The sequence below is a fragment of the Clostridium sp. AF50-3 genome, assembly GCF_003477445.1.
GTDB classification, from domain to species: Bacteria; Bacillota; Clostridia; order Lachnospirales; family Lachnospiraceae; genus Otoolea; species Otoolea fessa.
The window spans coordinates 403,701-454,669 of sequence record NZ_QUDH01000001.1 but is presented as its reverse complement, the minus strand read 5'-3'; the positions used below and the strand labels follow the sequence as shown (position 1 = coordinate 454,669).

Genomic DNA, 50,969 nt, shown 5'->3' with positions numbered 1-50,969 from the left:
TACTACGCTTCCCGGAAAGCTCCTTAATAATTTCAGTTCTTCTGATGTCACTTTTTGCCTCCTCTAAAGTTGTATATTTTCCACCCAAATAATGCTCCGGCTCAGTATCAATACACTGGGCGCAGCGATTACAGTGTCCAACAACGTCAAAATCAAACGACACAATTCGTCCACACTTCGGGCAAATTCCACTAAACGCGGTTTTATCATCTGCGACAACAACTGCATCCAACTTAACCGGTTTATCTCTTCCGGCGCGAACCGCTTCAACAACCCACTTTTCCAATTTCTCTTCTGGCAACCACTTTTCAATTTGATCGCTTGCATTTGCACCACCAATCCCATAAAGCGTCGGCGACCCAGGCTTGACCTCTATAACCATATAAAGCACGCCCTCGCCCAGTCCAGTGCGCGGATTTATCTCTTTTACAAGATCGAAAACCTCTAGCATTTACTCTCCTTTCCATCTGCAACTTTCCCTTCATTAACCCATCTACCACAGGCGTCCTCGTCGCCCGCGGGTTTCCAGTCGCACAGATACTCAAACATACAATTTTCACAACGTCTTTCCATCATTCAACTTTCCTTTCTTTATATATAAAGCGACTTTACGCCGCATTATTTTCGTCTACCATATTCTTCTTCGTTTCATCCGGCGATTTACCTTTCAGAAACGCGTTCAAATCCTCTTTCATTAACTGGTAGTTTCTTGCCTGATCTGGCAGATATAAATGAGTTTTCTTAAAATACTCCACAATCCACGTATCCAGATCAATGTCCTTGGCTGTCGCAAACGCTACAATCGCAATCAGCGACGGTCTGTTTTCCTTTTCCATTAAAATCGAATTATTGTCTACGTTCAGGGTCAAGTCATCCAACATTTCTTCCGCGAATGACACATCTTCGTCCGTCAGTTCCATGTTTACGATGTTTCTAACCCATGCATTCAGATTCAACTCAGGTCCATCACCATACTTCTCTTCAAAATAATCTTTCATCAGTGCATAAAGCAGATCCAGTTTTGCCTTGATGATGTTCTTATTCTTCGTGTCGCGACTCTTATCTATCTCCTGCCAGGACGTATCATCGACAACTTTGGTGTTCAGACCGCCCTCAAATGCATCCAAAAATTTAGCAAATGCCTCACCCGGAAGTCCAAACTCTTCGAATCTGTCAAATGCAGCCAGCCAGACAAACAGATTCTTCATCGCAAATACCTCTTTAAAGTTCTCGCCAACAGCGTCTTCCAGCCGGGTCATCATCGCCGAGAAATTTTCAAACTCTTCGTCCGTCGCGTTCTGGTTAAGATACTGACTCATCGCCTTGCCGTTCTTCTTCCACGCATCCAGATGATTGATCGCCATAACCGCCTCACAAACAACCCGTTCATAAGCTCCCTTTGCCATTTCCTTATCTTTGTGGTCGATACAATCCTGGAAAAATCTATGCTGCGACGTAATGTTCTTGATCTTTCGCGCGAACCGGTCGATGAACGTAAATGCCTTCTGCGTCGCATTCATTGGCTTATGGTTGTTGTACCGACGAATCAGCTTTGAAATTTCTTCCTTTGTACAATCCTGATGGATAACCGTGTTCAACTGAAAACCGTCAAACGTAGTCTGCAATTCCTTTGGAAGCTCCGAAAACCGTTTGCCTTTAATATCGAACGTCCTTAACTCCCAAATCACATTACCATCATCATCTCGCTGGATGCGCCCCTTTTCGTCTTTGCATTTCGCCGGATACTCAATGATAGAATCTTCAATCTGTGAGGTAATCTTGTATCCATCGCTACGAAATTCCGAGCACACCGAACCTCTCTGCAGTCCATCAATAAGCCAGAGCTGCGCCACCCCCTCTTCTAATTTCTCTTCTCCCAAAATGATCTCCGGCACATGATCGTCTGTTAAAATCGTAACAATCAATTCGTTCTTCTCCGCTGCCGACCACTGTTCCGAATATCTCTGCGTATCCGCATCACAACGGATTGTCTCATCAGTCATCTGCTCAATAAACGCCTTCATACTATATGTTTTAGGCATTACCTTTTTTGCCCGCTTTGCCATTGTGTTTCCCTCTTTCTATCTATGCAGTAATTTCGTGTTTTCGTATCGCCGCGCCGTGCTCAACGCCGATTTTATACGAGCATTATCCATATTTAACATCCGCGAAATTTCCCTTTCGGAATAGCCATCTGCCAGCAAGAACAAAATTCTTCTCGAATCTGATGGTATACGCTCTAAATAAAGCGTCATGCACTCGCTATAGCATTTCATATGTTCTAGCGCTTCCATCTCGGCACTTTGACTTGTCCCAGCTTTCACCAGATCGCCGCCAACCAAATCGTCGATAGGAACAGATACCTTTTTCTCTCCTTGCCCGTCTTCCCCGGCACCTCCACGCTTAATGCGATTCATCGCCGTAAGTTGCGTATACACTTTTCTAGTAATCATCACATACGCGATACCGTCGAAATCTCCTGTATTCTCATCAAAAATCATCAACGCGTTCGTCAACGCCTCTCCTGCGACGCTCATGAACTCATCATAGTCTGCGCCGGTTAATCCGCCGATTCCTTTAAGCGCATTGTTGATAATCCCCCGCAATTTCCATGCATTATTCGCATAGTACGGAGACAACAACCGCAGCTCCGCTTCCAGGTCAAGACAATGTTCATTTTCCCTTTTCAATGCCTGTGTTTTCATCTCTGCATATCCTCCTCTGCTTAAATACCCCGACTTTTTCTTGAAATAGGTAAATTTAACAAGACATCCTTTGTTTAGATGCAAAAACCTTGTTATTCAGTTATTTTTTAGGGAATTTTCTACTAGAAAAAAATCTGGACATACCTTGACCGGTGCCCTTTTGATGATATAATAGAATTATCCCTATATCGTGGCGATGTAAGGATTGACCTGTCTGCTCATTATGGTGTTGGTAGCACCGAGCAGACAGGTTTTTTTGTCCTTACATTTCGAGTATACCGCCGTTGCCATATTATGTCAAGACAATATTTCGAACATTCGTTCGTTTTTTACTGGTAATTTTTGGCATTAAAATTGGCACAATATACAACTTATTTCTATTATAATCCCATTTTCCTAGTAGATTACAACAACTCGTCGCGACTATAAATCCAGGCTGAAATCCATCTGTTCGATTTTTGTAATTTTTCTGGACAGTCGCGCCAACTCTTCGTCCCGCCGCCGCTCGGCATCATACAGTGCTTCATATTTATCCGGAAACCATTCGCCCGCTTTCAACGGAACCTTAAATTCCGGGACAATCATGCCGCCGTCTGTCATTTCTATTCCGGCGCTCATCTTTAAAATTCCCTTTGACAGGGCATATTTTGTGACCCAAATTTTCACTCCACATCCTCCCGAATTGGAATATTTGCGATTTCTCCGGCATCTGAAGTCTTATAATTGATCTCAAAGCCCATACACGCACCAAACCTACCAGGATTCGAATAATCCCAAAGCCCAGGACAATGACTGCAATTATTAGCGTATTGAGAATCAAATTCACAGAAAGCGCAGTTGCAACTAAGTTCTAAGCCGAACTGTTTACAAAATTGCTCTTTTAAGATCGCTCTGCGGTGGACTAATTCATATCCCCTACGCTCCTCTACCTTTTGTATGAAACGCCACATATTCCGATGTATTCTGACCGCTTCTTCCAACGACAAATTCTTTTTCATAGCTTTCTCCTAAATCATTCTCAATTTCTTTTCCTCGATCATGCTCATCGCCCGGTTGAACACCTCGACATCATCGCCGTCGCGCTCCCGCAGCACGAACATCAGAACCTCCCTCAGATCGTCATGTTTTAGTGATACGATTGGAGAATTATTAACCCGAATATCCATGTTCCCAGACTCAATGCTTTCGACAACTTCGCCCATATCATCAAAATACCGGCGCTTTCTCTCTTCGCTTAAGCCAATATAACGAGCCGTCGTCGCAACGTCTACATGGTTAAAGATTTCCTGTAAAGTCTCCATTGCGTTCGGATCGTCTGGATGAATCATTTTCCCTATCCAACCGAAGGTTTTTCGCAACGAATGACACGATACTCTCCCTTCGACGTTACACACCTCAACCGCCGTCGCAAATTTCCGCCGGAAACCATCCGTCTGCCACTTCACGATGTCCGCATACTCTACGACCCAATAAAGGTATTCTCCCAGCGACGAATATTTCTTCTGTTTTTCAAACGCTTCCAGAATCGAAATTTTGCGCTGTACACCCCAATCTTTTCCCATTTTTTCGCACCAGGCATTCAAATTGAAACTCTTTTCCTGGTAGATTGGATCGTCGCGACGTGATAACCACTCTGTTTTTGTTGGCGTATTAAACACATACTCATGAAGATGTTCCTGTGGAACCACACCGGTTTCCCGACAATACACAGCGATGGCTCCCTTTACAGCCTGGCTGATCGGGATAATTGTTGTCTTTCCGGTTTTCTGCTCTTCAATGGTTGTGATTTCCGTTTTCAGTCTTCCGTTTTCATAGTAGAAATCCGACCACTTTACCATCACGGTGTCCCCAATCCGGCGTCCCAGCAACAGCCCAAACATAAACGTCAGGTAACTATCCCACATCTTTCGCGACTTGAAATACTCCATCAGATTATACATGTCTTCGTACCGACGCAGTGGTTCAACCTCTGTTTTACCCGGTTTCTTCGTCGCATAACGACTCTTGCTTTCGCTCTTCATAAGATCTCCTCCTCGTATAATTACTTCTCTTTTTAAATTTTCAAAAGATCAAAAAAGAGCGGACATACATTTCTGTACATCTCGCTCCAATTTCCGTTGCGATTTAACTCCATATTCCTAATTCTTCGCGCCACTTTCTGAACAAGCGCCGCATTTCCAGCTCATTAACTCCATACGCCTTACAACTTCTTAAAAACACATCCTCTACGTAAAAATTCCCGAATTCATCTTTATGATTCCACAGACATCCATCTTTCTGATATTGATAACACCAACCCGTAACCAGCCAATCAAACGGCGGCGTCATCATAATATGAGTGTTCTCTTCCAGCATTTCATCCGCCCAGCCCCGCTTTTCCTCTTCCTCCGAAGCGCGTTGTTCCAAAGCGTCTGCTTCCTCGTTGCGACGTGGCTCTATCTGATTCTTAAAAAATGGCGTCATAGCTCCCTTTAGAGGATTAAACCTTTTATAATTGTAATCCCAATCTGGATGCATCTCCCGCCACCAATCATAGTCCTGCGCGTTTTGAACCGAGTCGGAGTAATAACAGGCGTCGGCAATTTTACAATTAAACTTTAGCTTGTCATACTCGTTCTTGGTTATCCTAATCGGATCGACGGCGTGCTCCAGTTCCCTTGGAAAATATAACCGCGTGCCGACCATTTGCCCCCGGCTTTTCAACATTTCATCGTCCAGATAAAATTTATAATACTCCACCTCTAATTTTGGCGGATACTTTCTGTCAACCGTCGGAGGACCACATGGAATTCTGAAATCCTGCACCGCAATTATGCCGCGTATTATCGCTTCCGTCGCGATTTCTTTGGCAACCTCATTCGAACAATCTCCAAAGCGCCGGTCCTCAACGCGATATGCTATTTCATCAAAGGCTTCAGCATATTCCTTGGCATCCTGCGCCATCTTCTTACGCTGCTTTTCCCTTAGCTCCATCATCTCCCAGTCAACCGGAAACAATTTTTCGCCACTTTTCTTATCAACATACCAGTCTTCGTAGCGCCCATATTTATTAAGGATGGAATCAACACAGATTTCCTTTCCGTTAAAATACCGACGCCCGTGAGCATCCATCTGCTCAACAACCTTAACACCATGATAGTAAAATTCAGTCTTCGATTGTCTTAATCGAGTTTCATCTGCGACCTTAGAATCAACTGAATTTTTAACACTAAACAATGCGCGCAACGCCACAAGCCAAAACATTTTATCGCCCCCCTTTTTTACATTATACTTGTTAAACATTTTCTTGTCGATGCCTGCTGTTATATTATTTACATAACTCATTTAGAGTATGTTCGTCACACATAAAGTCGTCTTCAGGATATTTTTATCCGTTTCAGCCTCCGCCCCTATATGCTGTTCATCGAAAACCCCAATGATAATATGCTGCGATTCTTCATATGGAATAAAATGCAGGCGGCTCAGCACTTTAAACTTATCCTACCTTCCTTTGGCACATTGCATCTTCCCTGCCGGATAATTTCGCCGCCACTTCTGCAACATCCGTAACATAACCTGTCCATACGACCTTTTCGCCTTCTTCTGCATAAATCACCATCGTCCCATCCATCTGCCGAAGAACATCGTAACCATCATATTTTTTCATAGACTCTATACAAAAACTTACGTCGTAAAAATAGAAACCTCCACCATCCATCATATCCCATTCTTTCCAGGTAAAAAGATTAATTCCACAAAATTTCTCTATATTCATTTCCATTTCAATCGTGTCATCTCCTTTTGTCTTATGATCGCTTTGGTTTCGACAACAAATTTTCCCCGTATCCATTTTATCAAACTGATGATATTAGCATCGTTTTCGTCATTATATTCCCGGATTTCATACATTGGTTGCGTCCAGACACTAGAATAAACCTTTGCCGCTTCAACCGCTTCATTAATGTTGTTAAAATCTTCTGTTAAAATCCCTTCTCCAATTATTTTTCCATCCAAATTAGATACAATCATTACTTTAAACATATATTACCTCTTTCCGCGCACCAACTCTACACTCCGCATACTACTCATCTCTCTTCGTATCTCTTATCTTTTTCTTTTCTGCTTTTAAGCACAAATTTCCTATACTCATCATAACCGCCGAACCGCACATACTTCCCGCCAATAACATCAAAGCAGTTTTCGCCCGCCGCCAGCTCATATGCATTTGCCGACACCACAATATACGGCTCGATTCCCTTTGCCGCCGCGTCGTCCATAACCAGCCGGAATAAATCCTTCATCTCGACTACGTTGTCAACCGAAAACCCGGAATCTACTGCATCCAGGAGAATCCAGCGCTCGTTCGGAATTTCCTTCTCATCATCCTCTTCGCCGTTTGCCTTCCGAACAGCCTTAACTAACCGCCGCGTTCTATCTCCATCATCCCCGGTTTCAATGAATCGCCTCCACTTCGCCGCACTTTTTCCGAGGTTCAGGTTAATGTTCTCGCCCTCAGAGGAGCACATAGCCGTCGCGCCGAAAGAATAGCTCCCGGTTGCAATGCTTTCGTCGATGGAATACAAACCACCGTCTCGCGTGTTATCGAACTGAAACACCGGTATGTTTTCATTTTTCAGCTCCTCTGCGACGTTATGCAGCATCGTCGTTTTGCCCGCGCCGTTGCAGCCAACCAAAACCGTCAGTCCCGGCTCGATCTCGATTTCCCTTTTCTTGCAAGTGTTAAACCCCTCGCCGTATGGATCTCTCCACGTTTTATCTTTCTGCTCATAGTTGTCTCCCTTCTCATTTTTCCTATAATAAAAAGAAGCAGAGGTTTCTGCTTCTAACAAGTATTTCTCCAAATACGCGACTTACACACAGTATTTTTCTCGCATTAATTATATTCTCTTTAATAGGTATCCTACCCAACATATTCTTATTTTCACTTCCTTTAAAAGTTAAATTTCTTTACCTTATTCTGATTCAATATCAACTGGATTTTCCAATTTTAGAAACTCTTCTCTATGTTCTACCAATGACGCATTAGCAATTGCATTGATTTTGTTCTGACAGAATGACTCAATTTCTCCCTTTGCTTCCATAACCGTTTTATCCATCTGTTCATTAAACTGGTCTGCAATAAATCCAATATTGCTTCCAATATCGTAATTTAACATATTGAGCTTTTTTAAAATATTTTCTTTATCTGCCTTTGTAAGTGTCTTTTTTGAAGAAAACAATTCTGCAACTTCATTTATTAATTCTTTTGACTTTTCCATTGCCTTATCAATCTGCTCTTTAAATTCTCCTGTAAATTGTTCTCTCTTGCTAACAAAATCACACGGAGGTATTTTCCCATCTTTTTCTGTATATCGAATAGTACAAGGAATACCAGTTCCACAGCCAAAAGAAGTAATTGCTTCTGCAAACTGCGAATAGCTCATTTCTATTTCTGCAATTGGTTTGCTTCCCTGAATCCAATCACGATGTAATCCTCTTGTAATATCAGCATGTCTAAGCTCCATTGTGATTACATTGCTATGCTCAATACTACTACCAAATAAATGAGTTCTACCACCCTGTGCTCTATTAAAAATTATAGTTCCATAAGCAGGGTGTGTTGTTCGAGTTCCAAATTTTGTTTCTTCTACTTTATATTCATTTTCCATATATTTTTTCGAATTTTTCATTTTCTGCTTCTCCTTTCATAAGAATCTTTCATCCTGTTCACATCTTCATCAGACATATTTTTAACTTTAATTCTACATTCTTGTAAGATTCTTAAGCTTTCTTTCTTATTCAAACTACCACCCTCTAACTACACAGCGTCAACATCGCATTCAGATAATCTCTCGCTTCCTTAGATGCCTTGTAAATTTTTCGCTTATCGTAAATATGTAAGTGAAATTCTCTATTTCTAAATTGTGGTACATGAACCACTGTGATATAATGTGCATCATCATAATCTGTTTTGTCTTTCCAGACGATCTCCGCACTTCCATTAACTCCATTTTCTAATCCCTGTTTAATTTTAATCACACTATCAACCTCTCTTCCGTTTCATTGGTTTAATTGCTTTTCATATAATTCAACAAGATAATTATAAAAGCCTTCACCTTTCCATTCATCAAGCCATTTCTTCATTTTCTCATAAGTCTTGAAGAAAGTAATAGCAAAATCTCCATCCGTATTAATCTCGCTTGATACCTCATAATACTCATTGTCTGCAACACTATTCGTATTTTTACCATGAAGCACGACCTCACCAAATGACGTATCTGCAAGCTCAACCCAAAAATCTTCGCTTTGCATTGCCTGTTCTAATTTATCCATATTGTTTTTCCTCACTTTCTAAGTAAATCATCGTTTCATTCTGTTTTTAAAGTAATCGTATCTAATGTTTCTCTGTCCTCATTAGATTGTAGCCATTTCAGTTCATATTCTTCCGCTTCCTCTCTTGTATCAAAAATGCTCTGATTGGTTGTATGATATTCTACATTTGCTCTATATCCGTTCATATACATAAATGTTTTGACATTCATTTTTGCCATGTCTTCAATACTCATATTTTTAATTGATTCGTAATTTGTCATAATTTCTTACTTCCTTTCCTAGCAAATCCTCATTTCATTTACTTTAATACAGCTTCGTAATAATCAAGCTCCACACAATCAATCCCGTTTTCTTCTGCGGATTCAACATCTTTGAGCATATTGAAAATCATATCTATTGTCATATCTAATGTATATTTACCCCAATATTTTTCTTTGGATAAATCTACATCCTTTGAATTAGCAAAATAAAACGCATTTTCTCCGATTTTACAACAGATTCCCATACAACCTGCATAATCATCCTCAATAGATATAATTCCATTTTTAAAACCTTTCTTAATCATTTCTCTTGTAATCATAATTATATCCTCCATTCTAAAAACCTTGAAACTCTTGTTTCATTCGCTAATATCTCCATAACACAAGTACAATTTTCCATAAGTTCTTTTTCCCACGGATCCCTTGCTTTTCCAAACAGAATTTTCAATACAACCTTATCATCAATCACCGGTGGAATTTCTGTTTTAATCACATAGCTACACGCCTTTCTTGCATCAAAATTTTCACTTTCTGAATCTTCATCACCAAAGAAACATAATTCGTACCAATGTATATTTTTATTCATAATAAATGTCTCCTTTATTTTAAAACGCGCTCTTCATTGTATTACTTCTAATACATAATATCCCAAACATTTTTGCACTTTAGTTTTTTGATACTCTTTTTCTCTTCTCATATACTCAGAAAACCTAAGGCAAGGTATTAAAATCCGTTTCTTTCCTCTGGTATTAGTGTGAGAAAATATACCATTACTTTCTTGCACAATATTTTCAGGATCTTTTAGTCCTAAGAGTTTTATGTATTGAATAACTGCATCCTTTTTACTTTTTTCTACTAACTCAGATACTAACATTTATATCTCCTTTTCTTTCAAAATGTGCTTTTCATTGTGTTATTCCCGCATATTTTAATGGATATTTCGAAAAATCCAAATATTCAGAAATATATACACTAGGAATAAATTTTCTAAAATCATCATAGTACCATGCTTTCCATAATTCTGTTCCGGTCTTTGCAAATTCCCTAGTGGCTTCTTGAAATGCGTCATATAACGTCATGTTATATACTTCCATATTTTCTTTTGTTCTTTCTTTTACCTTTTTAGGAACTCTACCAATTATCAAATCATCATCATAAAACATATTCATACTCCTTTTTTAATAAAATTTCCGTTTCATTATATTTTGAAACTTTCTCTTGTGTTTTCCAAATATAAATCACTACTTATTTTCCAGCCACCAGTTGAGTTCAAAATCCCATTTCTTATTTTTTTAAATTCATCCAAATGAGTTTTAAAGTAACTTATTGCATCGCTCTCACATGAAAACTCATTCTCATATTCCCAAAAGAAATGTCTCTGATTTGTTGCAAAAAAAGAATTTGTATCGAGACAATATGCAATTATCCATGTAGAGTAAGGCTTTGAAAATTTTTCATCTTTGTTTAATTTTTTATACATCTTTTCTTCTCCCTCCATTCTGAAATCTACGTTTCATGCAGTTTTATGCATTCAAACATTTATTGTAAAATTCCGGTAAATAGTCTTTGATATACATATTTCCAAATAATTTTTCCAGTAATTTTTTTGAATGCAATGTTTTCTCTAAATCTCTAAGTCTATTGTCATCACCCCAATAGGCAAAATACCATCGGGTCTCTTCGACATCAAAAATATAAGTAAACTCTTGACCAAATACATCCGCAAGATATTCTGCTTCTTTTGGTTTAACTTCGTCCCAGGTCACTTTTTCGCTGCAATCTTTCCACCGATTAATATCCCTAAAAGCTGCGACCGTTCCTCTCTGTTCTAATGGCTTATCTAAATGCTCTTTATATGTTTTACTTCCACCTTCTTCAACTGTAGAACCAATGCTTGATGTATTTCCTAATGCAATCAATTCTTTTACCTTATTTACATCCTTATAATATTTGTATAAGGTAATACCTAATCCATCAATATAACTATCATGGTGGTTATAAATATATTTATATTTTCCATTTTCTTTAATTGCTACATGTCCTCTTGTACTCATATAGTTTTCCTCACTTTCTAAACCAAGTAAATCATCGTTTCAAAGCATTACAAAAATTTCTTATTTCTTTTGAAATATTATCTTTCGCAAATTCTCCTTCATCTCCTTCATAACGATTGATAACAAACACATCTTTTGTATCTAAATGATACTCATATGTATTTCCTTTATTATCATGTATAATATAGAAATCAATCTCAGAATTTACATTATCTAAAATATATTTTTTCATTTTATCCTCCGTAGGAAACTCTTGTTTACTTGCCTAGTTTCTTTCATATTTATAATAGCTTCCGAACCATACAAGCTTTGGATTCATAATCGTACCAATATTTTCTTTAACCTGACCACTATCGTTAAATCCTTTTTCAGTCATTTGTTCTGCATGTTTATTACGTTCCTCTTCTGAATCATAATGGTACTGTTCTATCACTTCTGTATAAGAAGTATGAACTCCATTTTCATATGAATGTTTTTTAATGGTACTTTCTTTGGTTATTCTCATATATTATCACTCCACTTCTATATTAATTCATCAACTTCAACTACATCAGGATTATCACTAAACCATGAATCATTCTCTGCAATTTCCTTTAACTCAATAAAATCTCTTTCAGAATCAAAGCAATCGTTGTGTTTCAAATAAGCTACTTTCACCTTTTCTCTTGCATCTTCATATGACTCTGCCTTTACAATCCCAACAGCCAATTCTTCAATTCTGTATGCATATAAGTTTGTAATATCTAACATATTAAGCATTCCTTTCTACACTACAGAAGAAATCATCTTCTGTTACATTGTTGTTAAAATTTCCAAGAAGTTCATCAACTTCCCTTTCCCATATATCCTGATCTAATATGTATTCTCTTAATTCTTCCATGGTTTTATCCTCCAATCTTAAAATGAAATTGCTATTTCTTAATTATTATAAATTTCTGTTGCAAGCATATTTATGAGTCTCCATTTCAAATTTTCCTTCTCTTCGTTTGTCATAGGTAATTCATAACAAACCTCGTCATCTTTTTCTCCATAATTACATACGGCTTGAATACCGATTGTTTTCTTTTCAGTATCAAACATAAGATAGAAGTTATAATATACTTCGTTTTCATATTTGATTCCAACTAAATCCGTGTAGCCATGCTTCTTTCTAATCTCGTTTGTAATATCAATCAATTCATCAGTTTCCACAAGAACAATATTTCCTTCGTGTTCGCCACTCGTAAAACAAAGAAAATCTGTATCAATAAAGTCAGCATTGGTATTTTTGTATCTCATTTCCATCGCTCCAATCTATATTTCATAATCAAACTCGCTTAATCCTGTATCAGTTACATATGCCTGTACAGCTTCAATATATGTTCCTTCAAAATTTCCATTCTCTGTATTATAACCGCTTGACTCTTCTTCAATTTCACAATCATAATGTAAGAAAATATTCGTGATCAAGTTTTCCATTGATGTTTTTGGCTCATATTTCTGCTCTCTAATCCATGCAGCCATATAATCGTAATCGCACCATTCTTCCTTTGGATATGTACTATAATCCTTTTCTTCCGTCCATTCTCCTCTCCACTGATTTACCATTTATTTCACCTCACTAAATTATTCTCTTTTATCAACCGTAACTGTACCATCTTATTCAAATCCTTATTTACTGTAATATGATTCTTCCCATTCCCATACATAAAATGACTACCGCGACTTCTAATTTCGCGATATCCATTCGCCTTAAGGATCGGTTCAAATTCTCTTAGATTTTTCGGTTTACGTTTGCACATTTTAATCACTCTCCAATCTCTTCTGCAATTTCTTTTCGCGTTCCTCTCAAAGAACAACCTTCTGTATCATGTTTATTTAAAATATTCCAAATTGCATTTTCTTCATCTTCTGTAAGATAAAATCCTTCCCAGTAACCAAAATCATTATCTCCGTGTTCCATTACAATTCCTACGATTCTATTCATACTAATCACTCTCCCTTTAATGCTTTTTGTACTTTCTTATTGAAATCTCCGTACTTCGCTTTCCATTCAACAATCATTTCTTCTGTAGGTTCGCCAATCAAGTTGTATCTTTCTTGCCTATATTCTTCTGGATTTTCACAACACTCCGTTACAAATACTGCATTTCCCATCTTACTTGCATCACATCCAAAACCTCCTGTTGCAAGTACAATTTGATATTTCGCTTCTCTAAATTCTGGCTTGAAAAACTTGCTATCAATTACCACAAGTTTACCTTCGATGTTGTCACTTAATGATTTACATTCACTTTTATCAATTATTGTTTTCATAATTTTTTTACATTCCTTTCTTCTGATAAAACGGTTACTTCTTTGCCTTTATACTACTTCATCCATCTTCTCATACAGTGTTTCGTTTATACCAAAATTGAGTGCTATTTCCTTAATCAACTCATCTCCCCACTTATCATTGAAGAATCCCCAACAACTGTCTTTCTCTTCCCAGCCATCATCTTCTGCATTGTATTCTTCCGTGATAACTCCATATACTTCACCAGTTAAATACATGTCATACTCATCAACTTCGCCTTGCATCCACTGGTATGCAGCCTTCTTCCAATTTTTATCTGTGATTTTTACGTAGTTCCCTTTTTCATTCCTAATTTTTCCACCGCAATCAATAATTGTTTTCTTGTCAGTGTAAATATATCCAACCTGTCCAGAATCCCATCTGTCACTAAATCCACCAGTATTCATTGTGATTCCGCTATGGTCATATAAGTACAATGGAAGGAATACTATATTTGCATATCTTTCAAGTAATTTCCATTTGTCAATCTGTGGAAGTGCTTCAATAATATCATCAATAAGCCAATCAATTCTCTCATTGTCTTCAATAATACCGAACTTTGCATCTTTAGAACTTCCAAGTGGAAACCAATAATAAGTTCCCCATAACTGCCACACTTTTTCATGTCTATCGTATTTTAACTCAAGACCATTAGAAGCTTTTTTTGCCTTCACATAATTGATGATTGATTTCTCTTTCACATTATTACGAACTAAGTCATTTAAGAAATCTTCATTGTCAGAGAACTCATTTTCTTTATAGTCACCAAGTCTATAATCTCTATGCCAACACATCATCTTTCCTATATTTCCATCCCAATCGTATCGTGGATTGAGTGGATCATTATCTTGTTCAATATATAGCCTCATAAGCTTTCCGTTATCTTTATAGTATCTGTATTCCTTATCTGTCATATCAATCAACCTCCGTTTCTTCCCATAAATCAATTAAGCTAGGTATTACATAACCCAAATCAATACTTACGTATTCGTCATATTCTTCCAAATCCTTCCATTCCTCTTCTGTTGGAATAGTTGCACCCATAATCCTATATATATCTTTTGGAGTACCACCTGCTTCAAGAATTCTATGCAGCGTCGTTTCTAACGCTCCTGCAATATCATCACTGCCTTTTACTGTAATTGCATTCCGTGACCAGTATTCATTACATAAGTGATACCGTACAATTACTTCTCCATCTTCTAATAAGCCTTTTAATTCAATCATTTCACTTTCTCCTTCAATTACAAAAGGCAGACACAATAATTTGCATCTGCCTTAATATATTCTCTGTTTATAAGTTTTCAATATCATTCTTTACATTAGCAATATCATCCATCAGATTATTCATATCATCATCTTCTCCGTATTCCATATTCTCATGCATATATTTTGTGAGTTCATAGAACATTCTGATTTTTTGTTTATCATCCATTGCATCGAAACACTTCTGCATTGTATCATTCATCTCTATCATAATTATCACCGTTTACCTTTCTATTTTTGTATGCTTGAAAGTACTCTTTCATTTGATTATTCTTCATCCTCAAAATCAATATCTTCTCTTTCAAAATTATCAGAGTAAGAAATATATTCTGCGTTATCTGCAACTGGAATTTCATTAATATGATCTTGTGCATAAGCAAATGCAATATCATACTGTTCTTCTTCCGTTTTACCTTCTAATAATTCTACAGGAATATCAATACCTGTATCTCCAACAAATGTATAAGCCATACTAATATGCAATCTTTTTGTTTTCTTTGTATCTGCCATAATTATCACCTTTTACCTTTCTAAAATTTCACTGTAAATTACAATTTCCTTTGATTAGATATTCTCTAATTCTTCATTTAAGTCTGCAATTCTCTCCTTAATTTCGTCAATGTCTGGCTGATAACCGTCAATAATTTCTGCCCTCTCTTCTGTTGTCAGATCTTCATCGTCAAGCTCATCTTCCAAATCGCTTTGCATATCAGCAAGTTCATCTTCTGCCTCCTTGATTTCCTTTCTAATCTGTTCTTCACTTCTAATTCCAAGCCATTCATACACCAGTTCAGAATCGAACCATAATAAATCATTGAGCTGCGCTTCTGTCATTCCATCGGGGTATAAATCTTCCAGAATGTTTTCTAATTCTTCACATTTACCTTCTCTCTGTATTCTGTCAAGTGTATCTACTGCACCACTCCATGCATTGAAACTGTTTAAATCTAAATCATATGTAATTGTCATATCTTATTCCTCCGTTTCTGTTTTGTGCCACTGCAATCCTCTTGCTTTATATAATGGAATCCAATGACTTTCATAAAAATCATAACCAGCTCCATCAATTCCGAAGAAGTAACCAAATTCTTCACTTTCATAGATTCTAAATCCGCACTGTGACATCAGCTCAATTCCGTTACATTCTTCTAACCACCAATCATCACAACTATCTCCAAAGCTCCACATTGTTCCCCACATTGGAAGAGAATCATAATGATCAACTTCAAAATCGCCATTTTCACATCTGATTTCTTTTCCGTTATCAAGTGAGATAATGTATTCTTCCGTTTCTTCATCAATATCTGTAATCTCTCCATAATCTCCGTTATCAAATACATATACTCTGTCATATTTACTTGGCTTTGTAACTTCTGTCCAATCGTCAGGATGATCCTGGAATAACCGTAAAATCATTCCCTGTGGAATTGCATTCATTTCATGTACCCATGCCTCAGTTGCTTCTTTAATTGTTTTAAATCTACTCATAATAATTTCCTCGCTTTCTTGTAATAAAATAGGCAGCTAGGTATTTATTCTCCTAACTGCCTTTTGGTTGGTTACTAGATTTTAACTTTCTCTTTTCTTATAACTCTCCATCCTGTACATGGAGCATCAGCCCATATTCTCATACCTTTCTTCCAATCTCTACCGTCTCTTATGCGTTCTAATAGATATTTATACATTTACTTTTGCTCCTTCCTTGGAAATCTTAGTTTCATTTGCTTATTTAGAATTGTGTTCTAATAGTTATTTTTAAGACATTATCAATAATTTTCCATTCTCTGACTGTATAATAACCAAATTGTCTTATAGCTTCATTTGCATTATTAAATCTATGCGTATCAAAGTTATGCATATCATAAATTTTAATATGATTGTCTCCTGTGAAATTTTCTAAAAATTCTTTTACTTTCATATATTTGCCTTTCTCTTGAAACACGTATTTCTAACTACCAGAATTTTGCGTTTTCTTCTGCAAACTTCTTTAAGAATCGCAATGAATCATCTGTTGTTTTTATCATCCATGAGTCAACCCGCTCGTTATACATCATCAGTTTGTATTTTCCCTCGTATTCACTACGCTTGTCATTGTGATGTATGATAAATAAGTTTCCGTTTACCTTAAATCTGGTATCCAAAATTTTCTTCATTTTGTATCACTCCTTCCAATGAAAGTAATTTTTATTATTCTTCATCATAAAACACCATAGGGAACTCAGAATCATCAAAATGATGTGTTCTAATCCACTCATGTGCTTCTTCACTGGTTTTAAAGCCCCTCATTACTTTTTGTTCTCCATCAATATCTAACCATTCAACTCTATACATATTTACCTATCCCTTTCTAAACCAACGAAATGCGAATTTAAAGTGCTTTTACTTAAACTCTTCTTTAGGGTCAACGAACTCAATCTTTTGTACCCAGATTGTACACTGATATTCTTCTTTTAGGCGCTTATAAGCAAGCTTTGCCTCGTCTTTATTGTTTAAACTCTGTAAACATTCTAAAGCTCCATCTGTATCGTAGCAACCTAATCTGTATCGCATAATTCTACCTATCCTTTCTAATCCAATGAAACACGCATTTACAAATTCTCAATATCACTTTTTACATTGGCAATATCGTCAATAAGATTGTTCATGTCTTCATCTTCTCCGTATTCCATATTTTCATGCATGTACTTTGTAAGCTCATAAAACATTCTGATTTTTTGTTCATCATCCATATTATCAAAACATCTCTGCATTTGTTCTGTCATTTCTACCATATTATTATCTTACCTTTCACAATGAAATCTCTTTATATGCTTCCACTAAACTGCAAGACAAATCCTGCATTATCTCTTCGCATATATCCACAATATTCTGAATATATACATTCTCTTCTTCTGCTGTCAAATCTCTTTTCTCTTCTGCTTCTGTTTCACAAATCCAAGAGTCAAGAGTATTATCAGCAATCATTAAACCTCTAATAATATCAAAATTTGTTCTTGCCATTTTTTTCATCTCCTTATAAAATATCCATTTACTCTTACCACCAATTAGATTCCCAACCCTGATTTGGATCGCTTAATGATGGAGCAACTTCTTCATACTCCATTTCTCTTGCAGTAATCTTGATTGGATATTTTAAAGCTGCGTTATCTTCATCGTAACCAGCCATTATAATTCCGAGCCAACGAGATTTGCAATTAATTTCTTTCCCTTCGTAATATGCCTGTAAATTTGCAATATCACTTTCGTTTGTACTGCACTGCCAATTTCCATTCTTGATTCTATGGATGATTTCAGGAATCATTTCCTTATTCCATTCGGGGATTAAATCATAAACATCGTAACCGCCAAACCTGCCATATCCATCATAGCAATCTTCATAAATTGCCTTCCCATATTTCTCCTGAAATGGTTTTGGTACAAGCAAATATGTATCTGCTATCTTATTATCTACAAGCTGTTTATGTGTATCTGAATATATCCAACTGAACTGTCCCATATTATCACCTTTTACCTTTCTAAATTTTCACTGTAAATTACAATTTCCTTTGACTACAGTTCTTCATTATTATATGTATAATCAAAATCTCCATATTTTAATTCAGACTTAATAATATCTCTTGTTTCTGTTTTCCAATCCTGTCTAAATAGTTTTGCCTGCTCTTTTGGTGTATTTTCTTTGTCAACTAACTTAAATTCTCCATCAACATAAGCGCATCTTGTAGTAACAGGTTTATATTCCATATTGCCTTCTTCAATCTCTTTCGAGATTTTCATCTTTAACTTCAGTTGAGATGTGCCAATGAATAAAAGTCTCATACTGGAATACTCTTTCCATTCATTGCAACTATGCAAGTAATATATTTGTTTTGCCATATAATCACGCTCCTATTCTGCCATATCTAACATCAACATCCTGATATGTATAATAATTACTCATATGCGTCCTCCATTTCTTCTGTCGTTACCTCATCAATTCCGACATATACTTCCTCGCCGCATACACTGACTGCCGCGACGCCCGCTCCCCAGAACATCCCCGTCAAGATTCCGCGCCTTCCCTTATGAATTCCGGCGACGATCTTTACTTCTACACCATCGTGCTTCATGTTATCCTCCTACTGCCACAACGTCACAATCATCTCGTTCGCATCAACAAAGGTAATTTCCTCTCCTTCTTTGTTGTAATCACTTGTCTTTTTGAATGGGAGAATCCCACCGATACCAATACTGGTTTTGATTAAAAGCAGTGATACTGGTCCCGCATAATAAAATTCCGCCGGTTCTCCATCATCAATAATACTAAACACCTTATCAACCAGTCCTACTTTAAAAAAGCCATCATACAGACTGAATGAATATTCCCAGTTGTCTGTAACCTCATCCTTTTTATACGAATATCCCTTTGCCTTTGCCGTTGCAATCGCTTTGGAAAGATCGATTTTTCCCGATTTCAGCGCATCGCTGCCAACATATTTGCTCACCTTTGGATAGAAACTTCCAGCCTTCTTCGCATCAAACGGCTCAATCTCACCGATAGATTCCGTTGTCAATGCGAAGCAATAACTATTCAGAAAAGAAGTGTATGTTTTCCCTTGAACCACAACATTTTCACACGGAAAATTGAACGCCGGGAATGTGCTGTCAACATATTTGAAAAAGCGCTTCATCGCCGAATATCTGCTTTTCACATCTGGATTCCGCGATAAGCTGTTCTGATAAATCTCGTCTCTCAGTATTCTTTTCAGTTCCTCGATTTCCCCATTTTCAATCATTTTTAAAATCTGTGTGTTCTGCATCTTCACTCTCCTCTCAAGCAAACTCACCGCCGAGCATTGACACCCAGCGGCAACTTCATTTCCTTATTTTCTTTTCAAAATTTCCAGTTCCCTTTTGAACGCCGCGCCGCTCATCAATTCATAGACGCCATTTTCATCTGCGACGAGTTCCCAGCCTCCATTTCGCTGCGACTGTTCTGTGAATCCATTTCTAAATTCCTGCGGGTCTTTATACTGAATGTCCCAGCCGTCTGCAATAGGATCGGCTCCATTCCACAGCGCTTTCATCGCTTCCGCCAAGTTTCCCGGCACATATTCAAAATCGCTGGCAGCGTATACAACATCGCCATCGTCGCCGTAAACAAACAACTGCAATCCACCTGAATTGTCCTCGATCACTTCAAAATGCCGCCGCCGTTTGAGTTCATGTATTTCTTCATATCGAGCAGCAATCTCCTGCAGGACTGCATTCATGCTTCCATCGCGAATAAGTTCAACATCATACAGACTATCAATAACCTCTCCCAGCACCGTTACCTCCCGCGGCTCCTTAATAAACACCTTGTCCGGGATCCGCAAATCATCATCGCGAATAGCGAATCCCTCCACCAGCTCGTAGTGATAACCATTTTCGCTTACAAACTCGTAGCTTCCACCCTCATCTTTCTGAATCATAATCACACCTCCACTAATTTTCCTACATATTCCAGTGCTTCCAACGCCCGGAACTCAAAATCCTCCTGGTACTCTTCAAAATCCATTTGCTCAGAGAGTTTCGAATAAAGCCGCGCCACCACATCGTCTCCACACATCAATGACTCTGGAACAGTCAGTGAGAAAAACAGTATATCAACAAACAAATCTCCGTTCCCTGCCCGGCACTCGGTCAAACCTTTATCCGGACACTCCTTGAAAACCCGATTCATTACATCTGTTGCACAATTTGAAATCCGCCGCCATGCTTCCGGGCAATGCTCTTCCTCTATCTTTTCCAGTGCTTCTTGAATTTTGGGCGTGATCGCCTGTAACACCGGAAACTTATCACTATTCGTTTTAATCATCACCGTTTTCATAAATCCCTCCTGATATATACTTCTATTTTAAAAAAGGAACCGGTTCAAACCCGATTCCTAAATCATCACAAGCACGCCCAATGGCTGCCCGCTTTTCTTTTCGCAAATTTCTATCCGCGACGTGTCTACCGAAAGCCGCACATCATCTATCGCGATGTCTATACCATATCCATGCAACACCCGCAAGATTTCCCTTACACCCGCCGAAGTTTCGATCCAGATGTTTCGCGCCAGCAAAGTCCCGTTGTCCGTGTTCCACACATCACCATCCGGCGGCGCGTCATAATAGTAGAAATCGTAAAACATACTACCTCCTCAAATCCATAATTGCTGCGATCACACAGCAAATGAAACAGAACGCACCCATCATTCATCTCCCTTTGCGTTTGTTGCCCGCAAATCTTTAAGTTCGAAAACAATCGCGTCATCATTTGCCGGTTTACACAAAGCTTTGTCTCCGACGATTTCCTGTACCGTGTAAAGTATATAATAGCTCTCCGGTTTGCCGATTACTGCGCCAATCCATCTCTTCAACTGTTCCCGATCAGTTACATTATCAAGAACCCAGTCAAGATCTGCGAACGGTTTGCCTTCTCCGGCAACCCTTACTATCACCCCTTCTTTTATCGGATTGCGTCTCCGCATTTCGGCATCAAATTTCTTAATAGCAAAGTCTGTAATCGGTAACTGATTCAAGTTCCCCTCCGATTCAAACTCCCGCACCGCTTCGATGAGCATATTCGTAACGTCGTCTTCTGTGGCTCCTGGAATTTTCCCGTGCTTATGAATGTATTCATTATATGCATGACAAATCCAAAGGGCACAACGCATCTCTCGTTTTATCTTCTCTTCCGGCTTTGCCTTTGCCAACTTCAATGTCTCCTTCTTTCTCTGCTCAATTATCGAAATCCAAGTATCGTTTTCTGCGACGTTCGCATCCTGCATATGTTCGAATCTTATTGCTAAATTTACCAGCATTCCATCCCAGGTCTTATATCCAAGTTCTCCCAAAATATCTTCGCGACACATTCCGTCAAAATAATCCTCAACCATATCAGCCGCCGTATTCCGAAGAAACTCCTTGTCAACTTCTCTCCAAACATTATATCTTTCTTGTTCTGTCATACTATCCTCCTACAACGAATTCCTGCGCTGCTCCTGCAGATATATCGCGGTAAAGATCACACCAGTTCCGCGTCTGCGCCGATATCCTCCATGATCTCCAATGCTTCGTCTGTATCGAACTCATCGACCATGTAGCGGTTATTACTATCGAAGTCGTACTCAATTCCGGCTTCGTCCAGACGATCATTGATCTCCTCTAACAGTTCTGTTTCTGCTTCTCTGACATAAATTCTATCCATGTTATTTTCTCCTTTTTTAATGATTAACAACCGTAAAATCGGTCGGTATCAGTTTCACTGGCTAGCGGTAATGTCCGGCGCTCCAGATAGTACGGGAACCGGCGCTGCGTTTCTGCAGCGTGATGGTGTCTCCCTTATGGATCGTTCCACCGCTGTAGTCATCGTCGGACTGAAAGCGTATCTATGAGAATGCTGGCAGCCCGTTTAAGGCTTTCCAGCTTTTCCGTCGCCTGTTTGCTGCTTCGGCACCATGCTCTCATCCATTACTCTCAAGTCATATTTTTTAACCAGCCGCCTCGCGACCATCCGGTTAATTCCCTTGTTGACTACAATCGTATTCCCCGCCGCATTCTTATACAAGAAATGACTTCCCTTTTCGCGAATCAGGCAATAACCATTTTGCTCTAACATCTGCCGGAACTCACGCGTCGTCCACTGCGTCGCCCTCATCAAATCCTCCTCTCTACGCGATACTCACAACTCTATTTCCATATACCTTTCTCACATGATTAACCGCCAGACTCGCAGTTACCATATCTTCTACATACTGCGACGTCGCCAGGTTCACGCTTAAAAGTGGATAAGTTGAAACCGCGTTTGCCTTTAACGTTATTGGTTCCATCTTACGTAACTCCTGCCCCAGAAAGCGCCGGATTTCATCCCGATCGTCCTCATACAGTGTCCACATATCCCGCAGCGCCACCATAACATATGACGAATACCCGTTTGCCTTTCGCCCAAAGCCTGCTTCCCGACATACCTCAAAGATCCAGTTAATACAGCCGCGTCCTCTCATCCGGATAATATCCAGCGTCTTTGCGTAAGATCCAAGCACTGCCTCGCCGCGCTGCCCGGTTGTCGTCGCAAACTTGAATCCATATTTCTCTTTCATTTCGTCCAGAGCTTTGACCGCCGGATCATCCAAGATTTCCATTGCCCCGTGCTTCTGAATCGGGCGCATCTTCGCGACGTCTCTGTTCTGGTAAGCGTACTGTTCAGCCTCAAAGCGCAGGCGTTCAGCCGGATCCTTCGGCGCATTTAAAATTACCATCACATCCAGCGACTCATACCGTTCTGGGTCGATGTATTGACTTGCCTTGTAGCGACCGAAACCGTCCACAATGTACATCAGCCCTTCCTCGTCATGCGGCACGCCGATCAGTGGAAGTAATTTCCGTTCGTCCCAGTTCCGGATCAGATAATTCAAATCCCTTTCCGTTCTGTTCGAGGTCTGATATCGCGGGTCAATCGCAAATAACCGCACCGGAATTTTCAGAATAACAACCGTCATCCCCATGCTCCGTGAAGCCGCCAGCAATCCTTTAAGTTCTCCTACGTTTGCAATATTAACCGTGTTCATAATATTCTCCTTCCGTTTCCCTTTATCGTTCCCAGTAATAGCCACCGTCCGTTGTCGTGATTAACACACCTTCGCCGCTATCCTCGATACATAATACATTTCTCATATCAATCATATCCATCATAGAGCATCCGGCATATGTAGCCGCCAACACTTCGTCGTCCCGGATATCTACTGTTCCCTTATCGTCCATGAGCAGCGACACAAAATCTCCCAGCTCATAATCTTCGCACCCGGAAAATTCATACTTAATTCCGCTCGGCGTCTCCACATGAACTACATCTGCCGCCTGGTCGATTTCGCTTACCACAGCCGTTTTTGCATACGTGCCAGTCAGCGCCGGGGCTGCCGGAATCATTGTTGCCATCAATGTCGCGACGATTAACCTCTTCATCAAAATTCCTCCTTCTAAAAAAAGAGACCTCCGGTTTCCCTTTGGTCTCTTCTTCTCTGTTTGCCTATTTAATTCACTAAAATTCAATCAGATATGCCCGGTCGCCCAGCACTCTATCTTTGTCCACGAAAAACTCATTTACCATTTTAACTACATTGCCAAGCTCGTCAATATTTCTACCATCCGCATCGTAATCAGCAAGCATAACCTCTCTTTCGGAAGATGGGAACATCACAACCCGTTTCCAACCAGCATCCTCCGCGACCGTTCGAATAACATCTTTACATAAAACAATTCCGGCGCCGTATTCTCCATCGTGCTTAATCATAATCAAGCCATCTTTGCCACCCATCATCGCGCCTTTTGCCTCTTTTTCTGTATTTGCCTTTGCCCGCTCCCACAGCTCATCCCGCGTCATTCCCAGGATCTCGGCTAATCCAGGCTTGATAATTCCCTTTGTCTGTGGCTGCACAGAATAAATGAATCCTTCAATGCCGTCAAATTCCGTTTCCCACGTATCAACCTCTGGGCGTCTACCTTTCTTCTGAACTCCAACGCGAATACCCTTTAAAAAATTCTCTTTTGCCATCATCTTTGCCATTTCTTTTACCATTTCCATCTTCATTTCATCAAACATAATGATACCTCTTTCTTCTTATTTATATAGTATTAAATGGTGTACGTATATTTTTCGATCGCAAACCTGCAATAACGACCGGTGTTTTTATCATACCCAATCGAAAATGAGATCCCCATCGTCATTAACATCTGAAGCATACCGATCACCCGCTCAGTCTGTTTACCTTCCAATCCCTCGGCGTTCGCCCGCCGCATCTGCCGCGCTACCATCGCGCCGACCTCGGCTTTATCTCTCGTATCTAACCGCATTTCTCAATCTCCCTTCTATATTTTTCCGGCATCTTTTCGTAGAACCGGACTGTATGCGTTGACGTCCATTCATTCAACGGAATTTCCCTTATTACCGCGACTTTCCGCCCTGGCGCACTGCAAACACATAAGCCCAGCCCAAGAACTCCCTCCTGCAATGTGTGATACTCGCCGCCGGGAATTTTACAATACGCTTCAATTAGACCCTCGCAGGTCTTTAAATCACAAGTCCTCCTCCGTGAGATCGCCATGCCACTTGCCTCCTTTCATCATTCTGTAAATTGCCCGGATCGCTTTCCCTTTCTCCTCCGCGCTGTGCGCGATGTACACCAGCCGCCGGTTCACGCTAATTAAACTTAAATCTCCTTCTGTACACACTGCGATCATAATTGCTCTCCCTTCATTCTAATATTGATAATATCGTCAAGGTCTGAATAGCGCCAATCAATATACCCCTCTTCCACACCCTTCTCACAACCTTCACAGAAAAAACCCTGTTTTTCGTCTTCGCTGCCCCAAATCGCCGGACAAGCACGACATCCACCGTATGAATCGGCGTATTCACATAAAACACAGTTGTATTTGAAATCATAACCATGAGTCAGACAATAGTCGTGTTTTAATTCTCCTCGTTCAATGGTCCCCTTTCCGGCTCCGCGTTCTTTCAGATACCGCCACATATCGCGGTGAATCCGGATCGCTTCTTCTCTCGTTAATATCATGCTATCCGCTCCCTTCTACGTTTGATCATTACAGGCACGTCGCGATGATTCAGTCGATACTCCTTTTCTCTTCGCCGCGCTTCGGTCAACGTATCTTCCGCGCAAACCTCTTCCCACTGACCGCCCAAACACTGCATGATCGCCCAGTAGTCCCGCGTTTTCCGTTTGGGGTCAAGCCGTTCCCGCGTTGCAACGATCGCCGCACGTTTCATCTGCAAATAATTTACCTTGAACGCTTCATAGTCTGCGACGTCTTTCACTTCCACCAGCATTTTTCCGTCGCTGATTGTAAATTTTCTTTCTTCCTGCCCCGCCATCTGCCGGATCAGCTCTTCCATTCTCGCAATTTCCCTTACGCCGTCCGCCCGCACAATCTCGGCAAACCGCGTCCCTTTCCGCGAACCTTTATACTTCATCTTCATTTCTCGCTCACTCCTTCAATAGTATCGTCATACAGATAGTCCGGCGTTCCGTTGTCCCCGAAGACCAGGTCATAGCTGCGACCAATTTCATAATCTCCTTCCGACGCGTAGTAAATCCATTCGTTTCCGTCTGCCGTCTGGAATACACCATTGCCGCCATAGACCGCGTCCTCGACTCTCAACGACACCCATACATATACTTCTCCGTTTGCCTTTGGCTTTGGCAGCTCTTTGTAATATCCATCATTTCCGGCTGATACCTTAACCATACCGATTCCTGTCGCGATGATCATTGCCGCAAGTCCTAAACCACCTAATACTTTTCTCATTTTCCTGCCTCCTGTGCATATACAATATTTCGCTTTGCCTTTCACGTACTAAAAAAGCACCCAAGATTCTGTCAAGCAGATTTTCATGCATCTCATTTCCCTTTACCAGTCGAACGAATAGTTGTATGCTGCGTTTGCATAGTACAACCACAAGCCCGCCGCGATTCCCATATTCATGAAACCGCCCGCGCCATCGTCCAGCGTTTTGATCGTCGCAAGGTATAATTTGGTTTCGCTTTCGCCGTCAAGCGTATAGCACACGCCTATATCCAGATACACACCCTCGCTGCCGCCCGGCTCAATTTCCGTTGTGAACCGGATGTTATCGCAACCCGGCAACAGATACGCGAGATCCGTCACGTTCACATAATCAAACGTATCGATCGCCGCCTTCCCTTCCGGCACCAGCTTGACCGCCTCCCAGGTTTTCCGGAAGAACTCCGCCGCCGACATTTCCCTTACACACTTTCCATCTACCCGAAGATCCGGGACTGTTTTATCAAAATACATAGTGATCCCCCTATTCTTCACGAATTAATACAAGCCGCTGCTCTGCCTTTAATAAAGCGTTGTACACGTCTGTAAGTTCCGTTTCTGTTTGATCGGAATGGTTATATATATCTTCCGCGATATCCCCGATCTGCGCGTCTGCCAGTTTACCAGTGTTTCCATATGCATCCACCAGCGCCAGCATTTTATCATAGTCCTCAGTCGTGCCGCAGGTATAGAACCGTTCCGCCCGGCACATCCGCACAACTGCAGCCGTCGCAAGAAAGCGCTTTACAATATACTTCCGTTTTGTCTTGCGCCCTGCACACGATTCTGTTCTGTCGCTGTCGCCGCATACGTCAAAATATACGCAACCCGCACACGTTTTCCGTTCGTCTCTCATAAAACCCTCTTTTCTACACACAAAAAAGACCTGCCCGGAAATAGACAGATCCCTAGCGTGATTCTATATTCTGTTTTCGCTTCTACCGCCGGATATTTGCCGCGACTACCGAAGCGTTGCCCGATCTTGCATTATACAGATTTTCCCAATATGCAAGCTCTGTCACCTGCCGGAACGCCAGCGACCCATTGATCTCTGACGTGCTAATCCGTGAACCGCCGCCGCCGTTTTTCTTGCGCCGTTCATGTTTCATCAGATCCCGCGCTTGATCGTCCGTCAATGATAACGGATCTACTTTTGTCTTGCGCCGTCCGCATTCAACGAACTTACGCCAGATGATCCGCGATATGCCATTCTGGATCAAATCGGACTCCCAAAAGCCTCCATCCGTCCAAACTGACACGCGTAACCGCGGATTATTTCCCTTGTAAAATCGCGGCAAACTATCGCATATATACAGATCGCAACCGCTTGAAAATGAATTATAATAGCGATCCTGTAAAAGGATAGATCCCGCCCGTACAACGCGCCCATGAATTTTTGCGTCCCGGTTGAATAAGTGAACCGTTATTTCATGGGTGTATTTTTTGATCCCTTTTTTGTCTCTCATTTCTGCCTCTTTTCCCGGCTGTCAGCCGCCGCGCAAAAACAGATCGCGCCGCGACCCGCCGCCGTATCAACCCCGCCGCCACCAGGACGGCGATCCAAAAAAGGCGATCCCGCATTAACGGAACCGCCATGAAAATATAAAAAAGTCGCGCCATGCTAGGATTTTATCTATCACGATATATCCCCCATACGGGCGGCTCAAGCTGTCACTAATTCCCGGCGATCCCCATACGGGCAACCGCCGCGACGTTCCCGCGCCCCCATACGGGCGGCGCCTACTGGAACGGATCGAACTTGGTTTATATTGAATGGTACGGAACCGGGAAAGATCCCGGAACTAGCAGGTATCCGGCGAACCGGAAACGATGCTACCCCGCGCCATTACTGACGCGGACGCTCTGGGCTTGAAGCCTGTTTAACGTCGCCCAGACGACGCGATCACCGCGCGATCTCCATACGGACAACCGCCGCGACGTTCCCGCGCCCCCATACGGGCGGCGCCTACCGGAACGGATCGAACTATTAAATTAACACTCCACTTCATACCGGCTGGAGCCATCAACAGCTTTCTGGCGGAAACATATAGCCAAAACAACCGCCTGGAACGCCGCCAGCTTGTTCCGTGAGTCCGCGATCTTGCCAGTTTTGCGTGCAAACTTGTCATATCGGGTAACATACGCGATCAGTCGGTTAACGTCTTTTGATGCCGCCGTAAAGTTATAACCTTTACGATATGCGTCAGCCGCGCCGTTGAGCCGTGATCCGATCGCCGTCAGCTTTTCCCGGATGGATGCAAAAGACTCTTTTCGGGTGGCGTCCCATTCGATCGCCGCGTCGTTTTCGTACTGATCCGCGTAGTGTGTGCAAGCCGCATAAAGATCGTGCATACCTCTAACAACGTACATTTTGATCTTGCCATCGTCGATCCCGGCGGCGGTTGAGTAAAACAGGCTAAACAATGTTACGATCGGATTGTAAGCCGTCGCGACGTCACTCCCGACCTTGGCAGCTTCCGCCTCTATTTCCGGGCGGGCGGTTGCGATCTCAGTATCCAGAGCGGCAAATTTTTTAACATTGACTTGAGCCGCAGCGATCTTGGCTTTTAAAGCGGCGATTTCGCCGTCATCAGATCCGGCATACTCTTTCAACGCTTTTTCCGCGTCTGCAAGGGTTTTCCGCGATTTCGTCAGCTTGACGGAAGTTTCATCGGCATAACGCGCGATCAACACGGCGTTAAGAAGCGCCCCGAAATCATCGGATTTAAGGACCATAGTCGGCGCTTTAACGTCTTTGTAATAGGTTAAGCTGTCGCGCTCAACTACTACAACGGCGATCTTGCCGTCCCCCGTCTTGATCGCCGGTGCCGGTTTCTTCTCTGCCGCTGGTTTCTTGGTTGCCGCTGGTGCGGTTGCGGTTGTCTGGTCGATGGTCGCGCTGGTGTTTTTTTCATTCTTCTTCATTGATTGATCCTCCTATTTTTGGTATAATAAATACAAGACAAGTATCAGGACTCTTTTGCGTCCTCTGTGCTTTATAAATTAGCACCGATTTGTGTCCTTGTCAATACTTTTTTAAAAAATGAGGTGTTTTTTTGATAAAATATAAATTTGATATTATCGACGCGCTCAACGCTGCCGGGTATTATCGTCAAAAAATAAAGGACGGCAAACTGATTTCGCAAGGATCGCTGACACGAATTAAACGCGGCGAACCAGTTTCGATCGATACCATTGACACGATCTGCAGGTTGCTCAGCTGTCAGCCGGGCGATCTTTTGGAGTACGTCCCGGACTAACGCCCGACATTAAAACACGGCTCAAATTTTTAGTAGAGTTGTTAATAGTTACAATCGTTTTGACAAGCGGGATCGACGCCCCCGCGGGCTACCACTTGGGGATCTCCCCTTGCGGTACTTAAATACTATCATAGCGGTACGCTATTGTAAAATTAATTATAGCTTATAGCAGTACGCTATTGTATAAATGCACGCTTATAGCGGTGCGCTATATTGTTTAGAATGGAGTGATAACTTGACATATAATCAGTCAATGAAAGCAGCGCAAGCAAAATATAGAAAGAAAATCAAACAAATATCATTGAAGTTTTATCCTAGTGAGAATATTGAGTATGAAAGAATAAAAAAGTATACAGAAATGAATGATATAAGCTATGGAGACTATATAAAATCTATAATTAAAGCTGATTTAGACGCAAAAGGCATTCCATACCCGGAATTATCTGACAATATAGAATGATCTTTTTTTGATTATATAGAAGAAACGCAGTTGAAAATCACTATATAAAATCGGTGTAAAGCCTTGCTATTAAAGGGATCGCGGCACTTTTAAAAACTGAAAAACGATCCTATTTCTTCTATTTAAAGGGAAATTTGAGCGCGGCGGCAGGTGTAGCTGCATCCCCGGTGATCTCAATGCTGCCTCTTGTCCTATGCAGATCCATAGGCGCGGCAAAAGTGGAAGGATTTGATCCGATTCTGGCGATCTGGTGTGATAATAGATATATAACATATGGTGTTATCAATCCCCCACCAACGGCGGCGGGGTGTAGTTGATGGAGTAGTCCGGGGAGCTGATGAGAGACGTAGTCCAGGGAGCTAACAGCGACAGAGTGACGGCGGCGGGAGCTGATGAGAGGATGGAGATCGGCGGGCGTGTGTCCTGGTGGATCGATGCGGTCGCGGCTAGTGTGCTGACTTCGGGCAGATGTATTGATGCGACCTATTAGCGGCGTGATGAGTGTTAATGATGCGGTAATAGCGGTATATCGTTGTTTTATATGATAATGTTTTGTGGTTCGACACAAATCATTTGTGATGAGTGATGTGTGGAAAAGTATGTGGATAACTATGCAAAGTGTAAGATTTGTATATGTTTTTTGGGTGTGGATAAGTGGAGGAACCAAAAAAATAGTAAACATTTGTTTACTATCACTCCAGAAACACAAAGATATTCTGCCCTCCATCCCTCTACAATTCCCCTATAACCTACTATTCTATACGGTTTTAAAGCATCAGATCCAGCCTGTCCCCACTCTATCACCCGGATCAGATCTATTCCCGCCGTTCTCCTGGCTGCATCCCCGGATCGCCTTGCCGGATCTGGTGGTATTCTCCCATTTTACCGCCGCGGCAAGCAGCAAAATAACGCGATCGCCGTCCGGATAGGGGGGATAGCAAAAACTACAAGTTATCTGACAATTCCAAAAAACCATATAGCTACTTCACCTCCACACCCTTCCCAAAACCCCCTCCCCCATCACACCTCTATCAGAAATCCTCCCATTTTACATACCCCTCCCCTCTCCCGCCAGACCAACCATTTTGAAAAAACAAAAAAATCGCGCCAGTAAATTTGAAGAATACACAGAAGTCATCGCGATTTGGCGATAAGGATTTTCGAAGCCAATTTTTATTCTCTGAAAAACGTATATCCTCCCTCGAATCATACTCCCCGAAAAACAGCCCAAAAACGTCGATTCCATAACGGTTTCGGCGTTCTTTTTCTATCCCCACATCAGCACATTTTCATCCTACCCGCAAAATAATACGTCGCAGATAGAATTTTTCCCATCTCTCCTTCCCGCGAAATTCTCCCTCCCCTCCACTTCTCCGCAAAATCACGAAAAGCATCTACCCCAAAAGAGAAGTATTACACGTCGGGCTACCGGCAATCAGACTTGAAAGGAGGCACAAATGAGAATATCAGAAGAACAGCGCCGCAAAAATGAAGAGGTTGTCCGCGAATTTACCCGCGCCGTAGCCAATTCCGCCACCGATGCCGAACTCCGGGGGTACATCAAACGCTGCGAAAAGAACATCACCCGAAAAATGAGTACCCGCGTCACCGAAATTATGCTGGAAGTATACCGCGAAACGCTGACAGAAAGGCTCGATCATGTACAGCAATGTTGAGCAATTATTCATATGCGCTCTGGTAAACTGGTACTGTGGAACCGCCAGCCAGGAGCAAATCAATTTTCTTGACAACATCATCTTTTCGGAGCCGGAAAACTGGCTGGTATCCCCAGAGGAGTAGCGACCGCCACTTTGCCGAATTTCGGGATTCCCGTTTAACAGCATCCAGACCACCAGATTTCGCCGGGAACCAGATTCAGACGGTAATGCTTAGAGATTCTTCCTGCGACGAAAATCCTTCGCGGCATTACCGGCTGAAGAGTATATATATAATATTATGAGTGTAACGAATAATATTTATATATACTCCAGATCTATACTTAGATGATCTCCAGTAAAGTAGTTATATATCTATATCTAATAATATATAATATATTAAGATCTAGATATTGTATATTATATAGATCTAGATCCAATGTATAAGGCGAAGCACCTCCCGAAATCCCATCTTCCCCATATCCTGTCACCTCATCCGACGCTTCAATTCCTCCTCCCCGCTCTTCCACTCTCACCCCAAATTTTTCAAAAAATCTCATTCCCCAAAAATCCAGATTTCACAATGATTTTCACGAGCCGGAAGATCCCTTTTTTGATCTCTCTTTCTTCTCTTTCTTTCTGGTTCTCTTTCTTTCTCTTCTTTCTCTCTCCTTTTTTCTGTAAACCGCCAAAATAATGATTTTCTACTTATATAAATGCGACCCGCGACATTTTCGCCAAAATCAAAATCCCTAAAAGAGAAGTATAGATTGAGGCTCTGCCTCGAATAAACACAGAAAGGATATGAAACCCATGAACTCAGAACCATATCGAACAAAAACACCGCGATTTTCTCGCGATGAACTGCACCGAACCTACTCTGGCAGACTATACGACAGCGATTTTTCTACCGGCGTCCCTACATTCCTGGTGGACATTGCTTCCAGGATTCGCGGCAGCGTCCGGTTTGATGATTCGCTGCATTCACCTCTCACAAGCGGCGGCGGCTGGAAAACCGATTAAACACACCTCTTCGACCGGGGATTCTCGCGGTCACTTCTTACTTCCCAGAAAATCAACGAATTTCCAATATATCAAGGAGAAAATGTATGAATGAACTGAAAAAATTTAATTACCCGATTTTCGGCGATGTCCGGGTTGTCACTGATGATGATTCGGCATGGTTTGTCGGAAAAGACGTCGCAGAAGCACTTCAATTCAACAACACTCGTGCGGCAATCCTGCGTCACGTCGATCCGGAAGATCGATTTGTTCTCAAACCATCGCCCGATTTACCCTTTAAGGTCCCAAACCGCGGCATCACTATCGTCAACGAAGCTGGTCTTTACAGTATGATTTTCGGCAGCCGGTCGCTCCGCGTCAAGGATTTCAAGCGCTGGATTTATCGAGATGTTCTTCCGTCGCTGAGGAAGGGTGGCAAGGTTGTACTCTCGCCAGAAGCCTTTTTTGAGCAGTTTTACCCACATCTAACCACCGATGAGCGCGCCGCCGTTACGAAAATGATGGAGTCCCTAGAAAATTCGGAAAAACTGGCGCTGGAAATGTCCGAAAAACTGAAAGCCGCGGCATCCGCCCCGAAGCTGGAAGTCAAAGCATTAAAATCCTCTTCCTGCGACGAAAAACCTGCAGTAGATCGCACCGTCATCGTGAAAATGGTTGGTCGTTACGCCCAGAATTTCAACAGAAACTACGCGTCTGCTTGGCGTTCTTATAAGGGAATGCTCATCTGCACGGCGAAAATCGACCTTGACGACAGGATGTGCAACTATATGACGGCATCCGGCAGAAGCTCTCGTCCGAAAGTTACCAGTCTCCTGCACGAAGATGAGGTTCCGAAGGCGTTACAGGTTATCGTCCGGCTCTGCAAAGAGGCTAATCTGAAAACTGCCGATATCATCAAGAAGTACAGTGCCGAAAACCTGCTTAAAGGAGGTGCTGCCATTGAGTGAATTTGGCATTAAGATCTTGAACATCGAAGCCAGTACCGTTTTCGAACACAATAACGGTGTCCGCGAGCGATACGACTACAAGGAGGCGATGTTCGTCAACAGCCTTTTTAGTGATTACCTGCTGGCAAACGGTCTGAAAATCACGAAAGGCGGCTCGTCGCGGGATATTATCTGTCTGGAATTCAATTATGGCAGCCGTTCATACGACGAAGAAGCAAAGCATTTACTGAAATTAGCACGAAAAGCCCGTCAAGAATACCGACTGGCAAAATCTCTCGGTAATGAGGTCCCACTTGAAAAAGCTAGGTACAAGCGCAAAAAAATCGAGCAGCTAATCTCTGATGCCAGCGCCAAACGGGACAGCTTTGTGAAAAAAAGTAAGGACGAAATCCGGTCGCTCTACTACGCTAATGGAGTTGACGTGGAATACGTGAACGCCCGCAGCGACGGAACCATCAAAAAGCGTGAAGTCGTCCACTACAAGATGCTGTATCGCAGTACCGGCAAGGCAAAAAAAGGTTCGTGTATGTTCATCTGCGACCGTCTGTACGATAAGGCAATCAATTTTCTACGAATGGAAATCCAGTTGCCGGATGAGCACGCCCCTATCGTAGAAATCAGCGCCTACTCTCCCCTCATTTCTAGCGCCATCGTTGGTCGCATCAAGATTAACCCCAAAAATATTCTGATTTTAAACGATGTAGATCGCTTTTTTGAGACAAATGTGGTCAGCATTGAAACTGATGAAGCGCGGCATTGCATCGCAAAGTATATAGAAAACTACAGGGTAAAAAATACCCTATTCGACGGGCAGGCGCTCATCGACGTAGGGATTTGCCCAGACTGGGCGAACGGATATGTGCTGTTGCGGCAGCATTTTTGCAAGATGGCGGCATTCAAAGCTCGGATCCAGGACTTTTTCCGGGATTACTTCGGCGACCGGTACGAAACCGCGACGGTCAAGGATATGTTTGGGAAGCGCCACAAGGTCAAGGATATCGAGGTTATCACAACTGATAATGCGATGAAATGGCTGAAATTTGATGTGTCGTACAAGGATTGGTGCGGCTGGGTGAAGCAGAGCAAAAATATGTTCGGTGTCGTCAAAACCGCGCACGCCAGCAAGCTCGGCGACGTCCAAAAAATGAGTTATCAGATGGTTAATTCGCTGAGTGAGGACATCATGGAAACCGTTGCAAGGAGAAGCGTGGAGTATATCTGCCGTCTCAAACAGGACGAAGCCTTCTTCCTCGATTTTCTCCGCAAAAACGCCAATTTTTCCAATGATTTTGAGGTGTTGATCGCGCTGTGTGAGCATAATCCGGCATTTGTACGCAGCGAGTATTTCCGGGACAGAAAAAACCAGATAATTCATGCCTATATTCGGAAGGTCAAGAGCGGAAAAATTGTGCAGAACGCGGACAATCTGGTCATTGTGGGATCGCCATATGCCATGTTGCTTTACGGCGCGACGGGAAAAGAGGTCGCAGTAGATGATGATGACACTTTTTCGGTGGAGCCAGGGACAATCCAGTGCTACACAAAGAGGTTTTCTCCCGGAGATTTCCTGGCGTTCTTCCGAAGCCCCTTCAACTCGAAGAACAATTTGACCTATCTCCATAACGTGTACGACGAGCGCTTGGAGAAATATTTTGATTTTAGCAATGAAATCGTCGCAGTGAACATGATTGGGACAGATTTTCAAGACCGTAATAACGGTTCGGATCAGGATTCCGATAGTGGCTACTGTACAAATCAGCCCGATGTTGTAGAGCACGCCCGACGCTGTTATCTGGAATACCCCACAATCGTTAATAATATACCGAAAGATAAGAATATCTATGACAACACCCCGGCGGAATTTGCCCGCATGGACAACACCCTCGCCGGAGCACAGCGGGATATTGGAGAATCCAGTAACCTCGCCCAGATCGCGCAGACATACGATTGTACATTCGACGACGAGAAATATAAGGATTATGTATGTATCCTCTCAGTATTGGCTCAAATCGCAATCGACAACGCAAAACGCCGCTTCGATATTGATGTCGGCGCCGAAATCCAGCGCATCAAGCGAGATATGGACATCACAACCAATAAATACCCGATTTTCTGGCGACTCATCAAGAAAGACTTCGACATGAACCGGGTAAATTTCGAGCTTCACTGTCCGATGAACTCCCTCTACAACGTGCGGATCCCGGAATTCAAGCCGGACTCCTCTCTCATCGCGACGAGTGAGTTTTTCCAGAAAGTCGCCCCTGAAAAATCATATGCAACCTGCAAAAAGGTAGAAGCCTTGATTGAGAAATTCTCTCTCCGACTCTACGAGTGCAACGTCAACGGGCATGACCACGAGGCTCATCTACTCCTCCGAAACGATTTTGAGGACCTGATCGCGGCAATCAAGTCGCAGTACATCTCTTCAAACTACATCGGTCTTTTCTCGTGGCTGATCGACCGCGCGTTCCTGATCACCCCGAAGGTGGCGGCACAAATCGGGTCGCTGGAAACCACATTGAACAAGAACCGGTCGCTGCTCCTGAAAGTGCTGTACGACGTGAACCCGAAGTCGCTCCTGAAATGCTTCTCGGCGAACCTCCCGGCAGCCTGACCCGGAAAATCCCCGGAAACCCATATGAAATATCGTTATTTTGTGAATTTTGCACAATTTTAGCTCGGAATTTTTGTTCAAAAATGACCCCGAAAATGGCATTTTTCAGAGGGGCAAAATTTTTTGACACCCCAAAAAGCCTTATTTTACAAGGCTTTCCCAGAACGGGTCTCGTCATACTAATGATAGAGAACGTGAGCGGTCAAGGTGTGCCGAGTTTTCCATGCGACGGTATGCACAGTAGGCACGCGGATAAAACCGGGACTCCTGCAAAAAGCTAATTGCGGGGACTCTTCCACGACTATCTATCGCCGCTGGATTGCCGATGCGGTTGACAAATATGGCGCCGCGGTTTCTTGGGGAGTTGAGCAACCTAAGTTACGCCTGGGGAGAGTAAGCCTTTGCTCGTAAGAAACCAGGAAGTTGCAGTTGGAATTTTAGCTGTGATGGCTCAAAGGCAAACAAAAAATCTTTCTCGGCGGGAGGTCTTCGGGTCTTCTGCCGGGTGATTCATGCGGGATAGAGCAGTTTGGAAGCTCGTCGGGTTCATGCCCCGGAGGTCGGAGGTTCAAATCCTTCTCCCGCTATTATGGTGTTCGTGGTGTAACTGGTAGCACATCAGCATTAAAAGGATGATCTTGCTGATGGTCTAGGTTCGATTCCTAGCGAACACCCTATAGTCACTTTAAATTACTTTTGGGGAGGTATACCGTAACTGGTAGCGGGGCAGCCTGTAAAGCTGTTGCCTTCGGGTTCTGGAAGTTCGAGTCTTTCTCTCCCCACTGTCACCCTCAAATTATCAGAATATTTTGAAATTTCAGCTATATAGATCGATCTAAGTAGTGGATCACTATATAGATCTAGATCTTCTAATTTAGTATATATCTTTCTAATTATAGATCTATACCCCCACTTTCTTCAGATCTTCTAGTTTATTCTTACTTCTAGATCTTGAGGAGTATTCATTCACTTCGTTCATTCATACTCCTTTCGGCGCCAGTGCCATCGAGACAAATCCCGTCGCGATATGAATTGGCATGGCACTGTCGTCGAAGAAACAATACTGAAATTTTCTCAATACAGAATCCTCCCGCCAGTGTCCCGGCACCAGAAAGTTCTTCCCTCTCTCTGCTTTCTTGTGCTGGGTTCGGCAGAAGGTGAAATCGCAGAATCATCCCCCCCCCATTCTATCTGCGACGTATTCTGTTGCGGGAATCGAATATGCTCGGTATCCGGCTGGATGAGGGCGCGGATTTGAAATCCGTTGGGCGTAACTGCCTTGTGGGTTCGAGTCCTACACCGAGCGCTTATGTTCCTGTTGCGACGTCTGCACGAAGACTGTTGTACTGGGAATCTTCGGAGATTCGTGTGTGTCGAAGAAGTGATTGGCAGTATTAAGAAACTGCCCTCCGGTTGGTAGTGGCGTGGCATTACCCTGATTTTTTCTGGGTGTTTCTCATCATGGAATGGCGACGAGCTGAGAACAACGCCCTCACTTTCGATAGCTTAACTGGTTAGAGCGCACGCAGATCTCGTTAGATGGTGGTTCGAGTCCACCTCGAAAGGTTGACCCATAGCTCAGACGGTTAGAGCGGCGGTCTTATAAACCGTGTGCCGGAGTTCAATTCTCCGTGGGTCTATCTTGTTTCATATTACTTACCTCCAAAACGGCGTGATGGAGTAACGGTATCTCAGGAGATTGCTAATCTCTCCATCGGGCAAACCGATGTCCACGTTCGAATCGTGGTCGCGCCGCTCATCTTCATTCTTCATATTTTTCCTTTCTAACTCCTCTGTGGAGGCGTCGCAGTGAGGTGGCTGCTCACATTTCCGGGTCATACCGGATGCGACGATTTATTTAGTGATGGCAGAAAGCTACAGAAATCATACGGGTTGGCACTACGTCCGGTTGGAGTCCGGCGCACTAAATTTTAATTTAAGCACTGGTTATCTATGGCTAACTAAATATAAACAAAAAGTAGGTGTTACCAATCGAAAAAATTACCAAGGCAGAAATGCAGTATCTTCGCGAGCATGGCGTCAGATTTGGGGAAAGCGGAATTTCTCATACAGTCGCGCGTCATCGCAGAACCTATTATGCAACGGAGTCTCGTCGAAACACAGAATTGCTGAAACGCTTCCGTGAATCCAATCTCCTGTTGACGGTCGAGTAGAAAGGCGGGGATACTATCAAATTTTACGATACGAACGCCCTTCTGGATTTACAGGAGCGGGTGTTAGAAGAACCTTTTCTCATCTCAGCAGTAACTCTGAGAGAACTTGAAGACATCAAGGTTTCCCGGAATAAGGATGACGATGTGAAATTCCGCGCGCGACGTATTCTGCATATCCTGGACGAACATCCGGATATATACGCGATGGCAGACATCACTACTGCCACATACAATGCCCTGCTGAACGCAAGATGCCAGACACACCGGATAATCTGATTTGTGTAAGTGCGGCTTATATTAAATCCACTTCCCATCCAGATCTGGAATTTGTCACTAACGATCTGGCGTGCAAGATGATTGCAAAAAATGTTTTCGGATTGCCAGTATCAAGTGTAGAGACGGTTTCAGATGATTATTCAGGTTATCGCGACATTGTCTTTTCTGATGAGGAAATGGCATATCTGTACGAGCATCCGGACGAGAACAATTCTTCTCTTCTGGAAAATGAGTATCTAATTGTGCGGAATGAAAGCGGCAAAGTAGCAGATATTCTGGTTTGGCGTAACGGTTCTCATCAGAGTTTGCGAATCCCGAAGGTGAAGTCGAATCACTTAGGCACAATCAAGCCATATCAGGCGACGTTTATCAGCGAATGGTCATGGACAGTTTATCCAACAACCAGATCACGATGATTAAGGGACCGGCTGGAACCGGAAAATCATTACTGGCTCTGGGCTATCTGATGTCTCTGCTGGAACGCGGAGAAATTGAGCGGATTATTGTGTTCTGTAATACCGTCGCGACGATAAATTCAGCAAAGATCGGATACCTGCCGGGCAACAGGGATGAAAAATTGCTCGATTCTTCTATAGGAAATATGCTCTCCGCAAAGCTTGGGGATTCATTCGGACTTGAACGATTAGTCATGCAGGAAAAAATCACGTTGCTGCCAATGTCTGATATCCGTGGGTTCGACACCTCCAATATGAAGGCTGGGATTTATATTACTGAAGCTCAAAACATGGATATATCGCTCATGAAACTTGCATTGCAGCGAATCGGAAACGATTCCATCTGCATTGTTGAAGGCGATTACAATACTCAGGTCGATTTGCTGCAGTATGCCGGGAGAAACAACGGTATGCGACGGATGTCGGAAGTCTTTAGAGGAAACGACATCTACGGAGAAATCGAGCTGAAAAATATTTACCGGAGCAAGATTGCACTCATCGCTGAGGAGATGTAATCGCGACGGAATTTAAAAGGAAAGAAGGAATCACTATTACAGGATTAGAAATTGCTATTCCACCGCAGCTTGAAAATATGCAACTTCCAGATCCGGGACTGGTAAACTTTTACCGGCTTGCGGAAAATCGGATTGTGTACCTTGACGCGGAAATTGATGAAAGCGTTTTGGAACTGCAGAAAATGATTTTCAGTTGGAATCTGGAAGACAAGGATATGGGGCTTCCGACGGAAAACCGTCAGCCTATCGTACTTATCATCGACAGTCCGGGCGGAATGCTTGATGAAACAATGTCCATTTGCTCCACGATCAAGCTCTCAAAAACGCCGATTTATACAGTAAATGTGGCACAGGCATATTCCGGCGCGGCGCTGATCTTCATGTCGGGTCATCGACGTTTCGTATTCCCATACGCCAAAACAATGATTCATTCGGGCGGAACAACGGGAATCGGCGGAACTTTTGAACAGACAGAGGCGGCGCAAAAACTGTATCGGAAACAAATCGCCGAAATGGGCGATTACATTCTGGCGAACTCGAAAATCGAACAGAAAGTATTCAAACGAAATCAGGCAAAAGACTGGTATTTCACTGCTCAGGAAGCCGTGGACTATGGTCTGGCTGACGAGGTCATCGCTGATCTCGACTCAATTCTGTAAGCAGGAGGAATAGTAGGAAATGGCTCAGTGCTTTTCATACAAAGAAACAAAAACCACCACTATGAAGGTCGCAGGAATCCTGGACGCCGACGCTATGGTAATTCATACCGATGACGGTGAACGCTCCATCAAAACGCTGCTCTCCGACTTCAATGGTGCCGAAATCGACTTTTCAATTAAGGTAAAGAGCGAGCGCGACCTTGACGAGCCTCTGGATTTCATTCCAGAAGACGCCGAGTAGGAAGTGGGTGGTTTCTATCGAATACAAACGATTTGAAGGGGAGTCCGACGAGGAACTGATCTACCGCATCACCGGCGAAAAAGAAAAAATCGGGTCGTGGCAGGATGTAGCAGATATTCTCAACAGGCTTCTCGGCACGGAATACACCGAATCAAAGTTTCGTAAACAGCGGCAGGCATTCGATCGGATGTTTGCATCGGTCAAGGCTGCCGAATCTGATTATGCGATGGAGATTCAAAATAAACTGCGGGAGTTGGCTCGCGAAAAAATCAAATACCAGGATGAACGTCGCGCATGGAACGCACAGAACTATGCTGCGGCGAGGATTGACGAAACGATGGAACGAATTGAGGCTGGACTGCGGGATGCGGGCAGAATCAATTTTCCGGAAGTTAAAGTCACTCAGAATGATGGTTCAAAAGAAATAGTCTGTCTTCTAGCGGATTTACATATCGGGCAATGCTTCTCTTCTGTTTTTGGAGAGTACGACGTTGATATTGCGGCAATCCGGCTGCTCGAATATTCGAGTAGGGTTAAGGAAATTGGCAAACGACACGGTGCTCGTGTGGTGCGGGTTGTTTCCGTCGGGGATCAGATTTCTGGCAATATCCACTCGGCAATCGTCGCTGCTAATCAGGAGAATGTGATCGAGCAGGTCAAAATTGCTTCCCGGTTGATCGCGTGGTTCTGCAATGAATTATATAAAACATTTGAAGAGGTTTATTTCTATGACGTCTTCGGCAACCATTCGCGAATCACTCCAAATAAAAAAGACGCTATCAAGGACGAGCGTCTGGACGATCTGGTTGGATGGTCGGCGTGTCAGATGTTGGCGCATTTGCCGAATTTTCATGACGAGCGGAAGGCGGCGCGGCTGGATTCAACTCTTGGAAAATTCCAGATCGGCAGAAAAACCTACTGCTTCATTCACGGAGATATGGATACGATTAGTCGCGACGGAATCAACCGTTTAAGTGCGGCGTGCAAAACAAAGCCGGATTACATTCTGCTTGGACACAACCATACGCCGGAAATGCACGAAATTGATGGGGTTCAGGTGTTCCAGTCTGGATCATTGCCCGGAAGCGGCGACGATTTCACAATGGCGCATCGACTCATTAGCAAACCATCTCAGACCGTATTGGTTTGCGGCGATGAAGGCGTGGAGTGCTGTTATAACATCGCTCTCGGAGGTGATGGTCATGAGTAATGCTGCGTCTGAATTTGATGCGCTGGTGGATTTCATCCGGAAGGAAACCGGCTGCCAGAAGAAAACCATTGAAAAAGTATTAAATGCTGAAACGCGATACCTGATTGAGATCGGGGTTTTTGTCGCAAAAGATAAAACAAATAAGGATTAAAGGAGATTTCACACAATGAACAGAGTAGAACTTTCTAACGTAGTAGCACAGGTAACAGGCAACACAAAGAAGAGCGTAGACGAGATTATTTCCACTGCGTTTGATGCCATCAAAGAGGCTGTAGCCAGAGGCGAGGATGTAACCATCGCAAAATTCGGTGTGTTCAAGCAGACCGTTCGCCCGGCAGGAACCTATCGCAATCCGAAGACCGGTGAGACGGTTAAGAAAGGCGAGATTAAAGGCGCTAAATTCAAGATTTCTTCCAGCTTCAAAAACACAGTGAAAGGCGAGTAATTATGATTAAAGAGTCTTATAAGAACGTCGATGAATTTGTTGGTGAGTTTTCAAAAGCCTACCAGTTCTATTCGGCGCTCGATGATGAGGCTTCTGTCGTTGCGGTACTGCCTGTCGATATTGCTCGGCAGGTGGTTCTCGCCATGATTTCTGACGGAGCCTATGATATGGATGGCATTTCATTCAGAGATGAGTACACGAGTAAACCGCTTGAGATCGCACTGATTACTTTGTATGACAATTGTGTTTCTGTCGAAAATGCCCGCGCACAGTCCGGTGATTACCTCTATTGTGGTCCAGATGTGGCGTATGTATATAAGGATTTCGCGGCGGGCTTCGAGAAGGCTAATTCAAAAGCCAATATGATCGAGGTGATCGGCTTCAACGGCGAGACCGAAAAAGGTAAGGAGCTTGGCAGCGACGTAACCGTTTACACGGCTAACGGCAAGGTTGTCGGCTTCTTGATGAAAAAGAATGTCGATGGCGGGATAATGTACTTCTCTTATATGAATGTCGATCAGGACAAGGTGTTTGAGATAGCAGAATATTTCGAAATTAATCTTAACAAGGAGCTTGAAAATGAGTGATTTGCTGAAATCCCTCGACTGGATGCAGCTCATTCAGACCATCTGGACGGTTGTTCTGGTTCCGATCTTCGGCTGGGCGGGCAAAGAGCTTCATGACTGGGCGAAGGCTCGGAAGATTGAAAAGTATACAGATATGCTCTACGCCGCCGTCGCGAAGGTTGTCAAGGAAATGTATCAGACCGTAGTGAATTCGATCAAGGGAACCGCAGACTGGACGCCGGAAAAACAAGCTGAAATTCTTGAAATCGCTAAGACCAAGATTATCGCGGCTATCACTTCTGATGGATATGATTTGCTGCGGGAGGCTAACCGAGATTTTGAGGACTGGCTGACGAGTCTGATCGAGGCAGAGCTGTATGATTTGAAATATGGGAAGTCCGATAAATAATTTTTCACGGTGGGGTCGATGGGAAAAGCTGTAAGAAAGCCTCGCCCGTCGCCTCCACACTGGTATTGGTTCGATGTAGACGGTTGTTGGGATTGCCGAAATCGCAATGGATGCGGAGGCTGTAAAAGGTTGAAGCGGCAGGCGGCTATGGAAAGAGAAAAACGAAATCGGGCAGGCAGGGTGAGTAAACTTCTCTGTGACGAATAACGTGATAAAACATGGGGAGTCCGAGTAGGCTTCCGACTCGCAGGAGGATATAGATCATCCATCTCTCTGCGACGAATAAAAGACATCGCCTACAGGGCATTGTGTGACCGCTCTCTTCGAGGGCGGCGCACAAATAAAAGCTGGTAGTTTATTGCTGCCGAAGTACCCGGCTAGTCAAACGGTAAGACAAGCGGTTTTGATCCGTTGATTGTCGGTTCGAATCCGGCGCTGGGTGTTACGCTTATTATCTAACGAGCGAAATTAAGAAATGTTCAAATGAATGAAACAAAGGAGAAGATAAATGAACGATCCTAAAACAATTACTATTTTCAGTCAGAAATTAGCCGGTTATCTTATGATGCATTCTTTCGTGTTGATTGGTATGCGTCCCAACAATAATAATGCCGGAAAAAATGTTTTCTTTTTCAATAATACGCCGGATTTGCGGATGGCGCTTGAAGAGTATAGAACTCTCAGAGCGTAAAGGTCAAATACGGTGGTTCATATGAATGATTCAAAGAAAACAAATGATAAAGTACGAAAAAAAGTGGGAACCATTGTCGATGAGGATGGAGTTATTCTTGGTGGAATATATGAAGGCGACAAAATTGTGGTTCCCAAACAGCAGGAATATCAAAATAGATATATAACAAATTTTCAAAAAAAGGAGGCATTCATCAAGGTGTTTACAAGTCCGATACCGATGTTATTCAAAGAATTGCCTACCAAAGAATTCGCTGTTGCTATGCTATCATGCCATTTATTTCATATAAAGATGGAGTGCCGAGATACAATAATAAGATTGTAGATGTAAAGACGCTCAGTGAGCAGCTGGGTGAAAATTACGATGTTTTCAGGAAAACCATTGCATCTCTTGTAAAAAAAGAGGTTCTTGGAAAAATTGAATTACAATCTGACACCTATCAAAACAAAACAAAGCAATGTATCTGTGTCAACCCTTTCATCTTTCTTCGCGGGCAAGATCTTGATAAAAAAATCCATGATAAATTTGTAAACAGTAAGTGGGCGACTATTGATAAAGAATAAGAAGCCCTCGTTTGAGAAATGATATTATATTTCAAGTGTTACATGTCATTTCATCTGGATTCATACATCCTGTTTGATCTCTAAAAGCGGAGCTATGAGTCCTATTTTTGATGGCAAAAATGAGAAGACAATTCGACTTCTTCTTGTTTTTGATAAATGTATGCTATCCCCTCTTTCGGGGAAAAAGGAGGTATCTCAATGAGTGATTGTAAAAAACACAAAATCAAAGACGTAAATGATTACAAACATCTGACGCCGGATACAAGCTGCACCTGTGAGGGCGCTGGCGGTTCTGATCGTGGCGAAGGCATGGGACCGGCAACTGATCCAGAGCTGGTTGCAAAACGCAAGTAATCTAAGGAGGGCACTGCTCTCCTCTGCGGGTATGGCGGAATTGGCAGACGCGCCGGACTCAAAATCCGGTGGTTGTACCGTGCAGGTTCAAGTCCTGTTGCCCGCATTATGCCGATATGGCGCAATGGCAGACGCATCCGGTTTAAGCCCGGATGGATTCGACCCATGAGAGTTTAAATCCTTCTATCGGCATGGATGATTGTGAACCACTCACAATTTTTTGATTGTTAAAAATATAACTATTTTATATGGAGATTTTGTCTCCGGGCGGTTATTCCGTCAAAAGGAGGAAGGTTTATGGCTATTAAAATGCCAAAAGAAATAAGTAAAATCCGCCCTCTTACCCTACCGAAGCTGCGAACTGAATATGAAACGGCGTTTGGCGAGCTGGTCAAGATCTTGAATAAGGAAAAGGTCTACTGCCCGTACTGTGATGACTTCATAGCGCGCACCAACTTCTACTCTTCCGACCGAACGGTTGATGGTCTGGAGCATTTTGGCTGCAAGAAATGTATTACCCAAATGGCTACCGACTACGATTCCAAGTCGAATACATATGTGGACAACCGGGATAAAGCGATTCATATGCTTCAGATGCTGGATCTGCCGTATATTGACGCCCTCTGGAAATCCACCGAGGAAGCGGTTGGTGCAGATACCCTTGTGTTCAGCCGGTATATGACCATGCTTAAATCGCTGGGGCATTATAAGGGTATGACCTATAAGGACAGCGAGTTCGGCGGCGGCAGCGATGTCGATGATGACGGGGTTACTTTGAATAAGAAAACCATCCAGGCTGCCAAAAAACGGTTTGGCTACGGCTACTCCAATGAAGATTATATGTTTTTGGAGAATGAGTATCAGGACTGGGCTACCCGGCATGAGTGTAATACCAAGGCGCAGGAAGAGGTTTTTGAGCGCTTGGCGTGCAAGAAACTGGAAATTTACAAGACAAGCCTGCGGGGCGGATCCACAAAAGATTTAGATGCGACGTATCAGAATTTGTTAAACACGGCAAATGTGGCGCCGCGGCAAACCAAGGGGGATGCTATTTCTGACACTCAGACGATGGGAACCCTGATTCAGAAGTGGGAAGAAACTCGCCCGTTGCCAGAGATTGACCCAGAATTACAGGACGTCGATAAGATCGGGTTATATATTGATGCATTTTTCCGTGGACACGCGGCAAAGATGCTGGGGCTGAAGAACAAATTTTCGGCAATTTATGAGCGGGTCATGTCTAAATATACGGTTAAGAAGCCAACCTACGATGAGGACTCCGACAGCGATGAGCTGTTTGAGAGGATCTTCGGATCGCAGGCTATGAAGGATTAGGCATGGCGGCGAAGAAGAAACAGACTTTGCAAGACGTCCAACGCAGCAAATCTGAACGAATCATGGAAGGTGTCGCTTACTGGGCGGCATTCTATCGAAAAAACCCGCAGCGTTTTGTTGCGGAGTATCTGAACATCAAATTAAAACTTTTTCAAAAAATTCTCATCTATATGATGATGGTATCAACGAATTTCATGTATATTGCCAGCCGCGGCTCTGGAAAAACCTGGTTGGTGTCCTTGTATTGTGTTGTTCGTTGTATACTTTTCCCGGGCACAAAAATCTGTATTGTCTCCGGCTACAAATCTCAGAGTTTGGAATGTATCCAAAAGATTGAAGAAGATTTCATGAAAAACTATTCCTGGGGTTCCATTAACCTATGCGCTGAAATATCAGATATTAGCACCAGCATTAATAACGCCCACTGCGAATTCAGAAACGGTAGCTGGGTAAAAATTGTTACCGCAAGTGACGCGGCACGACATAACCGAGCAAATATCGTTTGCGTGGATGAGTTCCGCATGGTCGATCTGAACATTCTCAATACGGTTATTCGAAAATTCTTAACCGCCCCGCGTTCTCCGGGGTATCTTTCCAAACCAGAATATGAGCATTTAGCCGAGAGAAACTGTGAATTATATATGTCCTCTGCGTGGTTTACATCGCACTGGTCCTATAAAAAATTGCAGACCTACTTCTCTCTGATGCTTAATGATAAGAAGAAGTATTTTTGTTGCGGACTGCCCTATCAGCTCGCCATCAAAGAAGGTCTACTCTTCCGCGAACAGGTTGAAGATGAAATGTCTGAGGCTGACTTTGACGCCACTTCCTTCTCGATGGAGATGGGTGCTTTGTGGCTGGGCGATTCGGATGATGCGTTCTTCAAATTTGATGACATTTCCCCGCGGCGGAAATTGAAACATTCTTACTTTCCTCTGGAAATCTATAAGGCACATCGCATTAAAATACCACCTCTCGCGCTGAACGAGCGGCGGATTCTTTCCGTGGACGTCGCGCTGATGGCTTCCAAAAAACATAACAATGATGCGGCGGCTCTCATCATCAACTCGGCGATTCCAACAGAACGTAGCGACTACATTTCCAATATCGTCTATATTGAGACTCATGAAGGCATGACGACGGATGAACTCGGCTTGCTGGTGATGCGCTTCTTTTATCAGTATAAGTGTACGGATTTGGTGTTGGATACCGGCGGTCAGGGTCTTGGTGTGTATGACTTCATCATCAAGAACCAATATGATCCTGAATACGATGTGACCTATGAGGCTCTGACCTGTTGCAACAATGAGGATATGGCAGATCGTTGCAAGGTGCGGAATGCCAAAAAGGCTATCTGTCTATCAAGGCGACGGCAGAATTTAACAGCAATGCGGCTATCGGTCTGCGTGCAGGATTCCAGAATGGTGTCATCAATCTGCTCATTCCAGATCTTGAAGCCGAGCAGGAAATTCAGAAGATTCGCGGGTTCGGTAAAATGTCTGAGCGCGAGAAGGCTCTTTTACAGGCTCCGTATACTCAGACATCTCTTCTGATTAATGAACTGATTTATTTGGACCATGAAATGAAGGGAAATACAGTCAAAATCAAGGAGCGTCCGGGCATGAGAAAAGACCGGTTCTCTTCTCTTGAGTACAATTTTCAGATATGTCAGGATTTATCCAGAAAACGCCGACCGCAAGAAAATACCGAATCACTCGTAAAGCGTCTGGCAATCAGACAACCAAAACGATTTTCTATGTTTGCAGAATAAGGAGGGATGCCGATGGCAGAACCGAAGCGGGCGCCTGGCGCGTCCCGAAACTCTTCTAAGTTGAGCGTGCAGGAACTTAGAGATTTTTATGATAAACACGAGCGTCGCACGGAGAACTTTGCGAAAGTTCAGAAGGTTGTGCAGATGTTGGATCTTACCAAGACCCAGTCTCGCACTTTCTCGACCTATTCGAAAGAGACCTTGCGAAATTATATGAAGAACCCGAAACAGAATGAAAGCAAGTTGCGAAATTTGAGTCGCTTTCTCTGGCGGGTTTCTCATTCTTACCGGCGTTTGCTCGCTTATAATGCACAGCAGGTAGATTTGACTGCTATAAGCGTAGCGCCGCTTATTGATCTGACACAGGATAATGACCCTAAAACCATATTAAAGGATTACTATGATACCTGTGTAGAGCTTGAAAAAATGAAACTGGCAACCGAAATTTATAAGTGTCTGATAATTGCCTGGCGTGAGGACGCTTTTTTCGGTTATGTCTATGAGGATGATTCCGGTTTCTTTATTTACCCGTTGGACGGCGATTACTGCAAAATTTCTTCAACCAATTATGACGGGACATGTAATTTTGCATATGATTTTTCATACTTCCGTCGCCACTCCGAAGAACTGGAATTCTGGGACTCGGAGTTTAATTCGAAGTATACGGCATACCAGGGAGATAATAACCTGCGTTGGCAGGAGCTTGACAGTAACCGAACAATCTGTCTAAAGGTTAATGACGATGATCCTACTCTTTGTCTCGCACCCTACTCTGGTTTGTTCGAGTCCATCATCGACAATGTAGATCTGCAGAGTATCCTGGCTGTAAAAAACCAGTTAAGCATCTATAAATTATTGGTTGCGCGTATGAATCATATGAGTGGAAGCAATGACCCGAATGAGTTTGAAGTTGATCCAGATACGGCGATGGATTATTATGAGCGATTGGCTGATTCTGTTCCAGATTGCGTCGGCACTGCTATCTCGCCACTTCCGATTGATGTCATCGAGTTCAAACCGATGGATACGTCGGACGTCGATATGATTACAACCTCGATGTCAAATCTGTTTAAACAGTCTGGTGGCTCAATGGTTCTAAACGATGAGCATACTGGCGCCACTATTTATCGAGCACACATCATCGCAGATATGATGAATGCTCTTAAACCTCTTCTTGGTCAAATCGAAAAGTGGACAAACCACTACCTTAAAAGCGTCTTGTCGAATCCGGCGCAAGTTTCCTATATATATACTTCTCCGTGGATGAAGAACGAAAAGAAAAAAGAGTTATTGGAATCGGCGCAGTATGGCGTTCCGGTCAAGATGGCTGTCGCGGCACTGGATGGTTTTAGTCCGTTGCAGGTTCTCTCGCTTCAGTTCCTTGAAAATAAAGTTCTCGATCTGCCGAGCAACTGGATTCCTTTGAATAGCTCTTACACTACGTCCGGCACAGATGAAGGCGGCGGGCAGGAAAAGGATGAGGGCGAGCTTGGAGACGAGGGAGAACAAACCAAAGAGAAGGAAAAGAACCAGATGTAATAAGGAGTAACGGAGAATGGCATTAAAAAAATTTATTAAAACATCTGATGTTGAAACCGCAAAAAATCTGAGGAATGCGGGGCTGTATGAGGTTTATGGCGGGAACGGGGAATTTGTCTTTGTGAACAGTGGTTCCATGAACTTTTCCGGAGTCGATACATCCAAAATCAGATATAGCGATATGCTTACATTTTAATCGTCCATTTCTGGGCGATTTTATTTTTTTTGGCACCTGTTGTTTGCACATAAATGAAAGGAGGGGAAATGGCTAAAAGATTACTGTACTTAGAAGATTTGTATGATTTTTATTCAAATACATATAAGCGCTCAACCCGCTTCAATGCCGACGATTCCGGTGATCCTATTGTGGTTCATGTTCACGGCAAGGTGAATTTTGAGAAATCAGATAAAAATACAGAAGGATTGCTTCCTGTTCATTTGCAGGCGTGTCATACGAATACAAATTTAAACGGGTCAAACATTTCTGATGCGGTAATGACTTCTGCTTTGCCGTCGTTTAGTAATCGCCCGATTCTGGGATATATTCATGAGGTTAATGGTCAATGGGAGTTCTACTCTCACAATATGCACGAAGATGAAAATGGCGAAGTCGTTTATGATGAGCACCCTATCGGAATCGTGCCTGAGTCCTGCAACGCACAGTTAGTATATGACGAAGATAAGAAGAAAACCTACTGTGAAGTGGACGGTTATATTTTCGAAGAGTATTCAAAAGCTGCCGAAATTTTGCAGCGCGAAGAGGAATGCTCTGTATCTGTCGAGTTGTCGATTAGGTCGCTTTCGTACAATGCCAAGGAAAAATACCTCGATATTGAAGATTTCTTCTTTAGTGGGGTAACGATTCTGGGTAAAACGCCTGATGGCGCAGTTGTGAACCCGGGAATGGCAAATTCGAATATTAAACTTGCTGATTTCAGCTCGCACAATAACAGCTTGTTTGAAAAATACGAATCAAAAATGGCTGAATTTCAGAACCGGCTCGAAGAGCTTGAAGCAGCCAATTTTAACAAGAAAGCAGACCCTATTCAGACATTATCAAAGAAAGGAGGAGATCGGGGCAATATGACAAAATTTGAAGAGTTGCTTGCCAAATATGGTAAGACTGCCGAAGACATTACCTTCGATTATGCCGAAATGTCAGACGAAGAGCTTGAGGCGAAATTTGCCGAGCTGTTTGCCGATGCTGGTACAAGTGAGCCGGTAGCAGACGACCCGCAGAAATTTGCGAAACTCGTTCGTACATATGAGATTTCCCACGAAGATATTAGATATGCGCTCTATCAGCTTTTAGAATCATTTGAGTCCAGTGACAACGAGTGGTATTTCATCAACTCTGTTTATGATGATCATTCACATATGAGAATTGGAATGGCGACAAGATCTACGGTCAGAACTATACAAAGGACGGTGACAACGTCGCGTTCGACGGAGAAAGATTTGCGCTACACCGCGAGCTTTTAACGGACAGCGAATTTGCCGAGCTTCAGTCTATGCGTTCCAACTACGCTTCTC

At 42.7% G+C, this 50,969-nt stretch carries 88 protein-coding genes and 9 tRNA genes (3 of these 97 running past the window's edge); 34 read left to right on the top strand and 63 right to left on the bottom strand.

Translation table 11 applies throughout. The annotated features are described in order from the left end of the window. A protein-coding gene (locus tag DW085_RS02290) for a hypothetical protein (protein WP_147353919.1) crosses the window boundary here: on the bottom strand, window positions 1–51 show its start. 225 nt of this gene lie to the left of the window's left edge; 51 of the gene's 276 nt are visible here — the first part of the coding sequence; its start codon is at window positions 49–51; its stop codon lies beyond the left edge, outside the window. Next, on the bottom strand, window positions 1–451 hold the 5' portion of the coding sequence (locus DW085_RS02285) for a hypothetical protein (RefSeq protein WP_118491111.1). Its footprint begins 5 nt before the window's first position; 451 of the gene's 456 nt are visible here — the first part of the coding sequence; its start codon is at window positions 449–451; its stop codon lies beyond the left edge, outside the window. Before DW085_RS02285 ends, DW085_RS02290 begins: the two co-directional genes overlap by 56 nt. Continuing rightward, a complete protein-coding gene (locus tag DW085_RS20120; RefSeq protein ID WP_284525695.1) occupies window positions 445–576 on the bottom strand; it encodes a hypothetical protein in 132 nt (43 codons plus the stop codon). The genes DW085_RS02285 and DW085_RS20120 overlap by 7 nt, the downstream gene beginning before the upstream one ends. Window positions 577–608: 32 nt before the next feature. Further along, entirely contained in the window at window positions 609–2,066 is a 1,458-nt protein-coding gene (locus DW085_RS02280) for a hypothetical protein (RefSeq protein ID WP_118491109.1), read from the bottom strand. A gap of 15 nt (window positions 2,067–2,081) precedes the next feature. After that, complete coding sequence (locus DW085_RS02275) at window positions 2,082–2,705, bottom strand: sigma factor-like helix-turn-helix DNA-binding protein (RefSeq protein WP_118491107.1); 624 nt, start codon at window positions 2,703–2,705, stop codon at window positions 2,082–2,084. 423 nt (window positions 2,706–3,128) lie between these two features. Next, the gene (locus tag DW085_RS02270) at window positions 3,129–3,371 is read right to left on the bottom strand and encodes a hypothetical protein (protein ID WP_118491105.1); all 243 of its coding nucleotides are present in this window, start codon (window positions 3,369–3,371) and stop codon (window positions 3,129–3,131) included. Beyond that, a complete protein-coding gene (locus DW085_RS02265) occupies window positions 3,368–3,703 on the bottom strand; it encodes a hypothetical protein (RefSeq protein WP_118491103.1) in 336 nt (111 codons plus the stop codon). Before DW085_RS02265 ends, DW085_RS02270 begins: the two co-directional genes overlap by 4 nt. Before the next feature lie 9 nt (window positions 3,704–3,712). Beyond that, the gene (locus DW085_RS02260; protein WP_118491101.1) at window positions 3,713–4,726 is read right to left on the bottom strand and encodes a tyrosine-type recombinase/integrase; all 1,014 of its coding nucleotides are present in this window, start codon (window positions 4,724–4,726) and stop codon (window positions 3,713–3,715) included. A gap of 103 nt (window positions 4,727–4,829) precedes the next feature. After that, window positions 4,830–6,029, bottom strand: coding sequence for a hypothetical protein (locus DW085_RS02255; protein WP_147353918.1), 1,200 nt, complete (start codon window positions 6,027–6,029; stop codon window positions 4,830–4,832). A gap of 151 nt (window positions 6,030–6,180) precedes the next feature. Beyond that, window positions 6,181–6,465 carry a hypothetical protein gene (locus DW085_RS02250; RefSeq protein WP_118491097.1) on the bottom strand — a complete coding sequence of 95 codons (285 nt, stop codon included), beginning with the start codon at window positions 6,463–6,465 and terminating at the stop codon, window positions 6,181–6,183. Further along, window positions 6,456–6,725: a hypothetical protein gene (locus tag DW085_RS02245; RefSeq protein WP_118491095.1), complete on the bottom strand. Its 270-nt coding sequence runs from the start codon at window positions 6,723–6,725 to the stop codon at window positions 6,456–6,458. Before DW085_RS02245 ends, DW085_RS02250 begins: the two co-directional genes overlap by 10 nt. Before the next feature lie 44 nt (window positions 6,726–6,769). Continuing rightward, entirely contained in the window at window positions 6,770–7,534 is a 765-nt protein-coding gene (locus DW085_RS02240) for an ATP-binding protein (protein ID WP_118491093.1), read from the bottom strand. Window positions 7,535–7,657: 123 nt separating this feature from the next. Then, window positions 7,658–8,374 carry a hypothetical protein gene (locus tag DW085_RS02235; RefSeq protein ID WP_118491091.1) on the bottom strand — a complete coding sequence of 239 codons (717 nt, stop codon included), beginning with the start codon at window positions 8,372–8,374 and terminating at the stop codon, window positions 7,658–7,660. Between the two features lie 124 nt (window positions 8,375–8,498). Continuing rightward, complete coding sequence (locus DW085_RS02230) at window positions 8,499–8,723, bottom strand: hypothetical protein (protein WP_118491089.1); 225 nt, start codon at window positions 8,721–8,723, stop codon at window positions 8,499–8,501. 21 nt (window positions 8,724–8,744) lie between these two features. Further along, window positions 8,745–9,017: a hypothetical protein gene (locus tag DW085_RS02225; RefSeq protein WP_118491087.1), complete on the bottom strand. Its 273-nt coding sequence runs from the start codon at window positions 9,015–9,017 to the stop codon at window positions 8,745–8,747. A gap of 35 nt (window positions 9,018–9,052) precedes the next feature. Continuing rightward, window positions 9,053–9,277 carry a hypothetical protein gene (locus DW085_RS02220; RefSeq protein WP_118491085.1) on the bottom strand — a complete coding sequence of 75 codons (225 nt, stop codon included), beginning with the start codon at window positions 9,275–9,277 and terminating at the stop codon, window positions 9,053–9,055. Window positions 9,278–9,315: 38 nt separating this feature from the next. Then, window positions 9,316–9,597 (bottom strand): hypothetical protein, encoded by a 282-nt coding sequence (locus tag DW085_RS02215; RefSeq protein WP_118491083.1) that lies wholly within the window; start codon window positions 9,595–9,597, stop codon window positions 9,316–9,318. Between the two features lie 2 nt (window positions 9,598–9,599). Beyond that, the gene (locus DW085_RS02210; RefSeq protein WP_118491081.1) at window positions 9,600–9,863 is read right to left on the bottom strand and encodes a hypothetical protein; all 264 of its coding nucleotides are present in this window, start codon (window positions 9,861–9,863) and stop codon (window positions 9,600–9,602) included. A 33-nt stretch (window positions 9,864–9,896) separates the two neighbouring features. Next, complete coding sequence (locus DW085_RS02205) at window positions 9,897–10,151, bottom strand: hypothetical protein (RefSeq protein WP_118491079.1); 255 nt, start codon at window positions 10,149–10,151, stop codon at window positions 9,897–9,899. Between the two features lie 31 nt (window positions 10,152–10,182). Then, on the bottom strand, window positions 10,183–10,440 hold the full coding sequence (locus DW085_RS02200; RefSeq protein ID WP_118491077.1) for a hypothetical protein: 258 nt from the start codon (window positions 10,438–10,440) through the stop codon (window positions 10,183–10,185). A 35-nt stretch (window positions 10,441–10,475) separates the two neighbouring features. Then, window positions 10,476–10,757, bottom strand: a complete 282-nt coding sequence (locus DW085_RS02195) for a hypothetical protein (protein WP_118491075.1) — start codon at window positions 10,755–10,757, stop codon at window positions 10,476–10,478. A 43-nt stretch (window positions 10,758–10,800) separates the two neighbouring features. After that, the gene (locus DW085_RS02190) at window positions 10,801–11,331 is read right to left on the bottom strand and encodes a hypothetical protein (protein WP_118491073.1); all 531 of its coding nucleotides are present in this window, start codon (window positions 11,329–11,331) and stop codon (window positions 10,801–10,803) included. A 31-nt stretch (window positions 11,332–11,362) separates the two neighbouring features. Continuing rightward, window positions 11,363–11,563: a hypothetical protein gene (locus DW085_RS02185; RefSeq protein ID WP_118491071.1), complete on the bottom strand. Its 201-nt coding sequence runs from the start codon at window positions 11,561–11,563 to the stop codon at window positions 11,363–11,365. Between the two features lie 33 nt (window positions 11,564–11,596). Then, entirely contained in the window at window positions 11,597–11,836 is a 240-nt protein-coding gene (locus DW085_RS02180; protein WP_118491069.1) for a hypothetical protein, read from the bottom strand. A 17-nt stretch (window positions 11,837–11,853) separates the two neighbouring features. Further along, complete coding sequence (locus DW085_RS02175) at window positions 11,854–12,081, bottom strand: hypothetical protein (protein ID WP_118491067.1); 228 nt, start codon at window positions 12,079–12,081, stop codon at window positions 11,854–11,856. 1 nt (window position 12,082) lies between these two features. Then, window positions 12,083–12,211 carry a hypothetical protein gene (locus tag DW085_RS20115; protein ID WP_284525694.1) on the bottom strand — a complete coding sequence of 43 codons (129 nt, stop codon included), beginning with the start codon at window positions 12,209–12,211 and terminating at the stop codon, window positions 12,083–12,085. 38 nt (window positions 12,212–12,249) lie between these two features. Next, entirely contained in the window at window positions 12,250–12,609 is a 360-nt protein-coding gene (locus DW085_RS02170; protein WP_118491065.1) for a hypothetical protein, read from the bottom strand. A gap of 15 nt (window positions 12,610–12,624) precedes the next feature. Then, entirely contained in the window at window positions 12,625–12,918 is a 294-nt protein-coding gene (locus DW085_RS02165) for a hypothetical protein (protein WP_118491063.1), read from the bottom strand. Between the two features lie 199 nt (window positions 12,919–13,117). Then, a complete protein-coding gene (locus DW085_RS02155) occupies window positions 13,118–13,297 on the bottom strand; it encodes a hypothetical protein (protein WP_118491059.1) in 180 nt (59 codons plus the stop codon). Window positions 13,298–13,302: 5 nt separating this feature from the next. Further along, window positions 13,303–13,626: a hypothetical protein gene (locus DW085_RS02150; RefSeq protein ID WP_118491058.1), complete on the bottom strand. Its 324-nt coding sequence runs from the start codon at window positions 13,624–13,626 to the stop codon at window positions 13,303–13,305. Window positions 13,627–13,674: 48 nt separating this feature from the next. Beyond that, window positions 13,675–14,559 carry a hypothetical protein gene (locus DW085_RS02145; RefSeq protein WP_118491056.1) on the bottom strand — a complete coding sequence of 295 codons (885 nt, stop codon included), beginning with the start codon at window positions 14,557–14,559 and terminating at the stop codon, window positions 13,675–13,677. 1 nt (window position 14,560) lies between these two features. After that, the gene (locus tag DW085_RS02140; protein WP_118491054.1) at window positions 14,561–14,872 is read right to left on the bottom strand and encodes a hypothetical protein; all 312 of its coding nucleotides are present in this window, start codon (window positions 14,870–14,872) and stop codon (window positions 14,561–14,563) included. A gap of 67 nt (window positions 14,873–14,939) precedes the next feature. After that, window positions 14,940–15,122, bottom strand: coding sequence for a hypothetical protein (locus DW085_RS02135; RefSeq protein WP_118491052.1), 183 nt, complete (start codon window positions 15,120–15,122; stop codon window positions 14,940–14,942). Between the two features lie 56 nt (window positions 15,123–15,178). After that, on the bottom strand, window positions 15,179–15,421 hold the full coding sequence (locus DW085_RS02130) for a hypothetical protein (protein WP_118491050.1): 243 nt from the start codon (window positions 15,419–15,421) through the stop codon (window positions 15,179–15,181). Window positions 15,422–15,475: 54 nt separating this feature from the next. Beyond that, complete coding sequence (locus DW085_RS02125) at window positions 15,476–15,880, bottom strand: hypothetical protein (protein WP_118491048.1); 405 nt, start codon at window positions 15,878–15,880, stop codon at window positions 15,476–15,478. 3 nt (window positions 15,881–15,883) lie between these two features. After that, a complete protein-coding gene (locus DW085_RS02120; protein ID WP_118491046.1) occupies window positions 15,884–16,399 on the bottom strand; it encodes a hypothetical protein in 516 nt (171 codons plus the stop codon). A gap of 241 nt (window positions 16,400–16,640) precedes the next feature. Beyond that, complete coding sequence (locus DW085_RS02115; RefSeq protein WP_118491044.1) at window positions 16,641–16,829, bottom strand: hypothetical protein; 189 nt, start codon at window positions 16,827–16,829, stop codon at window positions 16,641–16,643. A 34-nt stretch (window positions 16,830–16,863) separates the two neighbouring features. After that, window positions 16,864–17,064, bottom strand: a complete 201-nt coding sequence (locus DW085_RS02110) for a hypothetical protein (protein WP_118491042.1) — start codon at window positions 17,062–17,064, stop codon at window positions 16,864–16,866. Window positions 17,065–17,098: 34 nt separating this feature from the next. Next, entirely contained in the window at window positions 17,099–17,242 is a 144-nt protein-coding gene (locus DW085_RS19000; RefSeq protein ID WP_182430734.1) for a hypothetical protein, read from the bottom strand. Between the two features lie 257 nt (window positions 17,243–17,499). Next, entirely contained in the window at window positions 17,500–17,682 is a 183-nt protein-coding gene (locus tag DW085_RS02105) for a hypothetical protein (RefSeq protein ID WP_118491040.1), read from the bottom strand. A 16-nt stretch (window positions 17,683–17,698) separates the two neighbouring features. Continuing rightward, entirely contained in the window at window positions 17,699–17,911 is a 213-nt protein-coding gene (locus DW085_RS02100) for a hypothetical protein (protein ID WP_118491038.1), read from the bottom strand. Between the two features lie 34 nt (window positions 17,912–17,945). Beyond that, a complete protein-coding gene (locus tag DW085_RS02095; RefSeq protein WP_118491036.1) occupies window positions 17,946–18,407 on the bottom strand; it encodes a hypothetical protein in 462 nt (153 codons plus the stop codon). A gap of 53 nt (window positions 18,408–18,460) precedes the next feature. After that, window positions 18,461–18,784, bottom strand: a complete 324-nt coding sequence (locus DW085_RS02090; protein ID WP_118491034.1) for a hypothetical protein — start codon at window positions 18,782–18,784, stop codon at window positions 18,461–18,463. A gap of 56 nt (window positions 18,785–18,840) precedes the next feature. Continuing rightward, entirely contained in the window at window positions 18,841–19,017 is a 177-nt protein-coding gene (locus DW085_RS18995) for a hypothetical protein (RefSeq protein ID WP_182430733.1), read from the bottom strand. A gap of 9 nt (window positions 19,018–19,026) precedes the next feature. After that, the gene (locus DW085_RS02085) at window positions 19,027–19,707 is read right to left on the bottom strand and encodes a hypothetical protein (protein ID WP_118491032.1); all 681 of its coding nucleotides are present in this window, start codon (window positions 19,705–19,707) and stop codon (window positions 19,027–19,029) included. A gap of 63 nt (window positions 19,708–19,770) precedes the next feature. Further along, entirely contained in the window at window positions 19,771–20,361 is a 591-nt protein-coding gene (locus tag DW085_RS02080; RefSeq protein ID WP_118491030.1) for a hypothetical protein, read from the bottom strand. 2 nt (window positions 20,362–20,363) lie between these two features. Beyond that, window positions 20,364–20,759 (bottom strand): hypothetical protein, encoded by a 396-nt coding sequence (locus tag DW085_RS02075; protein WP_118491028.1) that lies wholly within the window; start codon window positions 20,757–20,759, stop codon window positions 20,364–20,366. A 57-nt stretch (window positions 20,760–20,816) separates the two neighbouring features. Then, a complete protein-coding gene (locus tag DW085_RS02070) occupies window positions 20,817–21,065 on the bottom strand; it encodes a hypothetical protein (protein WP_118491026.1) in 249 nt (82 codons plus the stop codon). 60 nt (window positions 21,066–21,125) lie between these two features. Beyond that, window positions 21,126–21,884, bottom strand: a complete 759-nt coding sequence (locus DW085_RS02065) for a hypothetical protein (RefSeq protein ID WP_118491024.1) — start codon at window positions 21,882–21,884, stop codon at window positions 21,126–21,128. A 56-nt stretch (window positions 21,885–21,940) separates the two neighbouring features. Continuing rightward, on the bottom strand, window positions 21,941–22,123 hold the full coding sequence (locus DW085_RS02060; protein ID WP_118491022.1) for a hypothetical protein: 183 nt from the start codon (window positions 22,121–22,123) through the stop codon (window positions 21,941–21,943). 204 nt (window positions 22,124–22,327) lie between these two features. Next, a complete protein-coding gene (locus DW085_RS02055; protein WP_118491021.1) occupies window positions 22,328–22,573 on the bottom strand; it encodes a type II toxin-antitoxin system HicA family toxin in 246 nt (81 codons plus the stop codon). 13 nt (window positions 22,574–22,586) lie between these two features. Then, complete coding sequence (locus tag DW085_RS02050) at window positions 22,587–23,483, bottom strand: hypothetical protein (RefSeq protein ID WP_118491019.1); 897 nt, start codon at window positions 23,481–23,483, stop codon at window positions 22,587–22,589. 22 nt (window positions 23,484–23,505) lie between these two features. After that, window positions 23,506–23,877: a hypothetical protein gene (locus DW085_RS02045; protein ID WP_118491017.1), complete on the bottom strand. Its 372-nt coding sequence runs from the start codon at window positions 23,875–23,877 to the stop codon at window positions 23,506–23,508. Window positions 23,878–23,953: 76 nt separating this feature from the next. Continuing rightward, on the bottom strand, window positions 23,954–24,514 hold the full coding sequence (locus tag DW085_RS02040; protein WP_118491015.1) for a hypothetical protein: 561 nt from the start codon (window positions 24,512–24,514) through the stop codon (window positions 23,954–23,956). A gap of 32 nt (window positions 24,515–24,546) precedes the next feature. Then, window positions 24,547–24,765: a hypothetical protein gene (locus tag DW085_RS02035; RefSeq protein ID WP_118491013.1), complete on the bottom strand. Its 219-nt coding sequence runs from the start codon at window positions 24,763–24,765 to the stop codon at window positions 24,547–24,549. Between the two features lie 222 nt (window positions 24,766–24,987). Further along, window positions 24,988–25,152: a hypothetical protein gene (locus DW085_RS18990; protein WP_182430732.1), complete on the bottom strand. Its 165-nt coding sequence runs from the start codon at window positions 25,150–25,152 to the stop codon at window positions 24,988–24,990. Beyond that, window positions 25,149–25,487 carry a hypothetical protein gene (locus tag DW085_RS02025; protein ID WP_118491009.1) on the bottom strand — a complete coding sequence of 113 codons (339 nt, stop codon included), beginning with the start codon at window positions 25,485–25,487 and terminating at the stop codon, window positions 25,149–25,151. Before DW085_RS02025 ends, DW085_RS18990 begins: the two co-directional genes overlap by 4 nt. Beyond that, window positions 25,484–25,909: a hypothetical protein gene (locus DW085_RS02020; protein WP_118491007.1), complete on the bottom strand. Its 426-nt coding sequence runs from the start codon at window positions 25,907–25,909 to the stop codon at window positions 25,484–25,486. Before DW085_RS02020 ends, DW085_RS02025 begins: the two co-directional genes overlap by 4 nt. Further along, on the bottom strand, window positions 25,906–26,238 hold the full coding sequence (locus tag DW085_RS02015; protein WP_118491005.1) for a hypothetical protein: 333 nt from the start codon (window positions 26,236–26,238) through the stop codon (window positions 25,906–25,908). Before DW085_RS02015 ends, DW085_RS02020 begins: the two co-directional genes overlap by 4 nt. Before the next feature lie 102 nt (window positions 26,239–26,340). Further along, window positions 26,341–26,748, bottom strand: a complete 408-nt coding sequence (locus DW085_RS02010; protein ID WP_118491003.1) for a hypothetical protein — start codon at window positions 26,746–26,748, stop codon at window positions 26,341–26,343. A 10-nt stretch (window positions 26,749–26,758) separates the two neighbouring features. Further along, window positions 26,759–27,130: a hypothetical protein gene (locus DW085_RS02005; RefSeq protein ID WP_118491001.1), complete on the bottom strand. Its 372-nt coding sequence runs from the start codon at window positions 27,128–27,130 to the stop codon at window positions 26,759–26,761. A gap of 82 nt (window positions 27,131–27,212) precedes the next feature. After that, complete coding sequence (locus DW085_RS18885; RefSeq protein WP_147353917.1) at window positions 27,213–27,494, bottom strand: hypothetical protein; 282 nt, start codon at window positions 27,492–27,494, stop codon at window positions 27,213–27,215. A gap of 772 nt (window positions 27,495–28,266) precedes the next feature. After that, on the bottom strand, window positions 28,267–29,199 hold the full coding sequence (locus DW085_RS01995; protein WP_118490997.1) for a hypothetical protein: 933 nt from the start codon (window positions 29,197–29,199) through the stop codon (window positions 28,267–28,269). Between the two features lie 131 nt (window positions 29,200–29,330). Between DW085_RS01995 and DW085_RS01990 the strand changes: the two genes are divergently transcribed. The 34 genes from DW085_RS01990 to DW085_RS01830 all read left to right on the top strand — a co-directional run. After that, the gene (locus DW085_RS01990) at window positions 29,331–29,534 is read left to right on the top strand and encodes a helix-turn-helix transcriptional regulator (RefSeq protein WP_118490995.1); all 204 of its coding nucleotides are present in this window, start codon (window positions 29,331–29,333) and stop codon (window positions 29,532–29,534) included. Between the two features lie 235 nt (window positions 29,535–29,769). Beyond that, on the top strand, window positions 29,770–29,994 hold the full coding sequence (locus DW085_RS01985) for a hypothetical protein (RefSeq protein WP_243033888.1): 225 nt from the start codon (window positions 29,770–29,772) through the stop codon (window positions 29,992–29,994). A 337-nt stretch (window positions 29,995–30,331) separates the two neighbouring features. Beyond that, on the top strand, window positions 30,332–30,484 hold the full coding sequence (locus tag DW085_RS18985; protein WP_182430731.1) for a hypothetical protein: 153 nt from the start codon (window positions 30,332–30,334) through the stop codon (window positions 30,482–30,484). 967 nt (window positions 30,485–31,451) lie between these two features. Continuing rightward, window positions 31,452–31,670, top strand: coding sequence for a hypothetical protein (locus DW085_RS01975; RefSeq protein ID WP_118490990.1), 219 nt, complete (start codon window positions 31,452–31,454; stop codon window positions 31,668–31,670). 792 nt (window positions 31,671–32,462) lie between these two features. Next, window positions 32,463–32,672: a hypothetical protein gene (locus DW085_RS18880; RefSeq protein ID WP_147353916.1), complete on the top strand. Its 210-nt coding sequence runs from the start codon at window positions 32,463–32,465 to the stop codon at window positions 32,670–32,672. 86 nt (window positions 32,673–32,758) lie between these two features. Then, on the top strand, window positions 32,759–33,619 hold the full coding sequence (locus DW085_RS01965; protein ID WP_118490986.1) for a Bro-N domain-containing protein: 861 nt from the start codon (window positions 32,759–32,761) through the stop codon (window positions 33,617–33,619). Continuing rightward, complete coding sequence (locus DW085_RS01960) at window positions 33,612–36,233, top strand: hypothetical protein (protein WP_118490984.1); 2,622 nt, start codon at window positions 33,612–33,614, stop codon at window positions 36,231–36,233. The genes DW085_RS01965 and DW085_RS01960 overlap by 8 nt, the downstream gene beginning before the upstream one ends. A 513-nt stretch (window positions 36,234–36,746) precedes the next feature. Continuing rightward, window positions 36,747–36,820: transfer RNA gene (locus tag DW085_RS01955), tRNA-Met, on the top strand. Between the two features lie 5 nt (window positions 36,821–36,825). Continuing rightward, window positions 36,826–36,907 (top strand) — tRNA-Leu (locus DW085_RS01950). Window positions 36,908–36,931: 24 nt separating this feature from the next. Then, a tRNA-Tyr gene (locus DW085_RS01945) sits at window positions 36,932–37,015 on the top strand. 441 nt (window positions 37,016–37,456) lie between these two features. Further along, window positions 37,457–37,539, top strand: a tRNA-Ser gene (locus DW085_RS18980). Window positions 37,540–37,801: 262 nt separating this feature from the next. After that, window positions 37,802–37,873, top strand: a tRNA-Ile gene (locus tag DW085_RS01940). A gap of 29 nt (window positions 37,874–37,902) precedes the next feature. After that, a tRNA-Ser gene (locus DW085_RS18975) sits at window positions 37,903–37,988 on the top strand. 670 nt (window positions 37,989–38,658) lie between these two features. Continuing rightward, complete coding sequence (locus DW085_RS01930) at window positions 38,659–39,099, top strand: hypothetical protein (protein WP_118490980.1); 441 nt, start codon at window positions 38,659–38,661, stop codon at window positions 39,097–39,099. Beyond that, window positions 39,066–39,653, top strand: a complete 588-nt coding sequence (locus DW085_RS01925; protein ID WP_182430730.1) for a PhoH family protein — start codon at window positions 39,066–39,068, stop codon at window positions 39,651–39,653. Before DW085_RS01930 ends, DW085_RS01925 begins: the two co-directional genes overlap by 34 nt. 77 nt (window positions 39,654–39,730) lie before the next feature. Further along, a complete protein-coding gene (locus DW085_RS01920) occupies window positions 39,731–40,312 on the top strand; it encodes an ATP-dependent Clp protease proteolytic subunit (RefSeq protein WP_118490976.1) in 582 nt (193 codons plus the stop codon). A 19-nt stretch (window positions 40,313–40,331) separates the two neighbouring features. Beyond that, window positions 40,332–40,553, top strand: a complete 222-nt coding sequence (locus DW085_RS01915) for a hypothetical protein (protein WP_118490974.1) — start codon at window positions 40,332–40,334, stop codon at window positions 40,551–40,553. 7 nt (window positions 40,554–40,560) lie between these two features. Then, window positions 40,561–41,763, top strand: coding sequence for a metallophosphoesterase family protein (locus DW085_RS01910; RefSeq protein ID WP_118490972.1), 1,203 nt, complete (start codon window positions 40,561–40,563; stop codon window positions 41,761–41,763). Continuing rightward, the gene (locus DW085_RS18970) at window positions 41,756–41,914 is read left to right on the top strand and encodes a hypothetical protein (protein ID WP_182430729.1); all 159 of its coding nucleotides are present in this window, start codon (window positions 41,756–41,758) and stop codon (window positions 41,912–41,914) included. Before DW085_RS01910 ends, DW085_RS18970 begins: the two co-directional genes overlap by 8 nt. 15 nt (window positions 41,915–41,929) lie before the next feature. After that, window positions 41,930–42,208: an HU family DNA-binding protein gene (locus tag DW085_RS01905; protein ID WP_118490970.1), complete on the top strand. Its 279-nt coding sequence runs from the start codon at window positions 41,930–41,932 to the stop codon at window positions 42,206–42,208. A 2-nt stretch (window positions 42,209–42,210) separates the two neighbouring features. Continuing rightward, on the top strand, window positions 42,211–42,795 hold the full coding sequence (locus DW085_RS01900; RefSeq protein ID WP_118490968.1) for a hypothetical protein: 585 nt from the start codon (window positions 42,211–42,213) through the stop codon (window positions 42,793–42,795). Then, window positions 42,788–43,183 carry a hypothetical protein gene (locus DW085_RS01895; RefSeq protein ID WP_118490966.1) on the top strand — a complete coding sequence of 132 codons (396 nt, stop codon included), beginning with the start codon at window positions 42,788–42,790 and terminating at the stop codon, window positions 43,181–43,183. Before DW085_RS01900 ends, DW085_RS01895 begins: the two co-directional genes overlap by 8 nt. 371 nt (window positions 43,184–43,554) lie before the next feature. Next, window positions 43,555–43,625 (top strand) — tRNA-Gln (locus DW085_RS01885). Window positions 43,626–43,691: 66 nt separating this feature from the next. Next, complete coding sequence (locus DW085_RS01880) at window positions 43,692–43,874, top strand: DUF5659 domain-containing protein (RefSeq protein ID WP_118490962.1); 183 nt, start codon at window positions 43,692–43,694, stop codon at window positions 43,872–43,874. Window positions 43,875–43,895: 21 nt separating this feature from the next. Further along, a complete protein-coding gene (locus DW085_RS01875) occupies window positions 43,896–44,198 on the top strand; it encodes a hypothetical protein (RefSeq protein ID WP_118490961.1) in 303 nt (100 codons plus the stop codon). 437 nt (window positions 44,199–44,635) lie between these two features. Further along, window positions 44,636–44,791 (top strand): hypothetical protein, encoded by a 156-nt coding sequence (locus tag DW085_RS18965; RefSeq protein ID WP_182430728.1) that lies wholly within the window; start codon window positions 44,636–44,638, stop codon window positions 44,789–44,791. Between the two features lie 25 nt (window positions 44,792–44,816). Further along, a tRNA-Leu gene (locus DW085_RS01865) sits at window positions 44,817–44,897 on the top strand. 4 nt (window positions 44,898–44,901) lie between these two features. Continuing rightward, window positions 44,902–44,983 (top strand) — tRNA-Leu (locus tag DW085_RS01860). A gap of 105 nt (window positions 44,984–45,088) precedes the next feature. Beyond that, a complete protein-coding gene (locus DW085_RS01855) occupies window positions 45,089–46,126 on the top strand; it encodes a hypothetical protein (RefSeq protein WP_118490957.1) in 1,038 nt (345 codons plus the stop codon). A 521-nt stretch (window positions 46,127–46,647) separates the two neighbouring features. Continuing rightward, the gene (locus DW085_RS19495) at window positions 46,648–47,679 is read left to right on the top strand and encodes a hypothetical protein (protein ID WP_243033887.1); all 1,032 of its coding nucleotides are present in this window, start codon (window positions 46,648–46,650) and stop codon (window positions 47,677–47,679) included. A 230-nt stretch (window positions 47,680–47,909) separates the two neighbouring features. Beyond that, window positions 47,910–49,436 (top strand): hypothetical protein, encoded by a 1,527-nt coding sequence (locus DW085_RS01845; RefSeq protein ID WP_118490956.1) that lies wholly within the window; start codon window positions 47,910–47,912, stop codon window positions 49,434–49,436. A gap of 16 nt (window positions 49,437–49,452) precedes the next feature. Then, complete coding sequence (locus DW085_RS01840; RefSeq protein WP_118490954.1) at window positions 49,453–49,632, top strand: hypothetical protein; 180 nt, start codon at window positions 49,453–49,455, stop codon at window positions 49,630–49,632. 68 nt (window positions 49,633–49,700) lie between these two features. Then, window positions 49,701–50,918 (top strand): hypothetical protein, encoded by a 1,218-nt coding sequence (locus DW085_RS01835; protein ID WP_118490952.1) that lies wholly within the window; start codon window positions 49,701–49,703, stop codon window positions 50,916–50,918. A gap of 29 nt (window positions 50,919–50,947) precedes the next feature. Then, on the top strand, window positions 50,948–50,969 hold the 5' end (the start) of the coding sequence (locus DW085_RS01830; protein ID WP_118490950.1) for a hypothetical protein. It continues 302 nt past the right edge of the window; 22 of the gene's 324 nt are visible here — the first part of the coding sequence; the start codon lies at window positions 50,948–50,950; its stop codon lies off the right edge, out of view.

Excerpts from the sequence above, each read along its gene's own strand:
- DW085_RS02165 (WP_118491063.1), bottom strand. The coding sequence starts at position 12,918 with ATGGTAAATCAGTGGAGAGGAGAATGGACGGAAGAAAAGGATTATAGT.
- DW085_RS02125 (WP_118491048.1), bottom strand. The coding sequence starts at position 15,880 with ATGACAATTACATATGATTTAGATTTAAACAGTTTCAATGCATGGAGT.
- DW085_RS18990 (WP_182430732.1), bottom strand. The coding sequence starts at position 25,152 with ATGATCGCAGTGTGTACAGAAGGAGATTTAAGTTTAATTAGCGTGAAC.
- DW085_RS02260 (WP_118491101.1), bottom strand. The coding sequence starts at position 4,726 with ATGAAGAGCGAAAGCAAGAGTCGTTATGCGACGAAGAAACCGGGTAAA.
- DW085_RS01855 (WP_118490957.1), top strand. The coding sequence starts at position 45,089 with ATGGCTATTAAAATGCCAAAAGAAATAAGTAAAATCCGCCCTCTTACC.
- DW085_RS02105 (WP_118491040.1), bottom strand. The coding sequence starts at position 17,682 with ATGGTAGAAATGACAGAACAAATGCAGAGATGTTTTGATAATATGGAT.
- DW085_RS02015 (WP_118491005.1), bottom strand. The coding sequence starts at position 26,238 with ATGAGAAAAGTATTAGGTGGTTTAGGACTTGCGGCAATGATCATCGCG.
- DW085_RS02045 (WP_118491017.1), bottom strand. The coding sequence starts at position 23,877 with ATGAAGAGGTTAATCGTCGCGACATTGATGGCAACAATGATTCCGGCA.
- DW085_RS02020 (WP_118491007.1), bottom strand. The coding sequence starts at position 25,909 with ATGAAGATGAAGTATAAAGGTTCGCGGAAAGGGACGCGGTTTGCCGAG.
- DW085_RS02040 (WP_118491015.1), bottom strand. The coding sequence starts at position 24,514 with ATGTTTGATGAAATGAAGATGGAAATGGTAAAAGAAATGGCAAAGATG.
- DW085_RS02220 (WP_118491085.1), bottom strand. The coding sequence starts at position 9,277 with ATGACAAATTACGAATCAATTAAAAATATGAGTATTGAAGACATGGCA.
- DW085_RS02135 (WP_118491052.1), bottom strand. The coding sequence starts at position 15,122 with ATGATAGAGATGAATGATACAATGCAGAAGTGTTTCGATGCAATGGAT.
- DW085_RS18995 (WP_182430733.1), bottom strand. The coding sequence starts at position 19,017 with ATGAAGCACGATGGTGTAGAAGTAAAGATCGTCGCCGGAATTCATAAG.
- DW085_RS02150 (WP_118491058.1), bottom strand. The coding sequence starts at position 13,626 with ATGAAAACAATAATTGATAAAAGTGAATGTAAATCATTAAGTGACAAC.
- DW085_RS02190 (WP_118491073.1), bottom strand. The coding sequence starts at position 11,331 with ATGAGTACAAGAGGACATGTAGCAATTAAAGAAAATGGAAAATATAAA.
- DW085_RS02215 (WP_118491083.1), bottom strand. The coding sequence starts at position 9,597 with ATGATTACAAGAGAAATGATTAAGAAAGGTTTTAAAAATGGAATTATA.
- DW085_RS02185 (WP_118491071.1), bottom strand. The coding sequence starts at position 11,563 with ATGAAAAAATATATTTTAGATAATGTAAATTCTGAGATTGATTTCTAT.
- DW085_RS02095 (WP_118491036.1), bottom strand. The coding sequence starts at position 18,407 with ATGGGACAGTTCAGTTGGATATATTCAGATACACATAAACAGCTTGTA.
- DW085_RS02155 (WP_118491059.1), bottom strand. The coding sequence starts at position 13,297 with ATGAATAGAATCGTAGGAATTGTAATGGAACACGGAGATAATGATTTT.
- DW085_RS02145 (WP_118491056.1), bottom strand. The coding sequence starts at position 14,559 with ATGACAGATAAGGAATACAGATACTATAAAGATAACGGAAAGCTTATG.
- DW085_RS02080 (WP_118491030.1), bottom strand. The coding sequence starts at position 20,361 with ATGATTCAGAAAGATGAGGGTGGAAGCTACGAGTTTGTAAGCGAAAAT.
- DW085_RS19000 (WP_182430734.1), bottom strand. The coding sequence starts at position 17,242 with ATGTATAGAGTTGAATGGTTAGATATTGATGGAGAACAAAAAGTAATG.
- DW085_RS19495 (WP_243033887.1), top strand. The coding sequence starts at position 46,648 with ATGGTCGATCTGAACATTCTCAATACGGTTATTCGAAAATTCTTAACC.
- DW085_RS02280 (WP_118491109.1), bottom strand. The coding sequence starts at position 2,066 with ATGGCAAAGCGGGCAAAAAAGGTAATGCCTAAAACATATAGTATGAAG.
- DW085_RS18880 (WP_147353916.1), top strand. The coding sequence starts at position 32,463 with ATGAACTCAGAACCATATCGAACAAAAACACCGCGATTTTCTCGCGAT.
- DW085_RS02085 (WP_118491032.1), bottom strand. The coding sequence starts at position 19,707 with ATGCAGAACACACAGATTTTAAAAATGATTGAAAATGGGGAAATCGAG.
- DW085_RS02025 (WP_118491009.1), bottom strand. The coding sequence starts at position 25,487 with ATGATATTAACGAGAGAAGAAGCGATCCGGATTCACCGCGATATGTGG.
- DW085_RS01840 (WP_118490954.1), top strand. The coding sequence starts at position 49,453 with ATGGCATTAAAAAAATTTATTAAAACATCTGATGTTGAAACCGCAAAA.
- DW085_RS02115 (WP_118491044.1), bottom strand. The coding sequence starts at position 16,829 with ATGAAAGTAAAAGAATTTTTAGAAAATTTCACAGGAGACAATCATATT.
- DW085_RS01915 (WP_118490974.1), top strand. The coding sequence starts at position 40,332 with ATGGCTCAGTGCTTTTCATACAAAGAAACAAAAACCACCACTATGAAG.
- DW085_RS02235 (WP_118491091.1), bottom strand. The coding sequence starts at position 8,374 with ATGAAAAATTCGAAAAAATATATGGAAAATGAATATAAAGTAGAAGAA.
- DW085_RS02255 (WP_147353918.1), bottom strand. The coding sequence starts at position 6,029 with ATGAGTTATGTAAATAATATAACAGCAGGCATCGACAAGAAAATGTTT.
- DW085_RS02060 (WP_118491022.1), bottom strand. The coding sequence starts at position 22,123 with ATGGATAGAATTTATGTCAGAGAAGCAGAAACAGAACTGTTAGAGGAG.
- DW085_RS02100 (WP_118491038.1), bottom strand. The coding sequence starts at position 17,911 with ATGGCAAGAACAAATTTTGATATTATTAGAGGTTTAATGATTGCTGAT.
- DW085_RS20120 (WP_284525695.1), bottom strand. The coding sequence starts at position 576 with ATGATGGAAAGACGTTGTGAAAATTGTATGTTTGAGTATCTGTGCGAC.
- DW085_RS01930 (WP_118490980.1), top strand. The coding sequence starts at position 38,659 with ATGCCAGACACACCGGATAATCTGATTTGTGTAAGTGCGGCTTATATT.
- DW085_RS01905 (WP_118490970.1), top strand. The coding sequence starts at position 41,930 with ATGAACAGAGTAGAACTTTCTAACGTAGTAGCACAGGTAACAGGCAAC.
- DW085_RS02005 (WP_118491001.1), bottom strand. The coding sequence starts at position 27,130 with ATGAGAGACGAACGGAAAACGTGTGCGGGTTGCGTATATTTTGACGTA.
- DW085_RS02120 (WP_118491046.1), bottom strand. The coding sequence starts at position 16,399 with ATGAGTAGATTTAAAACAATTAAAGAAGCAACTGAGGCATGGGTACAT.
- DW085_RS18985 (WP_182430731.1), top strand. The coding sequence starts at position 30,332 with ATGAGAGACGTAGTCCAGGGAGCTAACAGCGACAGAGTGACGGCGGCG.
- DW085_RS02070 (WP_118491026.1), bottom strand. The coding sequence starts at position 21,065 with ATGTTTTACGATTTCTACTATTATGACGCGCCGCCGGATGGTGATGTG.
- DW085_RS01920 (WP_118490976.1), top strand. The coding sequence starts at position 39,731 with ATGCAACTTCCAGATCCGGGACTGGTAAACTTTTACCGGCTTGCGGAA.
- DW085_RS01875 (WP_118490961.1), top strand. The coding sequence starts at position 43,896 with ATGAATGATTCAAAGAAAACAAATGATAAAGTACGAAAAAAAGTGGGA.
- DW085_RS18970 (WP_182430729.1), top strand. The coding sequence starts at position 41,756 with ATGAGTAATGCTGCGTCTGAATTTGATGCGCTGGTGGATTTCATCCGG.
- DW085_RS02180 (WP_118491069.1), bottom strand. The coding sequence starts at position 11,836 with ATGAGAATAACCAAAGAAAGTACCATTAAAAAACATTCATATGAAAAT.
- DW085_RS01880 (WP_118490962.1), top strand. The coding sequence starts at position 43,692 with ATGAACGATCCTAAAACAATTACTATTTTCAGTCAGAAATTAGCCGGT.
- DW085_RS01845 (WP_118490956.1), top strand. The coding sequence starts at position 47,910 with ATGGCAGAACCGAAGCGGGCGCCTGGCGCGTCCCGAAACTCTTCTAAG.
- DW085_RS02090 (WP_118491034.1), bottom strand. The coding sequence starts at position 18,784 with ATGGCAAAACAAATATATTACTTGCATAGTTGCAATGAATGGAAAGAG.
- DW085_RS02130 (WP_118491050.1), bottom strand. The coding sequence starts at position 15,421 with ATGGCAGATACAAAGAAAACAAAAAGATTGCATATTAGTATGGCTTAT.
- DW085_RS01965 (WP_118490986.1), top strand. The coding sequence starts at position 32,759 with ATGAATGAACTGAAAAAATTTAATTACCCGATTTTCGGCGATGTCCGG.
- DW085_RS02065 (WP_118491024.1), bottom strand. The coding sequence starts at position 21,884 with ATGACAGAACAAGAAAGATATAATGTTTGGAGAGAAGTTGACAAGGAG.
- DW085_RS02175 (WP_118491067.1), bottom strand. The coding sequence starts at position 12,081 with ATGTTAGATATTACAAACTTATATGCATACAGAATTGAAGAATTGGCT.
- DW085_RS02170 (WP_118491065.1), bottom strand. The coding sequence starts at position 12,609 with ATGAGATACAAAAATACCAATGCTGACTTTATTGATACAGATTTTCTT.
- DW085_RS18965 (WP_182430728.1), top strand. The coding sequence starts at position 44,636 with ATGAGTGATTGTAAAAAACACAAAATCAAAGACGTAAATGATTACAAA.
- DW085_RS02075 (WP_118491028.1), bottom strand. The coding sequence starts at position 20,759 with ATGAAAACGGTGATGATTAAAACGAATAGTGATAAGTTTCCGGTGTTA.
- DW085_RS02035 (WP_118491013.1), bottom strand. The coding sequence starts at position 24,765 with ATGCGGTTAGATACGAGAGATAAAGCCGAGGTCGGCGCGATGGTAGCG.
- DW085_RS02225 (WP_118491087.1), bottom strand. The coding sequence starts at position 9,017 with ATGGATAAATTAGAACAGGCAATGCAAAGCGAAGATTTTTGGGTTGAG.
- DW085_RS02010 (WP_118491003.1), bottom strand. The coding sequence starts at position 26,748 with ATGTATTTTGATAAAACAGTCCCGGATCTTCGGGTAGATGGAAAGTGT.
- DW085_RS02195 (WP_118491075.1), bottom strand. The coding sequence starts at position 10,757 with ATGTATAAAAAATTAAACAAAGATGAAAAATTTTCAAAGCCTTACTCT.
- DW085_RS02250 (WP_118491097.1), bottom strand. The coding sequence starts at position 6,465 with ATGGAAATGAATATAGAGAAATTTTGTGGAATTAATCTTTTTACCTGG.
- DW085_RS01895 (WP_118490966.1), top strand. The coding sequence starts at position 42,788 with ATGAGTGATTTGCTGAAATCCCTCGACTGGATGCAGCTCATTCAGACC.
- DW085_RS02205 (WP_118491079.1), bottom strand. The coding sequence starts at position 10,151 with ATGTTAGTATCTGAGTTAGTAGAAAAAAGTAAAAAGGATGCAGTTATT.
- DW085_RS02210 (WP_118491081.1), bottom strand. The coding sequence starts at position 9,863 with ATGAATAAAAATATACATTGGTACGAATTATGTTTCTTTGGTGATGAA.
- DW085_RS01975 (WP_118490990.1), top strand. The coding sequence starts at position 31,452 with ATGAGAATATCAGAAGAACAGCGCCGCAAAAATGAAGAGGTTGTCCGC.
- DW085_RS02110 (WP_118491042.1), bottom strand. The coding sequence starts at position 17,064 with ATGAAGAAAATTTTGGATACCAGATTTAAGGTAAACGGAAACTTATTT.
- DW085_RS01995 (WP_118490997.1), bottom strand. The coding sequence starts at position 29,199 with ATGAAGAAGAATGAAAAAAACACCAGCGCGACCATCGACCAGACAACC.
- DW085_RS02265 (WP_118491103.1), bottom strand. The coding sequence starts at position 3,703 with ATGAAAAAGAATTTGTCGTTGGAAGAAGCGGTCAGAATACATCGGAAT.
- DW085_RS01925 (WP_182430730.1), top strand. The coding sequence starts at position 39,066 with ATGGACAGTTTATCCAACAACCAGATCACGATGATTAAGGGACCGGCT.
- DW085_RS02050 (WP_118491019.1), bottom strand. The coding sequence starts at position 23,483 with ATGAACACGGTTAATATTGCAAACGTAGGAGAACTTAAAGGATTGCTG.
- DW085_RS02245 (WP_118491095.1), bottom strand. The coding sequence starts at position 6,725 with ATGTTTAAAGTAATGATTGTATCTAATTTGGATGGAAAAATAATTGGA.
- DW085_RS01835 (WP_118490952.1), top strand. The coding sequence starts at position 49,701 with ATGGCTAAAAGATTACTGTACTTAGAAGATTTGTATGATTTTTATTCA.
- DW085_RS02200 (WP_118491077.1), bottom strand. The coding sequence starts at position 10,440 with ATGTTTTATGATGATGATTTGATAATTGGTAGAGTTCCTAAAAAGGTA.
- DW085_RS02275 (WP_118491107.1), bottom strand. The coding sequence starts at position 2,705 with ATGAAAACACAGGCATTGAAAAGGGAAAATGAACATTGTCTTGACCTG.
- DW085_RS20115 (WP_284525694.1), bottom strand. The coding sequence starts at position 12,211 with ATGGAAGAATTAAGAGAATACATATTAGATCAGGATATATGGGAAAGG.
- DW085_RS02055 (WP_118491021.1), bottom strand. The coding sequence starts at position 22,573 with ATGAGGGCGACGCAGTGGACGACGCGTGAGTTCCGGCAGATGTTAGAG.
- DW085_RS02140 (WP_118491054.1), bottom strand. The coding sequence starts at position 14,872 with ATGATTGAATTAAAAGGCTTATTAGAAGATGGAGAAGTAATTGTACGG.
- DW085_RS01900 (WP_118490968.1), top strand. The coding sequence starts at position 42,211 with ATGATTAAAGAGTCTTATAAGAACGTCGATGAATTTGTTGGTGAGTTT.